The sequence below is a fragment of the Neorhizobium sp. BETTINA12A genome (assembly GCF_023006485.1).
GTDB lineage: Bacteria > Pseudomonadota > Alphaproteobacteria > Rhizobiales > Rhizobiaceae > Neorhizobium.
On record NZ_JALBGW010000007.1, the window covers coordinates 1 to 54,550 of the forward strand.

The window sequence follows — 54,550 nt, forward strand, 5'->3', positions numbered from 1 at the left end:
GTGGAGGCGGCGGCCCGAGCGGCCGAAGAAATGCGTCAGCGTCAGATCAGCCAGCCGCCGCAACTGATCGTGCCGCCGACCGACGACGCGATCCGTCAGAACTTCCCGAGCCTTCCGTCCGCGGGCACGCCCAACATACCGAGCCTGCCGGGGGTGCAGCGATAGCTGCCGCAACGCGGATCTAGGAGGACTTGAGCCAGGTGAGGACGTGGACGCGCAACGCCGAGGAGAGATTGCTGCCGGCACCCCTTTGATCGTCGATCTCGGCGATCAGGGTTGCCAGGCTGATATCGCGTTTTGTGGCGATCGCTTTCAGCTCGAGCCAGAATTCGTCTTCGAGCGAAAAACTGGTGCGATGACCGTGAAGGGTCGCGGAATGTTTGCGGATCACGAAACTCTCCGGACCTTCTGAACAAGCTCGCTTATTCAGACTGTGGTACTTCCGGCGTCAAGCCGATCGGCGCAAGCCTGGTTAGCGGATCATTAATATGCACCGGACGGAAACTCAGTCGTCCTTGCCGGGCTTTTCCAGGTGGCCCTGGTCGAGCCCCTTCTCCGCCTTGTCATTGCGTGCCTTGGTCAGGGACTTGTCGGCCTTGGTACGGCCGAAGGTGAGGCGGTTCTGTTCCGCCTCCTTTTCCTTTTCGCGCCGTTCCTTAGCTTTGCGGAACTGGCGAAGGTTGACGATTTCGGCGCTCATGGCTGATGCGCCTCCCGGCGCTTACTGCTTCTTGCGGAAGGAATCGAGCGAGATGACGGAGCCAGGCTTCTTCTCTTCGCCGGGCTTGGCTTCGGTATCGGTGGATTTGGAAACGGCTTCGACAGGGATGGCCGTGATTTCAGCGGTGGTGTTTTCATCCTCGTCGGCGAGCGGCACTTCGAACTCGAGTTCGAAATTCACAGACGGATCGTAGAAGCCGCGAATGGCATTGAAGGGAACGACCAGGCGTTCCGGCGTGTCGGAGAAGGAAAGGCCCACTTCGAACTGGGTTTCGGAGACCTTGAGATCCCAGAACTGGTGCTGGACGACGATGGTCATCTGTTCGGCATATTTCGCCTTGAGGTGCTGCGAGATGCGCACGCCCGGGGCGCCGGTCAGGAAGGTGATGAAGAAATGATGTTCGCCCGGCAGACGGCCGGTGGCCGCAACCTCGGTCAAAACCTTACGGATGACGCCGCGCAAAGCGTCCTGCGCCAGAATATCGTAACGGATGTGGTCCTGCCCCATACGGTCCTGTCTTTCCATTCTCTCGTCTTTTAGTCAGACGCGTTATGCCATGCCGGCCCGGTGCGGGGAAGCCCCGACGAGCATCCGAGTCAGTTCCATAGTATTCGACTGGGGAGCGAAGGTGAAGGCTTCTGTTGCCAGGTGCCTTCGGACCCCGCCTTAAAGTGCTACCTCTAAGGACTTAGTTCGGATTTCCCGCACCGCCATTAGGCAGCGAGAGCATAACCCTTAGCGTTGTTGTCGTTTGCAACTACACTTTTTGACCCGATAACGGTGGTATCATGCCGAGCAAAAGTTCGATCTTTAAGCCCTTGTCGATCCTATTTCGCCCCCATCAAAAGCCGGTCCTCATGGTTTCCCGATGTGACCGACCGGTTTTTGGTGGAGGCGCCGGGTACCGCCCCCGGGTCCAATAGGTTTATTACACCGACCGTTTATTGCCATAGCCGGACCGAAGTCCGGCAACCGTCATATAGGCGCTTCGCCCCTCGGTGAAAAGGGGTGGCCGGCGTGAAAGACCCCGATAATCCGATCGTCACGATGATTTTCGCACGGGCCCAGAGGAATTGACCTCTTCGCGGCGGTTTGCGGTCATGCAAGCAGAATTGAACCCCGCAATCGATCGCCACTGTGGCGCCGTGGTTTTCGGATGGCCTTCCGAAAGGTAAGGCCGCGCTGCCAGAAGGAAGCGCGGCCTTGGGGTCACTTTACCTGCGTGACCGTCAGCTTGCCGTTGACGCGTTCAGCGACGAACTGCACCTTGGCGCCTTCCTTCAGCTTGGTCAGCAACGCGTCGTCGCCGACCTGAAAGACCATGGTCATCGCGGGCATTCCGAGATCCTTCAGCTCCTCGTGGATGAGCGTGACCTTCTTGGCTCCGTTATCGAGCTTCTTGACGGTGCCCTTGGTGAACTCCTGAGCAAACGCCCCGGCGGCGGATGTGAGGGTGAGTGCTGCGACGACAGCAAATTTGAGAACGGTTTTCATAGGCTTTTGCTTCCTTCTTGCTTACTTGTCGGCGACCGTGACGTCGCCGTGCATTCCGGCGTCGTAGTGGCCGGGAACGAGGCAGGCGATCTTGAAGACGCCGTCGTTGGTGAACTTCCAGACGATATCGCCGGACTTGCCGGCCTTGAGGCGGATCGCGTTCGGATCGTCATGTTCCATGTCCGGGAACTTCTCCATGACCGCCTTGTGCTCCATCACCTTGGCTTCCTGGTCGAGGACGAATTCGTGATCGAGTTCGCCTTCGTTCTTGATGGTGAAGCGAACGGTCTGGCCTTTGCGGACCTTGAAGTCGTTCGGGGTGAAGATCATCTTGCCGTCGGGCGTCTCCTTCATGCTGATCCGGATCGTCTGGCTGACTTTCGACTTGTCTCCAGGTTCGCCGGCGGCGATCTCGCCGTGGCCGCCCGCATGACTGCCCGATGCGAGGACCGGGGTTGCGAGTGTGGCCAGGAGGAGGCCGAGGATTGCAGTTTTCATGGTCATGTCCTTTTGCTTGGGAGTGTTTGGATCAGCCGTGGCTCGAATGTTTCGAAGGCGGCTGCGTCTTTGCGTCTTTGGCCTTGGGCGCGTCGGGGAGGTTTCCCGTCCACTCCCAGGCCTGTGTGCCGGGCGGGTTTTCGTACCAACCCGGATCGGTGAAATCGCCCGCCGAGATGCCCTCGCGGACCTTCACCACCGAAAACATGCCGCCCATCTCGATGGGGCCGTGAGGTCCCCAGCCAGTCATCATGGGAACGGTGTTCTCCGGTATCTCCATCGACATTTCGCCCATATCCGCCATGCCGGCGGTGCCCATGGGGACGTATTCAGGACGGAACTGCCGGATTTTCTTTGCGACTTCCTTTTTGTCGACACCGATAAACGTCGGGATTTCGTGTCCCATCGCGTTCATCGTGTGGTGCGACTTGTGGCAATGGATCGCCCAGTCGCCGACATGTTTCGCATCGAACTCGTAGGCCCGCATGGCGCCCACCGGAATGTCGATGCTGACCTCCGGCCAGCGTGCCTCGGGTCGGACCCAGCCGCCGTCCGTGCACGTCACCTCGAAGTCGTAGCCGTGCATGTGGATCGGATGGTTGGTCATCGTCAGGTTGCCGACGCGGACGCGGACCTTGTCGTTCTTCGAGACCACCAGCGGATCGATGCCGGGGAAGATGCGGCTGTTCCAGGTCCAGAGATTAAAGTCGGTCATCTCCATGACGCGCGGCACATAGGTGCCGGGATCGATGTCGTAGGCGCTAAGCAGGAAGACGAAGTCGCGGTCCACCGGCATGAACTTCGGGTCCTTGGGATGAACGACGAAGAAGCCCATCATGCCCATCGCCATCTGGACCATCTCGTCCGAATGCGGGTGGTACATGAAGGTACCCGACTTCACGAGGTCGAACTCGTAGACGAAGGTCTTGCCGACGGGAATGTGGGGTTGCGAAAGACCGCCCACACCGTCCATCCCTGACGGGACGATCATACCGTGCCAGTGAACCGTCGTATGCTCCGGCAACTTGTTGGTGACGAAGATACGAACGCGATCGCCTTCGACGGCCTCGATCGTCGGTCCCGGCGACTGGCCGTTGTAGCCCCAGAGATAGGCCGTCATGCCTTCGGCCATCTCGCGTTCCACCGGCTCCGCGACGAGGTGAAACTCCTTGACGCCGTTGTTCATCCGGAAGGGCAGGGTCCATCCGTTCAGGGTCACGACCGGGTTATAATCCGGACCGACGGATGGCCGAACCGGTGGCTGGGTTGAGGCGGAATCCATGACCGCCGCCTCCGGCAGACCCATGTTCGAAGTCTGCCCCCAGGCCTGGGAGTGGACGAGTGCGGCACCGGCGGCACCTGCCCCGAGCAATTGTCTTCTACTGAACATTCTCGTTTCCTTTCTCAATGTCCGCCGCTTTTGGTCTCGTCAGCCGAAGCGACCCTGGTTTCCGCCGAGGCTGAACCGGTGCCGCCGCCATAGACGACGGGGGCAAGGCTTGCTTCGGCGAGCCAGAAGTCGCGCTTGGCGTTGACGGCGAGGATGGTGGAGTCGATCTTGTCGCGGCTGTCGGCGATCAGTTCGAAGGTGCTGGTGATCATGCCGTTGTAGGTGAGCATGGACTGCTGCTCGATTGCATTGCGCAACGGCAGGACGTTGTTTCGGTAGTGGCGTGCGATGTCGTAGTTCGACTTGTAGGCGAGGTAAGCGGAGCGGGCTTGCGAGCGGGCGTTGACCGCAAATTCCGCCAGCTGATTGGCCGCCCGCATGTAGGCGAGTTCGCCCTTTCGCAGACGAGCCTGGCCGGAATCGAAGATCGGGATCGTGAACTCCAGCGAGGCCGTCTTTCCGACATCCGAAAGGATCTTGCCCTCGTCGCGCTCGCGTTCCTTTTCGTAGGCGCCGACGAGTTCGATCTCGGTGACGAAGCGGGTGACGTCTTCGAGCTTGTAGGACTGAGCGGTCGCCTGAAGCTCCAGGCGGGCGACCTGCAGGTCCATGCGTTTGTGAATCGATTCAACCTCGATGTCGTCGCGTTTGAGCAATGTCTTCGGCAGCGTTGGAAGACGGTTGGGAATCTGGAAGTCGATGTCGGAGCCGGAGAGGCCCATCAGCCTGATCAGTTCTTCCTTGGCGAGCTTCGCTTCGAGCCTTGCCTTGGCGGTCTCTCCCGTCAACTCGGCGTAAAAGACGTGTTCCCGCGCTTGTTCCGCCTTCGGCATCGATCCGGCTTCGCCGATCTTCTTGGCAAGTTCGGACGCAGCGTCGGCGGCTGCCTTCGCCTGGTTGAGGTAGGCGACATTCTCCCATGCCGCCACGGCGTTGATCCAGGCGCGACGCGTTTCGGCAGCCAGAGAAATCGTGGCTATGGCTGCGTTGAGCTGGGCCTGGCGGAACCGTGTATCGGCCAGCTTGATGTTCTTGTCGTAGGTTGCCAGCGCCAGGATATTGGCTGCGACAGCCCCTTCAAGAACACGATATGCCTCAAGTCCGGGAGTGCCTATACCGGTCAGGCCGATGGAAAAGGTCGGCAAAACCGAAAGCTGCGTCTGCCATGCATCCGCAGCACTATCGCCCAAATCGGCGTAAGACGCCTGAAGGCCCTTGTTGTTCAGGAGAGCAACCTGGACGGCGGTCTCGACGTCGACGGTTTTCCTGGCCATCAGCGCCTTCACGCGGTCGCGGACTGTCGCAGCCTGCTGTCGGTTTTGCACCCAAACGGTCTGTTTGCCGGTTGCCTCGCTGCTTTTCGACGAGGCGTTCGTGAATCCGGCGTCTTTGGCCGAGTAGTCTGTCGTCACGCAACCAGCGGCGACGAGAGGAAGCACGACGGCGGACACGAGCTTGATGTGACGTGCGATCATCGCGCTCATCCTTTTTTCGGAGCCTGGGCGTCGTTGAGACCGCGCCAGGGCTTCGGATCGACGGGCATGCGATGGGTGTAGCCGCCGATGGGGCTTTGATAGCGGACCGGCCTGAGCGCGGACGGGTTGTCGGGGTGGTCTGTTGAAGCAACGACTTCAGGCAACGTGGATGCGCATCCGCTGGCAAACAGCGGCAAGGCAACCACCAGTAACAAACGTTTCATGGTGAAAATCCGAGAATAAGATCGCAATTGCGCCGATGCGCCGACTTGCGCACAAGCACAGCAAGACCCGCAGTGCGGGTGCTAGTTCTCAGATATTGGGTGGACGATGAAGGCTCGGCCTTTGACCGACGGTGTCCGTGTCGTCAATGAACTCGCGAATGGAAACCACGCGCGGATGGCTCAACGAGGAGCCGGAGCATGTGATGGCCGCAACGCCGCAATAATCCTTGCAGCAGGAGTTCTTGGACTTCTCCGGGCTGCCGTGATCTTGCTGGCCGCCGTGATGATCTGCATCCGCCATCGCAACAGCGTCGTCGTCATGGCGAGAGGAATGATCATCCTGAATCTGCGAGATTTGGGCGGAACTCTCAGGATGCATCGCGGCGTTGACAGCAGAAAAGCTGTACCCGGCCAGTGACGAGATCATCACCAGCCTGAATATCAGTGCCATCGCTTTAGATGTGATTCGATACATCCCACTCATGCCTATGAGGATTGCCAGTGCCTTCGAGCTTGTCAATCGACGCCTTTTTCAACCACTGTTTCATGTCGTTCGTGTGGCATTGCAACAACGCCACGAAGGCACGAAGGGCGACCCGCCGCATCTGAGTTCAGCGGGCACCAATTGCAGTGGCTTTAATTGGGCCGGTCCGAACCACCGTAGTAGTCGCCGCTGTTGGTTGTCTTCGGGCTCGTGTCCCAACCGCTACGAAGCGCCGGATTGTTGATCGATCCGGTATATCCGTAGCTGGCGTCCCGCGCTGCTGATGCTTCCAGCGGAGGGTTGCGGTCAGCCCCTTCGTAGTAATTACCTTCCTGGGCCAGGGCGGCGGCGCTCAGGAAAATTGCGGCCAAAAGCGTGGCAGCGGAAGCTGCTTTCATCATTGTGATATTCCTTCAGAATTGCCGATCACTGGAGTTAGCGACCATGGTCGACGAGTTGCCGATGTCTTGAATGTTGAGCCGGGAATGGCCGATCGACGGCAGTTGAAAACTCGTCTGCGCCGAATCGGACGGTGCCGAGGTCAGCGGTTGTCGCGGGATTTATGCAGCTCAGCACGCGGATTGGTTACGGAAACGGTCCCGAACCGCTTGTTGGTGCGCTCAACGATGCCATTGTCGAGGACCCGGAACGTGACGTTGCTATTTGACTTGGCAACAGCGGTTTCTCCGGGTTTGCCGTGGCCCTGAACAATAGCATCCACATGAGACGCTCCGGAGGCCAACGGGCCGTTTGCCAGAGCGGGGACTGCAACGGCTGCGAAAGCAACCGATAGGATTAGGAATTTGGAATTCATGATCTTTTCCTCGTTCGACTGCTTAGTGCAGCGTGAGGAAGCTACATCGCGGCTTTGTCGGCCGCCTTTCGCCAAGTTTACAAATTTGTAAGGTGGAACAGCTTGCCGCCGCGGCTATCACGGGTTAGGCGGGGCTGAGATCCTGCCGCAACAAAAACCTGAATTGTGCCGCTTGGAGCATCGCAGAGCGCCCGACCAAAATACCGCTCTACAAACCGGAAGCCCCATGAAAATCCTCCTCATAGAAGATGACGAGAAGACGGCCAGCTATATCCTCAAAGGTTTTACGTCGGCTGGACATGTCGTAGATTGGGTTGTCGATGGCAGGGATGGGTTGACGGCCGGACTTGACACTTCCTATGACGTGATGATCGTAGACCGGATGGTTCCAGCACTGGACGGACTGACGCTGGTAAAGAGCCTTCGTGCAGCCTCTGTCCGAACCCCGGTTCTTTTCCTCACGGCCATGAGCGGTGTCGATGACCGCGTCGAGGGTCTCGAAGCGGGGGGCGATGATTATCTCGTAAAACCTTTCGCCTTTTCGGAGCTGACGGCGAGGATCAACGCGTTGCTCAGACGTCCGCCAATGGCTGCGGAGAAGACGAAGTTGCGCGTAGGGGATCTTGAACTCGATCTGGTCAAGCGAACTGCCGAACGAGCGGGGGTGCTTCTTGAACTGCTGCCGAGAGAATTCACGCTGCTGGAGCTTCTGATGCGAAACGAGGGAAGGGTGCTCACCAAAACGATGCTTCTGGAGAGGATCTGGAACTTCAATTTCGATCCACAAAGCTCCGTGGTCGAAACCCATATCAGCCGGTTGCGGTCGAAGATCGATAAACCGTTCGATTTCCCGCTCCTGCACACCGTCCGCAACACCGGCTATAGCCTGCATGCGCGGCGGTAGCTTCTTCAAGAGCACGGCTGTCCGGCTTGCCTTCCTCTACATATCGCTGTTTGTCGTCTCCTACCTCGCAGCCAACGTCATCGCCTACCAGATGGTGCTGAACTTTCTCGACGACCGGCTCAACGCAAACGTTATGGAGCGATACAGGGAAATCGGTTCAGCCTACGAGGCTCGCGGTCTCCCGGGCGCAATCAGCATGATCAACAGCCATGGTCCAGCGATCCGAGGCGAAGAGACGATCTACACCCTCCGGAATTCATCCGGAGCGCTGATCGCTGGAAACGCTGAACTGAAAGGCGTTGCGAAAGGCTTCTCCACCCTGAGACCCAAAGATCAGCATCAAAGCGACGCCAACTACAAGCTGTTCCGGGGCCAGCTCGACGGGAACGACCTGACCGTTGGCATCAGCTACGGCGACACCGACGAATTGGCACGGATCGTGCTGTTCAGCTTCGGGTGGGCCACCGCAATCGTATTCGCAGTCGGGCTCGGCGGAGCCGTCGTGCTGAGATATCGCACCCGTCGGCGGATTTCCGAGCTGTCTCAAACCGCTCATGCCATCGGACGCGGCGAGCTTGCGAGGCGACTGCCGGTCTCTTCGAGGATGGACGAGATCGACATGTTATCGTCGGAGGTCAATGTTGCGTTGGAGCGTCTGGAGGCGAGCGTCGCCACCTTGCACCAGGTAACGACGGACGTTGCTCATGACCTGAAAACGCCCATCGGTCGCACGTTCCTGATCCTGGACGACGCTCTGCAAGCAGAAACGACGGAAGAGGCCAAAAACGCGATAGAGGCCGCTCTCGCTGAACTAACCGCGATAGCGAACACGTTCGACGCACTTTTGAGGATTGCTCAGATTGAGGCCCGCAACAGGACTGCCCATTTCAAGTCAATCGATCTCACGGCGCTGGTCCGCGACATCTACGACATTTACGACGTGATTGCGGCGGAGGCCGGCTACGAGCTTCGTATACAAGAGGCCGGAGAGGAATGTCAGGTTCGCGCCGATCCCGACCTGATAAGGCAAATGTTGGCCAATCTGCTCGCCAACGCACTCCGTCATACCCCGTCCGGCTCCACCATCACATTGGGCTTGACGCATCGTGGCGGCGCGATCTGCCTGAGCGTATCCGATGACGGCCCAGGCATTCCTGCGGAAGAGCGGGAGCGGGTATTCGATCGCTTCTATCGGCTGGAAAAAAGCAGAACTACTGTCGGATCAGGTCTTGGCCTCAGCCTCGTAAAAGCGATTGCAGAGCTTCATGGTGCGAAGGTCGAGTTGCTGGACAATGCGCCGGGATTGTCTGTGGTTATTCTGTTTCGCTGCCTCTGAAACTGCGGGGGCAGTGCTTCGCGTGCGATTTTCGGGCCGTCACCCTCGCACTCGTTCACGGTTGCACATCGATCACTAGCATCAAGCCGCCACCGCCATCGACCTCGACATTGTTGTTGGTCGTGTGGTGGGGGATATGGCAGTGGACGAGCCATTTGCCCGGCCGCCGGGCGGTCCATATGACGTCATACCGTTGTCCGGGAGCAACGTTGACGGTGTCAGCCAGATAACGAGCTGGCGGCGGTAGCGTCTCGCCGTCACGCGCAGCGACCTCGAACGGGCCTCCGTGAATGTGCATCGGATGGATGGCCGTCGTGTGGGAGCCGACGAAGCGCACCTTCAATTTCTGCCCGACCTTCATCTTGATCGTATCCGTCGCCGGATAGGATTTCCCGTTGATCGTGAAGAAGTTGGGCAGCGCACCTTCCATCGGCATGGCGGGATATGTGAGCCACTCCCGCTTTACCCATTCCTGAAGTTGCATCGTATATTCGAGATCGGCGGGAATTTCGTTGGCCGCATCCTTAGGATCGATGATCAGTGCCCCGTAAAGGCCAAGGGACTGCTGCCGATCCACATGGTCGTGCGTGTGGTAGAAATACGTGCCGGACTGCCCGACCGTGTACTCGTAGGTGAAGGTCTGCCCCGGCTCTATCGGCTTCTGGGTGATCTGGGCGGGCCCGTCCATCTCGTTTGGCAGGATCAGGCCATGCCAATGAACGGTGGTGCTTTCGGGCAGCCGGTTCGTGACGTTGATCCGGACCTTGTCGCCTTGCACGACCCGCAAGGTCGGCCCCGGAACCTGATTGTTGTAGGCATAGGCTTCCACCGTTTCGCCGGGTAGGATCGACCATCGGATCACCGAGGCAGTCAGGTCGAAGACCTTGACGTCACCATCCATGCGCGGCTGAAGAACTTCGCCGCCGGTCGCCGTCTCCCGCGCCTGAAAACTCATGAGACGCGGATCGACCGCCGCCATGTCGCGCATCGAGTCGCCGGGCGTATCGAACGCCATGATCATTCCGGGAGCCATGATCGCACCACCGACGTCGTGGGCGCTCAGATGCATGTTCACCCTGGTGAACGGATAGGCGAAGCCGGCGACCAGCATGATCGACGTGAAACTGGCCATCGCAGCGATCTGAACGCGGGTAGGGGCGAATGCGCGGTTTGCGTGATCTTGCCCCGACACGTGATGCTGATGACTGCCGGCTTGCTCTTGTCGGTTCTCGTCTCCGTAGGCATGTGCGCCCTCCTGTCGGTGCTGCCCATGCATGTCGCCGGCCATTTGGCCTCTCTCCGTCATCAGCCCGTGCTTCAGCCCCTTGGCGACCAGCCAGACATTGAACGGGTAGGCGATCGCAAAACCGACCCCGATGCCGAGGGCCATCACGCCCCAGAAGAGCATTTCTTCCGGCCACATGGCCCTCATGTCGCGGCCCATCATCAGGATCGCCATGACGGGAGCCATGCCGGCCATCATCGCATTCATGCTGATGAATTCCGGCATGAAGGAGTTTCGGACATTCTGCCAGTAAGTGCCGCCCATCATGTTCTTCATGAACAGAGCCTGGAAGATGAACAGGCCGAGCGTGAAACCGGCAATGTATTCGATGATGATGTCGATCCACATCGGCAGGCCGAGAAGTGCGGTGATCGCGGCGGCGATGATGATGCCCGTGGCGTCACCGGCAACGCAGTGGATCGTGGAGCCGATCCCCTGCTTCCACAGCGGCTTGATGAATTCCTCATGCGTTCCGGGCACAGGTTCCTTGTCCGCCAGGATGTAGAGGAGCAGGCCGATCGGCCCGAGGTAGAGCGTGACGAGGATGAAGCCCCATTTCATCACCGCCGGTTCGGGATTGTTCCTGAACTGGTCCCAGGCAACGTAGAGCGTGCTGATGCCGGCCAGGATGAACCAGACGAAGAGAAGGTAATCGATTGGCTGGATGAACATGGCTTCCTCCACATCGCGAAGTCACGAGATGGAGCGGACACTACAAGTTTCCAGCGTTGGAAGGTCAAACGCCGCCAGGCATGTTTCATGCGTTCTGCTTTTGCGTGATCGGCGTTGACGGGCTGGCGGTGCCATGCTTCATCATTGACCCGGACAGGTCGTTTTCGGCTGGCGATACCGGGCTCGCAAAAGGCAGGCGGACGATATCGACAGTCGCGACAGGGCCCGGATGGTATTTGAGGAGGCGCGGTCATGGGCAAACGGATCGTATTCACCGGCGGCAGCGGCAAGGCCGGGCGGCATGTCGTGCCGTATCTTCTCGGGCAAGGGCATGAGGTCTTCAACCTCGACCTGGTGCCGCTCGATTGCCCTGGCGTCAACACTCTCATTACCGATCTCAGGGACGGCGGCGAGACTTTCAATGCGCTCTCCATGCATTTCGGCTTCAAGGGGCTGGAAAGCGGCAAGGGGCCGGCGCCCGTCGATGCGGTGGTGCATTTCGCCGCCGTGCCGCGCATCCTGATGCGGCCCGACAACGCGACGTTTTCGGCCAACACGATCTCCACCTACAATGTCATCGAGGCGGCGATGAAGCTCGGCATCTCCAAGGTTATCATCGCGTCCAGCGAGACGACCTATGGCGTCTGCTTCGCCGAAGGCGACAAGGACTATCATTCGTTCCCGCTTACCGAGGATTACGATGTCGATCCGATGGATAGCTACGGTCTCTCCAAGGTCGTCAACGAGAAGACGGCGCGGGCCTTCGCCATGCGTTTCGGCGCAGACATCTATGCGTTGCGGATCGGCAACGTGATCTCGCCGGAGGACTACAGCCGCTTCCCCGCCTTCCTGGCGGACCCGCCGTCGCGCAAGCGCAATGCCTGGAGCTACATCGATGCCCGCGATCTCGGCCAGATCGTGCATCTGTGCGTCGAAAAGGACGGGCTGGGCTTCCAAGTCTTCAATGCGGTCAACGACACGATCACGGCGCTTGAGCCGACCGGACCCTTCCTGGAGCGTTGGGCGCCCGGAACGCCCATCACAGGCGAGATCGGTGAATTCGAGGCGCCGATCAGCAACCGCAAGATCCGGGAGGTGTTGGGTTTTGCCGAAAGCCACAACTGGCGGAAATACGTCTCCAATTGATTAGCGCCGCTAAAACGGGGGAAAGCCATCAAACGAGATTGGTCGGGCCCACCTGTGCTACTATATGATTCCATGACGATGGAATCGGCGGCCTGACCCCATGAAACAATATCTCGATCTTCTCCGGCATGTGATGGAAACCGGCACCGACCGGGGCGACCGGACCGGCAAGGGCACCCGCTCGGTGTTCGGCTACCAGATGCGCTTCGACCTCACGGAAGGTTTTCCGGTCCTCACGACCAAGAAGCTGCATCTAAGGTCGATCATCCACGAGCTCCTGTGGTTCCTGAAGGGCGACACCAATATCGCCTACCTGAAAGAGAACGGCGTTTCGATCTGGGATGAATGGGCCGACGAGAAGGGTGAGCTCGGGCCCGTCTACGGCTACCAGTGGCGCTCCTGGCCCGCCCCCGACGGCAGCCATGTCGACCAGATCTCGCAGCTGATCGAGGGCCTCAAGGTCAATCCGAATTCGCGCCGGCATATCGTATCGGCCTGGAACGTCGGCCAGCTCGACGACATGGCGCTACCGGCCTGCCACTGCCTGTTCCAGTTCTATGTCGCGGACGGCAAGCTCTCCTGCCAGCTCTACCAGCGTTCCGCCGACGTCTTCCTCGGCGTGCCGTTCAACATCGCGTCCTACGCCCTGCTGACGATGATGGTGGCGCAGGTCACCGGCCTGAAGCCCGGCGACTTCGTCCACACGCTCGGCGATACGCATATCTATTCGGATCATTTCGAGCAGGCGAAGCTGCAGCTGACCCGCACTCCGAAGGCGCTGCCGACGATGCGCATCAATCCCGCCGTGAAGGACATTTTCTCCTTCCGCTTCGAGGATTTTGCGCTCGAAGGGTATGAGGCCGATCCGCATATCAAGGCGGCGGTGGCGGTGTGATTTCGGCGGGCTTGTTTTCTCACAGACCAATTTTTTGATGTGGTTGTTTTAAACTTTTATCTGTGAAATTACCTTGCACGCGCTGTTTGGCAGCGGAGTCAGTACGAAGGTAGTAGCAGTGTCTAAAAAACCGAGAGCGAAGATGCCGTCAGCCGTAACGGTTGTGGCGAGGAGCTACCCGGACCGCATAATCGGTATCGAAAATAGGTTGCCTTGGCATTTAGGAACCGACCTAAAAAACTTTAAATCACTTACCCAAGGTCACGCGATTATTATGGGGCGGAAGACCTTTGAGTCTATTGGTAAGCCGCTTCCTCGACGGGTAAACATCGTCCTATCTCGCGAAGAGCTCGAAGATACCGAAAACGTAAAATGGGCTAGAAATCCAGAAACGGCGCTGCTGTTGGCTGATTTTTATTCCATTTGCATGGAAAAACCGCAGTTCTTTATTATTGGCGGTGAGAACGTTTATGGAATATTCAGTAAATATATCAACAAGATATTTCTTACGGATGTCAATACAGGCCCCATAAACGGCGACGCTAAATTTGATTACGATTTCGATCCAAAGGAATGGTATTTTAAGTACGAGCGTGAATTCCCAAGATCTGAGATAGACGATTTTTCGTTTCGGATATCGTATATGGTTCGGCGTAAGCCGGAGCATAGGCAGAGATTCATTACAGAATTCAAAGAGAGTAACCCTCTCTTCGAAACGAAATGGGATGAATTCGCAGAGGGCATGCCAGCTCGGGTTGAGCAGTCGCTCGAGGAGCAACAGCTTAATTTCATAGAAAATCTCTAGCGGCCTTATGGCAAGTTAGTCGTCCAGTTGCGACAAACTGAAACATTTCGTTACCGTTGAACGGGAAGTTATTGAACCTGCGTTGAAAGCGGGCCTCCCCATCCCTATAACGGGCAATAGCCAGATCGATGCCGCACGGCAGGGTCGCGGCTTGGGAGCGAATACGAACAAAGAGGTTTTGATGCCCTGGAGCAATCAGAATGGTGGCGGCGGTGGCCCTTGGGGCGGCGGTGGCGGTAATAATCAGGGCCCCTGGGGACAGGGACCGAACCGCCCGCGCGGCGGCGGGGGAAGCGGCGGGCCGCCGGACCTCGAAGATATCATAAGGCGCAGTCAGGACAGGCTGCGCGGCATGATGCCCGGCGGCTTCAACGGCGGCGCCTTCACGATCGTGATCATCGTCATTTTCGCCTTCCTCGCCTTTCAGTCCATCTACACCGTTCAGCCGGACGAGCGTGGCGTCGAACTGCGTTTCGGGCGGCCGAAGGATGAAATCTCCATGCCGGGCCTGCATTTCCATTTCTGGCCGCTCGAAACCGTCGAGATCGTCAAGGTCACCGAACAGCAGCAGAATATCGGCGCGACGCGGGGCTCCAGCTCCAATGCCGGCTGGATGCTGACCGGCGACCAGAACATCGTCAACGTGCAGTTCTCGGTCCTGTTCACCGTCACCGATCCGAAGGCCTATCTGTTCAACCTCGAAGGCCCGGCCGCGACGCTGCAGCAGGTTTCCGAAAGCGCCATGCGCGAAGTCGTCGGCCGTCGCCCGGCTCAGGACATCTTCCGCGACAACCGCGAAGGCATCTCGACCGAAGTGCGTAATATCATCCAGGGCACGATGGATACCTACGGCTCCGGCCTTTCCATCAATGCCGTGCCGATCGAGGATGCAGCTCCTCCGCGTGAAGTGGCCGACGCGTTCGAAGAAGTACAGCGCGCCGAACAGGACGAGGATCGTTTCGTCGAAGAAGCGAACCAGTATTCCAACCAGAAGCTCGGCCAGGCGCGCGGTCAGTCAGCCCAGGTCCGTGAAGAGGCATCCGCCTACAAGGACAAGGTCGTCAACGAAGCGCAGGGCGAAGCGCAGCGCTTCGTTTCGATCTACAACGAATATGCGAACGCGCCTGAAGTGACGCGCCGGCGGATCTTCCTCGAAACCATGGAAACGGTCCTGAAGAATTCCCGCAAGATCATTCTGGACAACAAGGACGGCGTGGTTCCCTATCTGCCGCTCAACGAGATGATCAAGCCGCAGACGACCCAGGGGGGCACACGATGAACTCCAATCGACTCCCCGCAATCCTGATCGGCCTCGCGGTTCTCCTCGTGCTGATCTATTCGTCGGTTTTCGTGGTCAACGAGCGCGAACAGGCAGTCGTCGTCCGCTTTGGTGAGATCCAGGACGTCAAGCGCGCGCCTGGCATCTATTTCAAGCTGCCATTCGCCTTCATGGATGCCGATCGTGTCCAGTATGTCGAGGACCGGGCTTTGCGCTTCGATCTCGACAATATCCGCGTACAGGTGCGCGGTGGCGCGTTTTATGAAGTCGACGCTTTCGTCGTCTATTCGATCGCCGATCCGCGCCTCTTCCGGGAAACGGTCTCGGGTGATCGCGATTCGGCCGAGTCGCGGCTTCGCACCCGCCTCGATGCAGCGTTGCGCCGTGTCTACGGTCTGCGCAATTTCGATGCGGCGCTCTCCAACGAACGCTCTTCGATGATGCAGGAGGTTCGCACCGACCTCACTGCTGCGGCGGAAACCCTTGGGCTTGCGATCCGCGACGTTCGTATCCGGCGCACCGACCTCACTCAGGAAGTCTCTCAGCAGACCTTCCAGCGCATGAAGGCCGAGCGTCTTGCCGAGGCCGAGCTGATCCGCGCCCGTGGTAACGAGCAGGGCCAGCGGCGTCGTGCCATCGCCGACCGTCAGGTCGTCGAACTGGTCTCCGAAGCGCAGCGGGATTCGGAAATCCTGCGCGGTCAGGGCGATGCCGAGCGCAACAAGATCTTCGGCGAGGCCTTCCAGCGCGATCCGGCCTTCTTCGAGTTCTACCGCACGATGCGCGCCTATGTGGCCGCACTTGCCGATAACGGCACGACGCTTGTGTTGTCGCCGGATTCGGAATTCTTCCGGTTCTTCAACTCGTCCGCAGGTCAGGCACTTGCACCGGTGCCGGCACCTGCGCGGCCGGCGCCGCCTGCTGCACCCGCAGCGCCGGCGAATTGATCCCATAGGACTGGGGCGGCGCAATGCCGCCCCTTTCATAACAGGACCATCCACAGGCGTGACGGGTAGAGGACACAATCCTCACGAAAAGGTAATTTCCACCGTCGTCATTCCGCCTTATGCTCTGCCGAAACTCCGCCCGATTCAAAGGTTCCTATAGCCTGCCCGGGTCGAGACCGCTCTTCCGGGGTGATGCGGACAATCCAACAGCGAGGACGCCAGATGGCCCATTCGGTTCGATCGACCTTCAAGCGCACCGTCACGCTTGCGGCAACTTTTGCCGTCCTGGCGGCACCCTTGCAGGCGATTGCCCAGACGCCGGTCCCTGCCGCTCCGGGGCAGAATGCAAATCCGCCGGCCGCCGGTTCTCCCGGCGTCATGCTGCCGGCCCCGCCGACACCGTCGCCGAGCATCAATCCGCCTCCGGCTCCAGCGCCGATGGCAGGCGGCGGCCCGGGTTCGATCGCTGATCTCGCCGAAGGTCTGCTCGATGCCGTCGTCAACATCTCGACATCGCAGAGCGTCAAGGACCAGGGGGCCGGCCCACAGCCACAGATCCAGGAGGGCTCGCCTTTCCAGGAGTTCTTCGAGGACTTCTTCGATGGCCAGGGCAAGCAGAACGGCAATCAGAAGGTTTCTTCCCTCGGCTCCGGCTTCGTGATCGACCCTTCCGGCTACGTGGTCACCAACAACCACGTCATCGAAGGTGCCGACGACATCGAGGTGATTTTTCCGAACGGCACGAAGCTCAAGGCCAGGCTGGTCGGCACCGACACCAAGACCGACCTTTCGGTGCTCAAGGTCGAGCCCAAGGCGCCGCTGAAGGCCGTGCGTTTCGGCGATTCCCGCCGCATGCGGATCGGCGACTGGGTGATGGCGATCGGCAACCCGTTCGGCCTCGGCGGGTCCGTGACACTGGGCATCATCTCGGCGCGTGGGCGCAACATCAATGCCGGCCCCTATGACAACTTTATCCAGACGGATGCGGCGATCAACAAGGGCAATTCCGGTGGCCCGCTGTTCAACATGCGCGGCGAGGTGATCGGTATCAACACGGCGATCATTTCACCCTCCGGCGGTTCGATCGGCATCGGTTTCGCCGTGCCGACGGAACTTGCCGAAAATGTCGTGCACCAGCTGACCGAATTCGGCGAGACGCGTCGCGGCTGGCTCGGCGTGCGCATCCAGCCGGTGACCGACGACGTTGCGGCAAGCCTTGGTCTCGACCGGGCACGTGGCGCGCTGGTGTCGGGCGTGGTCAGCGGCGGGCCGATCAAGAACGGCGAGATCAAGGCCGGCGACGTGATCCTGAGCTTCGACGGCCAGGCGGTCAACGAGATGCGCGACCTGCCGCGCATCGTAGCGGAAAGCCCGGTCAGCAAGGAAGTCGACGTGGTGATCCTGCGCGACGGCAAGCAGCAGACCGTCAAGGTGACGCTCGGGCGCCTCGAAGACAGTGCCGAGCCGCAGGAGGAAGACGATCAGCCGGCCCTGCCGGAAGGCCAGGGCCAGAACAAGGCGCCCAACAACAATGCGCCCGGCGACCAGAAGGGCGAGCTCAGCCGGGACCCTGCCGCAGCCTTCGGCATGACGCTCGCCGTGCTCGACGAGGACCGCCGCAAGAGCTTCAGCATTGTCGAAAGCGTCGAGGGCGTGGTGATCACGGCCGTCGCGCCGAACTCGCCCGCCGCCCAGAAGGGGCTGAAGGTCGGCGAGGTCGTGGTCGAGGTGGCGCAGGATTTTGTCGAAAGCCCGGCCGACGTCGTCAAGCGGATCGCCGTGCTGAAGTCCGAAGGCCGCCGCAACGCGCATGTGATGGTTTCGGATCCTTCCGGCAACCTGCGCTTCGTGGCGCTGCCGCTGGAGTAAACTCAAGAGCAGAGCGGTCAGCGGGTGCGTTCCGCAGCCGCCTTCTGCCGTTGCCATTCGTCGCGCGTGACCGCATAGACCACATGCGGTTTCAGATGCGGGTGCGTATCCGGCACCCGCGGATGGTCGAAATCCATGCCGGTGATGCGGTGCAGGCCGAGCCGTTTCATCACCGCGGTCGATCGCCTGTTTTCGCCGACTGCAAAGGAGACGACTGCGTCGAGATGCTTTTCCCCGAAAGCGAAGTCGAGCAGGGCGCGTGCTGCCTCCGTGGCATAACCGTTGCCCCAGAACCGGGTCGCCAGCCGCCAGCCGATCTCCACCGTTTCCAGCGGAAAGATATCCGGCATGTTGGCGAGGGACAGGCCGCAGAAACCCACGGGCTCCTGTGTTTCCTTCAGTTCCAGCGCGTAGAAACCGAGCCCCGTCTCGGTGATCGTGTCGTTGAGCCTGGCGAGAAACGCATCCGCCTCTTCATGGGTGCGGCGGAACGGAAAAAATTCCATCACCTTCGGATCGGAATTGATCTCTCGAAAGAGATCACGGTCGCTGTCGATCCAGCTCCTGAGGCGCAGGCGTTCGGTTTCGAGGATGATCATCGGATGATGCACGGTCAGCCTGCGCTATGACGCTCTCGAAGAGGATTTTGGCTTCTGGAAACTGATGCGAAGCTTTGTGCCCGTCGCATCGGCGAACCGTTGCAGGGTGCGGGTCGAGGGCATGGAACGACCACTCTCCAGCCGGGCGATGGCGGCCTGAGTCGTGCCCATGGCCTTGGCGACGTCTTCCTGCGTCATGGAGGCCTGGGCGCGTGCCTTTATCAAGGCCTCCGCGAGGGCAAACTCCTCTTCGAGCGCATCATAGGCTGCGACGAATTCGGGGTCCTTGAACCATTCCTTCGCTGCCTCGCTTACCAGAAGGCTCTTCTTGTTCATCTCACATCCTTTGCCCGTCTGAGCGCGATCTCAATTTCGCGTCTGGGCGTTTTCTGCGTCTTCTTCTGAAAGACATGCAAGACCACGATCCGATGACCTGAAGCCGTTACATAATAAGCTGCCCGGGCTATCCCGTCTCGGCCGCGCATCCGCATTTTCCAGATCGGCCCTTCAAGGTGCTTCACATAGGGCTCGTGCACCTTGGCGGGTCCTTCCAGCTCGATCAGCTTTACGATGCGGAGAAAACTGGCAACAATATCGGTAGGAAACGCCTCTAGCTCGATCCTGATGCGATCGTTCAGAAATTCCATTTTCTAACGCATTGAATATACCATTTTTGCAATGATTTTCAATGCGTATGATGCGATGCGAACTGCACTTCGTCAATCGCTTAGGTTGTGTTCAGGTGACGATAAAATCCGTCCTGCGATAACCCTGGATGTAGAGCAGGGCGGTTAAGTCGCCGTGGTCGATGCGCATCTTGGCCTGGGCGGCAACGGTGGGCTTGGCGTGCAGCGCGACGCCGGAACCGGCGATGTCGAGCATGCCGAGATCGTTGGCGCCGTCGCCGACGGCGATCGTGTCGTCCGGCAAAATCCCGAGTTTTTCGGTGATGGCGAGAAGCGCGTCGATCTTGGCCTGCTTGCCGAGGATGGGTTCGGCAACCTCACCGGTGAGAATGCCATCGTTTTCGAGGAGGATGTTGGCGCGGTTCTCGTCGAAGCCGAGGGTCGCGGCGATGCGGCTGGTAAAGACGGTAAAGCCGCCCGACACGAGGGCGGCGTAATTGCCTCTGGCCTTCATGGTGGCGATCAGTTCCGGCCCGCCAGATGTCAGCGTGATGCGCTTGGCGATGACGTCGTCGACGACGGTGATCGGCAGGCCCTTCAGAAGTGCGACACGTTCGCGAAGGGCGGGCTCGAAGGCGATCTCGCCGTTCATGGCACGCGTTGTGATCGTCGCGACCTTGTCCTTCAGCCCGACGACATCGGCAAGCTCGTCGATGCATTCCTGGCCGATCATGGTCGAATCCATGTCGGCGATCAGGAATTTCTTGCGACGCGTATCCGCAGCCTGGATAACGAGATCGATGGGTGCGCTGCCAATGAGAGCCCTCAGATCGGCCTCGGCTATCTGCGGGTCGGTTCCGTCGCGCAGCGCGATATCGCAGGCGATACCATCCGCCAGCCAGTAGAGGCCCGAGGCTTTCACTGCCTCCGCCGCTTGTTCTCCGAGCTTTTGCGTGAGAACTGGGTTTGACGGATGGGCAATGAGCGTGGCAACGAAAGCCATATGAGCGACCTTATCGACAATTTTGATGCGATCCTGATAACCGGGCCGACGGCCAGCGGCAAGTCGGCGCTTGCATTGCGCCTGGCGCGCGAGAAAAACGGTGTGGTGATCAATGCCGACAGCATGCAGGTCTACGACACGCTGCGGATCCTGACGGCGCGACCGGCGGAGGACGAGATGGAGGGCGTGCCGCACCTGCTCTACGGGCATGTGCCGGCGACGAGGGCTTATTCCACCGGCGAGTGGCTGCGGGACGTGACGGCGCTCCTGCCGGAATTGAAGCGCGACGGCCGGCTGCCGGTCTTCGTCGGCGGCACCGGGCTTTATTTCAAGGCGCTGACCGGCGGGCTGTCCGACATGCCGGAAATCTCGCAGGATATTCGCTGCGAGGTGCGCCTGCGCCTGAAGGAGGAAGGCCCCGAGGCGCTGCATGCGGAGCTTCTGGTGCGTGACCCGCCCTTAGCCGCGAGCCTGGAGGCCAGGGACGGGCAGCGGATCGTAAGGGCGTTGGAGGTTCTGGCCGAGACCGGTCGCTCCATCACCGAGTTTCAGGGCAGGCAGGGGCCGATGGTGATCGCCCCTTCGAGGGCGAAGAAGCTTGTCGTCCTGCCGGACAGGAAACTGCTGCACGAACGGATCAACCGCCGTTTCGAGACAATGCTGGAGACCGGGGCCGTGGATGAGGTGAGGGCGCTGCTGGCGCTCGGTCCCGCACCCGATCTGCCCGTCATGAAGGCGATCGGCGTTGCACAGATCGCCGAGATGCTGGAAGGCCGCATCAGCCGGGAAGAGGTTATCGAACGCAGCTCTGCACTGACCCGCCAATATGCCAAGCGGCAGATGACCTGGTTTCGCAACCAGATGGACGAAAGCTGGGAGCGATTGGCCTGAGACCGGCTCAGTCCTTGTCGTAAAGGCTGCTCAGCGGTTTCTTCAGCAGGCTTTCGCGCAGCGATCCTTCGCGCCGGAGCAGCGGGTTCGGGCGCGGCGCGCCTTCGGGTGCCAGCGGACGCTGGAATGTCGGAGGTGCGGGCTGGTAGGGCGGCTGCTCAGGCGGACGGTCGCGGCGCAGTTCTGCGAAACGGTCGGGTCGGGGCGCTAAGGGTTGTTCGGGTGCCGCCGCGCGCGGCAGCATTTCCGGCCGATAGGGTTCCAGCTGCGGGTTGGTCGCCATGGGCGGTGCGGGGTTGATCGTCACATGGCCGGTCGAGCGGATCTCCCGGTTCCAGCGATCGAGTTCGGCATCGCCTGCCGGCGGGAAATCGTCATCGGCGTCCTCCTCGGTATCGGAAGCGCCTTCCGGGAAGGGCGCCGTCGCCGTGGCGTAGCTTTGCTGGAAGGCGGAAATATCCGGGCCGCTGACGGCGCGCATGCGGGCGATCACGGTGCGCAGGTCGACCGTATCCGGCGTGTCCTCCGTACCCTTGTCGGCGACGCCATTGGCCTTGGGCAGGTATTTCTTTTCGACGCGGGAAAACCGCATGCGCATCGGCACGGAGATCGCCTCGCCGAAGGCGATCGCCTCGCCATTGCCGATCGACGACAGAAAACTGGTCGTCGAGATCGACGAATTCGGGATCGCCGATTTGATGATTTCCTGGTCGCGGTCGTTGGACAGTCGCATCGCGAATACGGTCGAGCACTGCGACAGGATCGTCTGGTCGAGTTCGCCGGGACGCTGGGTGATGACGCCGAGCGAGACGCCGTATTTGCGGCCTTCCTTGGCGATGCGCGAGATGGCCTGCCTTGTCGGGAAAAAACCCAGTTCACGGTCGGCCGGCACGTAACGGTGGGCTTCTTCGCAAACGACGAGCATGTGGATGGCGCCATTGCTCCAGAGCGCCAGTTCGAACGCCATGCGGCAGAGGACCGAGGCGATGGAATTGACGACTTCAGAGGGAATGCCGGCGAGCTGGAAGGTCGAGATCGGCCGGTCGTCGCCGGGAATGCGGAAGATATAGGCGATCGTCTCCATGATCGTGTCGTTGATCGTATTGTTGGAGAACATGAAGTGATAGCGCGGGTCGTTGATCGCCGACAGGATGCGCATCTTCAACGACCGCAGGAAGGGCTTTTCGCCGCGGCCTTCGAGGCGGCCGATCCGTTCGTCGATCAGGGCCAGCAGGTCCGCCATACGGTAGGGAACCGGCGTATCGGCAGTGACCGAGCTTTTTTCCGTCGAGCGACGCATCAGCGACGTCTCGTTGCCGCGGAAGGCGCGTTTCGCCTCGGGGATGAGGTCGCGCAGGATGTCCAGTTCTTCCGCCACGGCCGGACGACCGCGAAAAACCACTTCGGAAAACTCTTCGAGCCGCATCAGCCAGAAGGGCAGGTCGAGCGTTTCGGTATCGATGACGACCGCGTGATCCGGAAAGGCTGCGGCAAATTCGTTGTGCGGATCGAGAATGAGGACGCGCAGCTTCGGGTCGGTCTCGATCGCCTTGTGGAGGAGCAGAGAGACGGCGGTCGACTTGCCGACGCCGGTCGAGCCGACGATGGCGAAATGTTTCGACAGCATCGACGGGATATGGATCGTCGCGTCGATCGTGTCGTCCTGCGTCAGCTTGCCGACCACGCAGGTTTCATTCTTGCCGGTATCATAAATGCGGGAAAGGTCGGCGGCACGAATGCGGTGCGCGACCGCGCCGAGATAGGGATAACACGAGATGCCGCCGGTGAACTCGTCGCGACCATCAGGTCCCTTGCGCACCTCGCCGAGCAGCTCGGCCTCGATGTGGAAACTGGTGTTGCCGTTTTCGCTCCATTCCTTGCCGCCGGTCTGCATTGCATAGGCAAGTGCCACGACACGGTTTTCGCCGACACTGATGGAGATCAGCCGGCCGACGGACCACAGTTCGGTAAGATCGGTCTCGCCGTGTTCGGCAACGGCGGAAATGGTGGCGTGCGAGCCGGTGCAGGCGACGACGCGGCCAAGCATGCGGTTGCCGGGTCTCTGGATGTCGCGACGATCCTGCTCTCCTGCGGATGCGGAACGTTGCAGATCGTTGTTCAACAAACTCGGGCCCCTATTATTGGGGGTGGCGGATCAGCTCAGGGCTCGTCCGTCGGGTCGCTACCCTCCAAACAGGAGGAGTATATTGTGCCGGCCTTAACAACTCGTATAGGAAAGCGCGCGGCCGAATGCGTGGAAACGGAGCAGCAAAATCAAACTGATGACGATTTTTGGCGCATGCCCACGTTGACGAACGACATTTATCTGGCTAACACTTCGCGCCATGAAGATCTCGATCGCTCTTATTGTGGTGGGAACGCGCATGGGCAGGACGGTGTAACCGTCCGGCGACAGCCACCCATGCGCGGAAAGACAGGCTCCTCCAAGGGGCCTTTTTTTATGCCTTCAATCCGGCTCGGAGGAGCCGCCGGTAAAAAATCCAGCAGCGAATGGACCAAGACAATGACGGATACAAATAATCAGACGCCAGATAACCGGATGACTGGTGCGGAGATCGTCCTGAGGGCTCTGAAGGACAATGGCGTCGAACATATCTTCGGATATCCGGGCGGCGCCGTCCTGCCGATCTATGACGAGATCTTCCAGCAGGACGACATTCAGCACATTCTCGTTCGCCACGAGCAGGGCGCCGGCCATGCGGCCGAAGGTTATGCCCGCTCCACCGGCAAGGTCGGGGTCATGCTGGTGACGTCCGGTCCAGGCGCCACCAATGCAGTCACTCCGCTGCAGGATGCGCTGATGGATTCGGTTCCGCTGGTCTGCCTGTCGGGGCAGGTCCCGACGACGCTGATCGGCTCGGACGCCTTCCAGGAATGCGACACCGTCGGCATCACCCGGCCCTGCACCAAGCACAACTGGCTGGTCAAGGACGTCAACGACCTGGCCGGCATCATCCACGAGGCTTTCCGCATCGCCCAGACCGGGCGGCCGGGGCCGGTCGTCGTCGATATCCCGAAGGACGTCCAGTTTGCGACCGGCACCTATACGCCGAAGCCGGAGATCGCCCAGAACACCAGTTATCAACCGCGCACCCAGGGCGACATCAACGCCATCCAGGCGGCCATCGAGCTGATGGCCTCGGCACGCCGGCCGATCCTCTATACCGGCGGCGGCGTCGTCAATTCCGGCCCGGAAGCCTCGCGGCTGCTGCGCGAGCTGGTCGAGCTCAGCGATTTCCCGATCACTTCGACGCTGATGGGGCTCGGTACCTATCCGGCTTCCGGAAAGAACTGGCTCGGCATGCTCGGCATGCACGGCTCCTACGAGGCGAACATGGCGATGCATGACTGCGACGTCATGGTCTGCATCGGCGCCCGTTTCGACGACCGTATTACCGGCCGCCTCAACGCGTTCTCGCCGAATTCGCGCAAGGTCCATATCGATATCGATCCGTCCTCGATCAACAAGAACGTGCATGTTGACATTCCGATCCTCGGCGATGTCGGCAGTGTTCTCGCAGACATGATACGCCTGTGGCGCGCCCTGCCGAAGAAGCCGGCCAAGGGGCAGACCGAGGAATGGTGGAGCCAGATCGACCGCTGGCGGGCTCGCAAGAGTTTTTCCTACAAGCATTCCAACGATGTCATTATGCCGCAATATGCGCTGCAGCGCCTTTTCGAGGCGACCAGGGGGCATGACACCTACATCACCACGGAAGTTGGCCAGCACCAGATGTGGGCGGCACAGTTCCTCGAGTTCGAGGAGCCGAACCGCTGGATGACGTCGGGCGGCCTCGGCACCATGGGTTACGGCCTGCCGGCGGCGATCGGCGTTCAGGTGGCACATCCGGATGCCCTCGTCATCGACGTTGCCGGCGACGCGTCGATTCAGATGTGCATCCAGGAAATGTCCTGCGCCATCCAGCATAACCTGCCGGTCAAGATCTTTATTCTGAACAACCAGTACATGGGCATGGTCCGTCAGTGGCAGCAGCTGCTGCACGGTAACCGCTTGTCGAACTCCTATACGGAAGCGATGCCGGACTTCGTCAAGCTCGCGGAAGCCTATGGCGCCGTCGGCATCTACTGCGACGACCCGAGAGAGCTCGACGACAAGATCGAAGAGATGATCGCGGTCAAGAAGCCGGTGATCTTCGATTGCCGCGTCGCCAATCTCGCCAACTGCTTCCCGATGATCCCTTCGGGCAAGGCACATAACGAGATGCTGCTGCCGGACGAAGCCACCGACGAAGCGGTTGCCAATGCCATCGATGCCAAGGGTCGCCAGCTCGTCTGAGACGGGCGGCACATCCTTCAACAAATTTCTGAGGAAATGGACTTAAGATAATGAATGCGCATCAGCAACCGACCGGCTCCGCCTACTTCATCGCCCCCGAGACCGCGAAAGCCGAAAGCCACACGCTTTCGGTTCTCGTCGCCAACGAACCCGGTGTTCTCGCACGGGTAATCGGCCTGTTTTCCGGCCGCGGCTACAATATCGAGAGCCTGACGGTTTCGGAAACGGAACATGAAGCTCACCTATCCCGCATTACGATCGTCACGCGCGGCACCCCGACGGTGCTCGAACAGATCAAGGCGCAGCTCGAACGCATCGTGCCGGTGCACCGGGTCGTCGACCTGACGGTTCGCGCCTATGCGCTTGGCCAGGAACGGCCAATCGAGCGCGAGGTGGCGCTGGTCAAGGTTGTCGGCCAAGGTGACCACCGCGCCGAGACGCTGCGGCTCGCGGATGCCTTCCACGCCAAGGTCGTTGACGCAACGGTCGAGCATTTCATCCTAGAAATCACCGGCAAATCCTCGAAGATCGACCAGTTCGTGGCGATCATGAAGCCGCTTGGCCTGGTTGAAGTCTGCCGCACCGGGATCGCGGCGATGAACCGCGGTCCGCAGGGGATGTAACGGGTCGGGCGGAGAGCGATGTCTTGCGGGCGTTCGACATGCTGATGGCGAAACGTCGAACGCCCGATCTCCGCTAGATCATCGCCAATGGCGCCTTGCGCGACGGTGGCGGGAAGGTGGCGTCGAGGGTTGTCCAGTCCGCCTCGCTGAGATCCAGGTCGACCGCCTCGGCATTTTCCGCGACGCGGTCCGGATTGGCGGATTTCGGGATGGCGATGACGCCGTCGCGTTCCAAGAGGAAGGCGAGTGCCACCTGTGCCGGCGTCGCCTGATAGGCCTTGGCGATGCGGATCAGTTCGCCGCTTCTGGCAAGCCGGCCCTGTTCGATCGGCGAATAGGCCATGACCGGAATGCCGCGCTCCTGGCACCAGGGCAGAAGATCGTATTCGATGCCGCGGCGGGAGAGATTGTAGAGCACCTGGTTTGCGGCGCAGTTTCCGCCATCCGGCACCTCCATCAGCTCCTCCATGTCGTCGAGATCGAAATTGGAGACACCCCAGGCGCCGATCTTGCCGGCCCGGCGCAGTTCCTCGAAGCCGGCGACGGTTTCGGTCAGCGGATGTTCGCCGCGCCAATGCAGGAGAAAGAGGTCGAGCCGGTCGGTCTTCAGCCGGTCGAGGCTGCGTTCGCAGGCCGCGATGACACCCTTGCGGCTGGCGTTCCAGGGATAGACCTTGCTGACCAGAAACACCTGATCCCGCCGGCCGGCGATCGCCTGTGCCGTGATCTTCTCGGCACCGCCCTCGCCATACATTTCTGCCGTGTCGATCAGTGTCAGGCCGAGATCAAGGCCTCGCTTCAGGCTCTCGATTTCTACCTCGGCCTTACGGCCGTCCTCGCCCATCTGCCATGTGCCGAGGCCGAGCCCCGGGACCGAGATGCCGGAGGGCAGGATGACTGTCGGAATGTCGGACATGAAAGGCCTCGGTCAGTTGCTTCTGGAGATGGGTATCTTATCGAAATATGGCGTCGATTGAAGTTGCCAAGTTCCGCTTGAAGATCGCCGCCAACGATCCTATCACCGGAAGGCAGGCCGTCCGGGAAACGAGATGGTCGAGATAACCGGGGCGGATTGGCGTTAGGAGAAAATATGTCGCTGGAGACCTTTCTGGCCCTCGTCCTGTTCGCCTTCACCACCTCGATCACGCCGGGGCCGAACAACATGATGCTGTTCGCATCGGGCGTAAATTTCGGCTTTACGCGGACAATTCCCCATATGCTCGGCATCGGTACCGGTTTTCTGTCGCTGCTGATCGCGGTCGGCCTTGGCCTCGGGGCGCTGCTGCATTCGGTGCCAGTCGTTTATACGACCCTGAAATTCGCCGGCGGCGCCTATCTGCTCTGGGTCGCCTGGAAGATCGGCACGTCACGCAGCCTGTCGGATGGCAAGACGGGTGCCGCACCAATGACGTTTATTGGCGCGGCGGCCTTCCAGTGGGTCAATCCGAAGGCCTGGGTCATGGCGGTCACCGCCATGGCGACCTATACGAACCCGGACTATTACCTGCCGACCGTGATGCTCGTCGGGCTGGCGTTCGCCGCGGTCAACGTGCCGAGCGTTTCGACCTGGGCCGGCTTCGGTTCGGCGCTGCGCGAATGGCTGTCGGTGCCGGCGCGGCTGAAATGGTTCAACATCACCATGGCACTCTTGCTTGTCGCCAGTCTCTGGCCAATGCTGAAGTGAGGAGACAACCATGTCCGCAGATCATCACGACCACGATCACGACCACGACCATGGGCATGACCACCATCATGGGCACGACAACCGCTACAGCGACATGCAGGCGCGGGTGAAAGCACTGGAGACGGTGCTGACCGAAAAGGGGCTGATCGATCCGAAGGCGATCGATGTGATCGTCGATACCTATGAGACGAAGATCGGCCCGCGCAACGGCGCCAGGGTGGTCGCCAAGGCCTGGAGCGATCCGGATTTCGCCGAATGGCTGAGAACGGATGCGACCTCGGCAATCGCGAGCCTCGGTTACACCGGTCGGCAGGGCGAGCATATGCGGGCGGTGTTCAATACGCCGGAGACGCACAACCTCGTCGTCTGCACGCTCTGCTCCTGTTACCCGTGGGCGGTGCTGGGCCTACCGCCGGTCTGGTACAAGGCGCCGGCCTATCGCTCGCGGGCGGTCATCGATCCGCGCGGCGTGCTTGCGGAATTTGGGCTGACGCTGCCGGAGGACAAGAAGATCCGCGTCTGGGATTCCACGGCGGAACTGCGGTATCTGGTGATCCCCGAACGGCCGGAAGGCACGGAGGGTCTCGGCGAGGAGGCGCTTGCCGATCTCGTCAGCCGCGATGCGATGATCGGCACGGCGATTGCGGGGCCGCGGTCATGAACGGGCCACATGATCTCGGCGGGCAGATGGGTTTCGGGCCGGTGGCGCCGGAAAAGGACGAGCCGTATTTCCATGCCGAGTGGGAGAAGCGGGCGCTGGGGCTGACGCTGTCCGGTGGTGCTCTCGGCGGCTGGACCATCGACGAAAGCCGGCACGCGCGCGAAAAAATTCCGCCGGCGGAGTATCTGGGCGCGAGTTATTACGAGATCTGGATGCGGGCGCTGGAAGTGTTGCTCGAACGCCATGGGTTTGCGGGGCGAGCGGAAATCGATGCGGGTCGCAAGCAGGCAGAGCCGGCGACGCCGAAGCGTATCCTGACGGCGGATATGGTGGCGGGCGTGCTTGCCAAGGGCGGACCTTGCGACCGCCCGGTTGAGACGGAACCACAGTTCCAGCCGGGCGACCGGGTGCGGACCCGCAATTTCAATCCCGAGACACATACACGGCTGCCGCGTTATGCCCGCGCCAAGACCGGTGTCGTCGAGGCAGTCCAGGGCTCCTTTGTGTTTCCGGACGACAATGCGCATGGCAAGGGCGAGAACCCGCAATGGGTCTATACGGTCGTGTTCGACGGGCCAGAAATCTGGGGCGAGGGCGCCGACCCGACGCTGACGGTCTCGATCGATGCCTGGGAGAGCTATCTTGAGCGCGTGTGAAATCCGATCGGCGTTGGCGCAGTCGCCCGGATTGCCGAAGTCACCAGCGGGTGATCCGGTGTTTCCGGAGCCCTGGGCCGCGGAAGCTTTCGCGATGACGGTGCATCTGCACGAGCGCTGCCTATTCAGCTGGAGCGAATGGGCCGAAGCGCTTTCAGGCGAGGTCCACAAGCCCGGTCGGGCCGATGACGGCAGCGACTATTTCGACTGCTGGGTGGCGGCACTCTCCGGGCTGCTGGTCGGTAAGGGCGTCGCGGACAGCGAAACGATCCTCAGCCTGCAGCAGAGCTGGCAGCGGGCCGCCGAGGCGACGCCGCATGGCCGGCCGATCGAGCTTGCCAACGATCCGCTGCGCTGAAGATCAGCTCGGAAACTGGCGGTAACATTCCTCGGCGACCCGGCGCAGCATATCGCGGGAGATTTCGCCGGTGACGGCGTATCCGAGCTCGCCGTCGATCCAGTAGAAGGTCTCGACCGTGCTGGCGGAGGCGAAGCGAAAACTGGTGGAGCGGTTTTCCTTGTTGCGGCCGACGAGCACGGTCAGGCGCTGGCCCGTCTGGTCCTCGTACATGAACAGCGCGCCCGGCTTGCCGCCGACCGGCAGCAGGCGGCCGCCGACCAGCTTGAAGCCCATCGGTTGAAGGTTCGGAACTTTGAGATTGGCAATCGACAGCCGCTTGCCGAGCCAGTTCGCAAGATGCGTCTCCTCGTTGGCAAACACCTCCACCGGGTGGCGCACTTCGCTTGCATAAACGAGGAAGGCGTTGCGGGCCTCGCGGGGCAGGATTTCGGCCTCGGCAAGCTGGATATCCGGGCGTTCGAACAGAAGCGGGCCATAATGGCCGCCGAGCGCGCCGGCTGCGAAGATCAGAACTGCGGCGGCTGCCAGAGCCAAGCGGCGGGACGGCCAGATACCGGTGCGCGCCAGGCCACCGGTGAGAAGCTGGATATCGGTCGGTTTCGATCGTTCGTGACCGGCGAAGACGGCGCGCAATTCGTCGTTCTGCTCTTGCCAGTCTGCCACCATCTGCGCGGCGTCCGGGTTTTCGGCCAGAAAACTCTGCACGCGGGCACGGTTGGCCTCGTCGAGGAAGCCGTCGGCATAGGCGTGCAGTTCCGCTTCGGATACGGATCCGGATCCGGCTTCGGTCATCGTGGTCTCCGCAATGGTATGACGTTTTCCTCCCGCATTTTTTCCCGCAAAGCCTGGCGCGCCCGCGACAGACGCGACATGACGGTGCCGACCGGAATTTCGAGCATTTCGGCGACTTCCTGATAGGCATAACCTTCGACGACCACCAGCATCAGCACCGCGCGCGCATCCTTCGGCAGCGTCTCCAGTGCCTGGACGAGGCGGTTCTTTTCCAAGGGATCGTCGGCGCTCGTGCTCGCAGCCAAGCTCTCGGCCTCCTCGATGCCGACGGACGGACGCCGCGCGATCGACCGTCGCGCGTTGAGGTGAAGATTGGTCATGATCCTGTAGGTCCAGGATTTGAAATTCGCGCCGCGCCATTGGCCGCGGCTGACCAGCGCCTTCTCGACGCAATCCTGTAGCAGGTCCTCGCTCTCCGTGTCCGAGCGCGTCAGGCTGCGCGAATAGCGCCTGAGCGAGGGCAGGAGGGCTAGGATCTGCGTCTCGAAGGAAAGCGGCGCGGGAGCCTGTGCCTCACGCGCCGTTCCGGAAGTGGATTGATCAGGGCTTTGCGACATCCCAAACGCCGTTCACGCCGTCACCGGTGGTGTCGCCTTCCTTGGTGTCCTTGACCCAGTAATAAAGCGGCATACCGTCCTTCGCCCACTGCTTGGCCCCGTCCTTGCGGGTCACGATGGAGTATGCACCATCAGCCTTCGCATCGGAAGCGGCCATGACCGGCGGCCAGTTGGTGGCGCACTTGTCGTAGCAATTGGAGGTGCCGGGCTTGTCGTTCTTGAAGGTGTAGAGCGTCATGCCCTTTTCACCGGCAAGGACTTCGCCCTTGGTCGAGGTCTTGACGGTCTTGAACGGGCCGGCGGCAAAGGCCACCGAGGTCAGCGCTGCGAGCGCGAAAGGCACGAGAATGAAGGTCTTCATGGATCGTCTCCCTGGTTTTGAATGGCGGCCTCACATCGGCCACCGAAGTCAAGACACCGGCAGGGGCGGATTTATTCCGTCGAGGACCAAAGATTTTTTCGGAGATGATCGAACCGCTCATCCCGGCCTTTGATTCATCTTTCGTTCTTTTTCGGTTGCGCTTGGACGCAGAATCCTGCCAAGTCCCGCCATGCAATTTGCACCGCAACAGGACGAGGCCCTCAAGGCCGTTTCACAATGGCTGAAAGAGGGGCGCAGCCAGGTCTTTCGGCTGTTCGGTTATGCGGGCACCGGCAAGACCACGCTTGCCAAACATTTCGCCGAAAATGTCGATGGCGAGGTGCTGTTCGCAGCCTTCACCGGTAAGGCGGCGCAGGTTCTTCGTTCGCGCGGGGCGCGAAACGCGAAAACCATCCATTCGCTGATCTACCGGCCGCGCGGCGAGGAGGCGGTCGAGGACGATGCCGGCAAGACGTCGATCTCGCCGATGTTCTCGATCAACCGCCAGAGCCCGGTCGCCAAGGCCGCGCTGATCATCATCGATGAATGTTCGATGGTGGACGAGGCGCTCGGCAAGGACCTGATGAGTTTCGGGACGCCGATCCTGGTGCTCGGCGATCCCGGCCAGCTGCCGCCGGTTTCCGGCGGCGGGTTCTTCACCGAACAGGATCCGGACTATCTGCTGACGGATATCCACCGCCAGGCGCGCGACAACCCGATCATCAAGCTGGCGATGGACGTGCGCGAAGGCAAGGAGATCATGTATGGCGACTACGGTACCGCCAAGGTGATCTCCCGCAATGAGGTGACGCAGCCGCTGGTGATGGAGGCGGACCAGGTTCTGGTCGGCACCAACAAGACCCGCAAGCGCTACAATCAGCGGCTCCGGGAACTGAAAGGTTTTACGGCCGACTATCCGCAATCCGGCGACAAGCTGGTCTGCCTGCGCAACGACCCGGCCAAGGGCCTGCTCAACGGTTCGCTCTGGCAAGTGATGAGTTCGTCGCGCGAGACGGTGAAGCCCGGCATCAACCTGATGATCCGGCCGGAAGACGACGACATGGATCGCGGTGCGGCCAAGATCAAGCTTCTGAAACAGGCGTTCGAAGAGCAGGAAGGGGAAATCCCCTGGACGACCCGCAAGCGTTACGACGAGTTCGATTACGGTTATGCGCTAACCGTTCATAAGGCTCAGGGGTCGCAATGGAACAATGTCGTGCTGTTCGATGAAAGCTGGGCTTTCCGGGATAGCCGGGAGCGCTGGCTTTATACTGCGATCACCCGCGCAGCCGAGACGCTGACGATCGTCCGCTAAAGAAGCCGGTCAGTTCGGCACGAAACCGAGCAGCATCGCCTTGGCGACCGCCTGGAAGCGGTTGGTCGCCTGGAATTTCTGGATGATGTCATCCTCCATCCGGCGCAGTTCCTCGAATTCGAGGTTGAGCGCGCGGGCGAGCCGTGGTGCCGAATAACCCTCGGCCATCAGCCCCAAGCACCGTTTCTCGATGTCGCTCAGAACCAGGGACATCGGCTTGGGGCTGGCAAGCGCCTGCTCTTCTTCCTCGGCCACCAGCAGGTTTTCGATCTGCTGCATCTGCCGGCGGATATTGGAAATGTCGGAGGTGAGCTCCCGCTTGCGCCGGGCCAGCATGTTGTGGAACGTCTCGTTGGCTTCCGTCTCCGACGTTGCGCTGGCAAGCTCTTCCATCAGTTCCTGGATGACCGCCACAGGAATGCCGATTTCGCGGCAGGCATTGATGACCGCCATGCGATGGATCTGGACCCTGTCATAGACCCGCATGCTGCCGGAGCGGCGGGCGGTGATCAGGCCCTTTTCCTCATAGAAGTGAAGGGTGCGGTGGGTGACGCCGAAGAGATCCGCCATTTCGGCGATCGCCACGGGCTGGCTCGGCATTTCAAACGGAAGGGAGACCTGGGGAAGAGGAGGAAAATAATGGGCTGCTCGCGCCGGCGGCGCATTTTCGGTCATGGCCTGCATGGTATCGCTCCGCATCGAGTCCCCTTGCGCCTGAAGTCGGCGGTGTGGTCGAATATGCATCTAAAGGTTGCGACATTGCGTCGGACCTCTCGGATGGAACCTCGGTACTGAAAATGCGGACCCGATTGAAATGAGTGGCAGAATTCGCTGTTCAAACCGTATTCCGCCGCCTTTTGGCCTGCCCGGCGAACTCTGTTAGATATAGATTAGCTAAAACTTTAAGAAATGGTAGCCCCTGTTGCCTCGTGAATTCTCGTCCATCAAAACTCTTTATAAGTGCATTTTTCTAAACCCGGTGGCATTGCGAAGGCGCATGGCCTAAAAGCGGATCGACCTTTCAAAACCGGGTATTGCCATGCCGACCAAGCTTTCCGTGAACCTCAATGCCATCGCCATGCTGCGCAACCGCCGCGATCTTCCATGGCCAAGCGTCGAAGCGCTGGGGCGCATCGCGCTGCAGGCGGGTGCGGCCGGCCTGACGGTGCATCCGCGCCCCGACCAGCGCCATATCCGCTTCACCGACCTGCCGGTTCTTCGGGCGCTGATCGACGACGAGTTCCCGAATGCCGAGTTCAATATCGAAGGATATCCGAGCGAGGATTTCCTGGCGCTATGCGAGGCGACCCAGCCGGAGCAGGTAACCTTGGTGCCGGACGATCCGACCCAGGCGACCTCCGACCACGGATTCGATTTCCGTGCCACGAGCGAGATGCTGAAGCCGATCGTGGCGCGGCTCAAGAAGGGCGGCATGCGGGTGTCGCTGTTTGCCGATGGCGACGGCGACGTCGAGGCGATGAAGCTCGCCAGGGGGACGGGCACTGATCGTATCGAACTCTATACCGGGCCCTATGGCGGCTGTTTCGACAATCCGGAGCGCGGCGCCGAAATCCTTGAAAAACTCGGGCGGACGGCGGATGCGGCGCTTGCCGAAGGGCTCGGCGTCAATGGCGGTCACGACCTGACCGTCGCAAACCTGCCGGCATTGGTGAAGCGCATTCCGAAGATGGCGGAAGTCTCGATCGGTCACGGCCTGACGGCGGATGCGCTCGAATACGGCATGGCGGAAACCGTGCGCCGCTTCCGCCGCGCCTGCGGCCAGATTGTCTAATTCGACGACAGTTTTGCCTCGCAGAGCTCGAGCTCCCAGGTCTGGCCGTTGCATTCCGGTCCGAACAGGTTGTGCTTTTCCTCTGCGACGAGCTTGAAACCGGCCGTTTGATAGATGCGGATTGCCGCACTCAGGCAGTCATTGGTCCAGAGCGACAGCTTTTTGTAACCGGCGAGTGTCGAGAACTTGATGCATTGTTCGACGAGCGTCCGGCCGAGGCCAAGGCCGCGGGCGGCGGGATCAAGGTAGAGAAGGCGCAGCTTGGCTGTGTCGCCGCCGCCATCCGCCACGACCACCGAGCCGACACGTTTGCCGTCGCGTTCGGCGATCCAGCAGCGCTCCCGCTCGGGGTTGAAATTGGCGATGAACTTGCCGGCGACCTCGGCAACCAACCCCTCGAACTTGTCGTTCCAGCCGTATTCCCGCGCATAGGCGACCGCCTGGGCTTCGATCAGCCAACCCATGTCACCGACACGATGCGGACGGATGACGACCGGCGGTGTTGGCGCGGCCGACTGCGGGTCGAGAATATTGCGGATCACCTGCATCGAGCCGATCAGTCTTTCGTGGCCGAACGTGTCCACTTCCCTCAAATCCCTGGCGATCTGCTGGCGGGAACGTTCGCCGAGCGTCTCGTATTCGGCTTGTCCCTTGTCGGTGACAATGAGAATCTGGCTGCGCTTGTCGTCGGGATCCGGCTCGCTGTCGATGAAGCCGACCTCGCGGAATTTTTTGAGGAGGCGGCTGAGATAAGCGGGATCGAGGCCGAGATCGCGGTTGAGCTCGGTCGCCGAAACCCGTTTGCGGGCACCCATCTCATAGAGGATACGCGCTTCGGTCAGCGTGTAATCGGTGTCGAGATAGCCCTTGGCGAGAACGCCGAGCTTGTTGGTGTAGAAACGATTGAAGGCCCGAACGGCATCGAGAACGGCGGGATCGGTCATCGGCAGAGTCTCCTTTAGGGAGACTCTGTCATATATTTATTGGACTGAGTCAAATAAATTTACGCTGCAGCCTGTTTGACGGCCGGCTGGCCAAGCGCGAAATCGACGGCCGCCTTGGCATGGATGGTGGTGGAATCGATGCCGGGCAGGGGCAGGCCTGCCGGATCGAGCAGGAGGCAGATTTCCGTGCAGCCGAGAATGATGCTGTCGGCGCCTTCAGCCTTCGCCTTTTCGATCATGGCGATGGCCCGGGTGCGGGAGGTATCGAGAACCGCGCCGGCGCAGAGTTCGTTGAAGATGATGTTATGGATGTCGGTGCGATCGTCCGCATCCGGCACCATGACATCGACGCCGAGCCCCTTCATGTGATCGGTATAGAAGCCGTGCTCCATCGTGTAGCGGGTCGCAAGCAGGAGCGGGCGGCTCAGACCTTTGGATGTCAGCGTCTTGGCGGTCTCGTCGATGATGTGGATAAGCGGTATGTCGATCGCGGCCTGTACCTGCGGGGCGACGAGATGCATGGTGTTGGTGCAGATCAGCACGCATTCCGCGCCGGCCGCCTTCAGCCTGCGCGCGCTGCCCGCAAGATGCTCGGCCGCCAGATCCCAGCGGCCGGCCTTCTGCATATCGACGATTTCGGCAAAGTTGACGGAATGGAGCAGGAGATCGGCCGACGCAAAACCACCGAGGCGGTCGCGCACCATCTCGTTGATCAGCCGATAATACACCGCGGTGCTTTCGAAACTCATCCCGCCAATCAAGCCGATCTTGCGCATTTTTTCTCCAAACGAGATGGAATTTGGTAACTCCATCTCATTATCGCGAAATTCGGAGAGCCGCAATCCGGCGAGATGCTAAGCGGCGAGGGCGGCCTTCTGGGTCTCGAAATAGGCGGCGAGCGTCTGCGGCTTCTGACCGGTCAGCGTCTCATAATCGCTGGTCACCTGTTCGAAATTGCCGGCGCGGATATTGGCATCCGCCGAGACCAGCATAGTTGCGACGAAGGCGGGCAGGCCGGCGCCGGCAAGGCCCTGGGTCAGCTGCTCGTCGGTGACATCAACGACCTCAAGCGGCTTGCCGGTGGCAGTTGACGCGCGGGCGGCGATTTCGTTGGCCGTCAGGGATTCCGAACCGGTGAGGGTGAGGGTGTGGCTGCCGGCCCGCGGATTAGCAAGGGCACCGGCTGCGGCACGGGCGCAGTCGTCGCGGCTGATCGTGGTGATCTTGCCCGCACCCACGGACGTGTACCATTTGCCGACCTGAAGATTGTGCGGCATGCTCATCAGATAATTGTCGTGGTACCAGGAATTGCGCAGGATCGTGTAGGCGACGCCGCTCGCCTTGATGGCCTCTTCCGTGCCGAGATGATCCGGTGCGAAGGTGACCAGCGACTTGTCCGGGTTGGGCATGGACGTATAGACGATGTGCTTCACGCCGGCCTTCTTGGCGGCGGAAACGGCGTTCCTGTGCTGCGTGATGCGCTTGCCGGGCGTTGCCAGTTCGTCGGTGGAAATGATCAGCACGCGGTCGACACCGGTGAATGCCTTCACGAGCCCGGCTTCGTCGTCGAAATCGGCTGCGCGGGTTTCCAGGCCGCTGGCGGCAAGGTCGGCGAGCTTGTTCGGATCACGGCTGGCAGCGACGATGTCGGCGGCAGCGACCTTAGATGTCTCCAGCAGGTGACGCAGCACTGCGCGGCCCAGATGGCCGGCGGCGCCGGTGACGAGAAGTTTGGTCATGCGGTTTCTTTCCTGGCGATGGCCGGCCTGTCGGCGCGGCGATTATTGTTGGTCTCAAAAAGAGACTAGCGCTAGAATAGGAATTGACTTCGATCTGTAAAGGAGGCAGTTTCCAGGGAGATCGTTACTTCAAGGGAACCACCTCCATGGCCCTCAATGCAAGCCGTAAGCCGATGCTGGATGGCAAGGAATGCGATACGTCCGGATGGAACATGGATAATTGTCCGGTCCGGGACGTTATCGACCGGATTGCCGGCAAATGGTCGACGCTGCTTCTCGGGGCCTTGGCGCGCCAGCCCTATCGCTTCGGCGAGCTTCGCCGGCTGGTGCCGGATATTTCCCAGCGGATGCTGACCCAGACGCTGCGTGACCTGCAGCGCGACGGTTATATCGAACGCGAAGTGTTTCCGACCAAACCACCGAGCGTCGAATACCGGATGACTGATCTCGGACGCTCGCTCTTCGAGCCGCTTTCCAAGGTGCTGCAATGGGCGGAAGCCAATCATCCGTCGGTGAAAGCCGCGCGGGTGAAATACGACGAGAGCGAACTCGCCTGATCGAGCCCGCTATGGATCAAGGCTTGTCAGGCATATTGATCGCTGGAAGCTCGCATGTCGGCAAAACGACGCTGGCAAAACGTCTGGCCGAGACGCTCAACTTGAACATGGTATCGACCGATAGTCTCGGGCGGCATCCAGGGCGGCCGTGGCCGAGCGTCCGTCCACCTGTGGCCGAGTATTATAGGCGCCTTTCGCCGAAGACGATCTACTGGTTCCTGAGGGTGCATCACGAAAACATGTGGCCCGGCCTGAAGCGAATGATCGACGGCGAGATAGAAGCTCGAAAACCATTTGTGCTGGAAGGATCGGCACTGCGGCCTGAATTCATCGCGCCGCTCGTTTCGGAGACGCTTGTCGGGATATGTCTCCATGCCGATACAGATTTCCTGCGGGAGAGAATGCGAGCCGAGGCGGGATATCTGCAGGCCGGGGGGGACGATCGAGCTATGTTCGACGCGTTTATTGAGCGTTCCGTTCACGACAATGCGGAAATGCACAAAGCGGCTCGGGAAAACGGGCTGAGGATCGTTGATGCGGCCGATCCGCATGCCGTGGATAATCTTTTCGACGAGCTAGTGCGGCACGGGCCGTCTTTGAGTTCGGCCGGAGGTTAGGCTTTGCGACCGGTACATCATCGGCTGGCAGAGCGGCCCGGAAGCCGCCCTGTTGTTTGTTGACGCGTTTTCGATCAGGCCGCCAGCGAGGCGATGTCGATGACGAAGCGGTAGCGCACGTCGCTCTTGATGACGCGCTCGTAGGCTTCGTTGATATCCTGGATGTTGATCTTCTCGATCTCGGACGTGATGCCGTGCTCGCCGCAGAAATCCAGCATTTCCTGGGTTTCCTTGATCGAGCCGATCATCGAGCCAGAGAGGCTCTTGCGGCCGCCGATAACCGAGAAGGCATGGACCGGAACCGCATGTTCCGGGACGCCGACCAGCACCATGGAGCCGTCGAACTTCAGGAGGCCGAGATAGGCGTTCCAGTCGATCGTCGTGCCGACCGTGCAGATGATCAGGTCGAATGTGCCGGCAAGCTTGGTGAATGTCTCGGCATCGCTGGTGGCGTAATAGTCCTTGGCGCCGAGCCTCAGGCCGTCTTCCTTTTTCGACAGCGTCTGGCTGAGCACGGTGATATCGGCGCCCATGGCCGCACCGAGCTTGACGCCCATGTGGCCGAGGCCGCCCATGCCGACGATCGCGACCTTCATACCGGGACCGGCCTTCCAGTGGCGCAGCGGCGAGTAGAGCGTGATACCGGCGCAAAGCAGCGGGGCGCCGGCGTCGAGCGGAATATTGTCCGGGAAGGAGAGGACGTAACCTTCCTTGACGACAATCTGGTCCGAATAACCGCCATAGGTCGGCGTCGTGCCATCGGCCTCGACGTCGTTATAGGTCTGGGTGAGGCCCGGCAGGAAATGTTCGTAGTCGAGGTCGCGGGTAGCGCAGCCGATGCAGGAATTCACGAAGCAGCCGACACCGACACGGTCGCCGACCTTGAACTTGGTGACCGTGGAGCCGACGGCCGAAACGACGCCGGCCACTTCATGGCCCGGCACCATCGGAAAGCGGGAGTTGCCCCATTCGTTGCGGGCCTGGTGGATGTCCGAATGGCAGACGCCGCAATACTGCACCGAGATGACGACGTCATCGTCATTGGGTTCGCGGCGCTCGAAGGTGAAGGGCGTCAGTGGTTTCGACGCGTCGGTAGCGGCATAGCCTTTTGCAATAGCCATGGGAGCTCCATTCATCTGTTGGTTGGGAGGGAATTGGACGCGCGGACTATGCCTCCGGACCTCGCAACGGCGTTAGAGCGATCCTGCGAGCTTTTTGCACGATCCTGCAAAAGTGATTGCCCGCCTGTTGGTTTCATCGGCAAGTCGGCATAGGAAAAGCGCTCATCTGCTCATCCCGGAGGCTCCATGACACTGCCCTTCAATCCCTATCACGAGGCGGCCTCGATTGCCGCGCGGCACGTTCAGAAGGATGGGGAAGTGTTCACGGCCGTTGGAAATCTGATGCTCAGCCGGCGGACGGTCCCAACCGCACCGCTCTATATGGATTACCGGCCCTGCATCGGTTTGGTCCTGCAAGGCACCAAGAGCGTCAAGCTGGGGGACGAGATGATTGCCTACGGCGTCGGCGATTATCTTCTCACCTCGATCGAATTGCCGGTGACCTCGCGCGTCACGGTCGCAAGCCCGGAGGTGCCGCACTTATGTTTCGCGCTTGCCATCGATACGGACCGCCTGTCCGCGCTGCTGGAGCGGGTAGACGTTCCCCGGCTTGGTTCCGACACCGATGCCATGCGCGGCATCGTCTCCAATGTCGCGCCACCGGAACTTCTCGATGCCGCGACAAGGCTGCTTCGGCTCCTCGATCGGCCCGCGGATATTCCCGCCATGGCGCCGCTGATCGAGCAGGAAATTCTCTATCGTGTCCTCTCCGGGCCGGATGGCCCACGGCTCATTCATATCGCGACCGCCGAAAGCCGCAGCAACCGGATCGCCCGCGCCGTCGCCTGGCTGCGCGCCAATTTCCACCGGCCGCTGCGGATCGAGGACCTGGCGGACCATGTGGGCATGAGTCCATCTTCGCTGCACCACCATTTCAAGTCGGTGACCGCGATGACGCCGGTGCAGTTCCAGAAGAAGCTGCGCCTGCATGAGGCGCGGCGGCTGATGCTGCTGGAAGGGCTGGATGTTGGCAGCGCCGGCCACCGGGTCGGCTACCAGAGCCCGTCGCAGTTCAGCCGCGAATACAGCCGGCTCTACGGTGTGTCACCGCTGCGTGACGTGGGTGCTATCCTGGCTGCCGCGGAATAGCGAGGCTTAAACCCTCGTGGATCAGCCGGGAAACCTCAGCGCCTTGTCGTTGCGGCAGCTCGAAGAACGGACTTGACGGCTGCGGCGGATGCTTTATACGAGCAGAACCGTACCGTACGGTACGCAAAAGGATTTGAGAACGTGAGAGCCGACGCCACCGACATGCCCGAATTTTCGCCGCGCCAGAACGCCGTTCTGGAACAGGCGCTTCGGCTGCTCGTGGAAGGCGGCGAGAAGGCGCTGACGACCTCCGGTCTTGCCCGCGCCGCCAATTGCTCCAAGGAAAGCCTCTACAAGTGGTTTGGCGATCGCGAAGGCCTGCTGGCGGCGATGATCGCCCATCAGGCGAGCAAGGTGCGCACCTTTGAGCGTTCCGGCGAGCGGCTGACCGCTGATCTCCTGCGCGACCACCTCGAACTTTTTGCCCGCGATCTGCTGGAGGTTCTGGCCGGCGACGTTTCGCTGGCGCTGAACCGGCTGGCGATCGGCCAGGCGACCCGGGAAGGATCGAAGCTCGGCAAGCTTCTGCTCGAACACGGCCGCCGGCAGATTGATCGCCGTGCCATGGCGCTGATCGACCAGGGAAAGAGGGCAGGGCTGCTGCGCTTCGACAATGCGGACGCCGCCTATCACACGCTTTACGGCCTGATCGTTTCCGACCTGCATGTGCGCATGCTGCTCGGCGAACCCGGCCTCAAGGACAATGCGCGCCAGGCAGAGAGGGCGGTCGCTTCGTTCCTCACGCTGCACGGCACGCAGAAACAATCGGCAGACGTGCTCGGCGTCTCCGCTGGACGATAACAATCATCAACAGACCTCACGCATAGGGAAGGAAAAAACGATGCGCGTTTATTATGATCGGGATGCCGATATCAACCTCATCAAGTCCAAGAACGTTGCCATCATCGGCTACGGTAGCCAGGGTCGCGCACACGCGCTGAACCTCAAGGACTCGGGCGCCAAGAACGTCGTGATCGCGCTCAAGGCCGGTTCCGGGACCATCAAGAAGGCCGAAGCCGACGGCTTCAAGGTGATGACCGTTGCCGAGGCCGCCAAGTGGGCCGACCTGATGATGATGGCGACCCCGGACGAACTCCAGGCCGACATCTACAAGGCCGAAATTGCCGGCAACATCCGCGACGGCGCGGCAATCGCCTTCGCACACGGCCTCAACATCCATTTCGGCCTCATCGAGCCGAAGACCTCGGTCGACGTCGTCATGATCGCGCCGAAGGGCCCGGGCCACACGGTTCGCGGCGAATACCAGAAGGGCGGCGGCGTTCCCTGCCTCGTTGCCGTTCACCAGAACGCTTCCGGCAACGCGCTTGAACTCGCTCTCTCCTACGCCTGCGGCGTCGGCGGCGGTCGTTCGGGCATCATCGAAACCAACTTCCGCGAAGAATGCGAAACCGATCTCTTCGGCGAACAGGTCGTTCTCTGCGGCGGTCTCGTCGAACTCATCCGTGCCGGTTTCGAAACCCTGACCGAAGCTGGCTACGCGCCGGAAATGGCTTATTTCGAATGCCTGCACGAAGTGAAGCTGATCGTCGACCTGATCTATGAAGGCGGCATCGCCAACATGAACTACTCGATCTCCAACACGGCCGAGTGGGGCGAATACGTCACCGGCCCGCGCATCATCACCGAAGAAACCAAGGCCGAGATGAAGCGGGTCCTGAAGGACATTCAGACCGGCAAGTTCACTTCGGACTGGATGCAGGAATACCGTGCGGGCGGCTCGCGCTTCAAGGGCATCCGCCGCATGAACGACAGCCACCAGATCGAGGAAGTCGGCGCCAAGCTGCGCGGCATGATGCCCTGGATCGGCAAGAACAAGCTGGTCGACAAGAGCGTCAACTAAGCCTTTCAAATTCGGGGGTGGGGCTAACGCTCCGCCCCCGATTTCTGAACATAGGTGACATGCGGCAGATGTTCGAAATGCCGGTCGCAGGTCAGAAGGTCTGAATCGCTAAGACGGGCGGTCGCATAAATGATCGCATCGGCTGTCGAAAGCTTGAATTCGGCTGACAACCTTGCAGCTTCCTTGGCTACATTCGTATCCAAGACGAAGACTTGCCCGAACGTCGTATAGGCCAGGAAACCTTGGGCCTCGCTCGTGTTGCGCTCTCGCTCCAGCCATTTGAAAACCTCTAACTGAACGATTGTCGGCACTATACACTCGGAAATCTGAGGAATCTGGGCATTCATGTGAACGCCGGTAGCGGTCTTGGAAAGCCACTCGATCCATGCTGAACTGTCGATGACGCGAGCCATCAGTATCGATCGTTCCTGTCGCGGTAATTCGAGGTGTCGGCACCTTTGGCCATGCCGTAAAGTTCCTCGCGGGTCGGCACCGGCACGAGAATGACCCCTTTGCCTTGCGGGATGAAGGCAAATTGCTGCCCAGCTTGCCAATTATGCTTTTCGCGGATTTCCTTGGGTATGGAAATCTGGAATTTCGAGGATAAGGTTGCCGTCGCCATGATCTTACCTCCAGCACATCGATCGCTCATTGGTAAGATAGGTCGGTTCGTGGTAAAGCACAATGGTCCAAAAAAAATCGCAGCAACGGCGATAGGTCAGTCTTGCTGACCTATCGGTCTTTGTGTAAAGATTGGGCATAGAAAATTGAAATAAGAGGAAACATCCCGTGCTTGATTGGGAACAAATCTTTGCGACGCGCTCCAGCCGCATGCGCGCCTCTGAAATCCGCGAGCTGCTGAAGCTGCTCGACCAGCCCGATATCATCTCTTTCGCAGGCGGCATTCCGGATCCGGCGCTGTTTCCGGACGTGGCCTTCAAGGAAGCCTATGCGGACATTTTTTCGAGTGCGCAGGTCGGGTCGGCGCTGCAGTACTCGGTCAGCGAAGGCTATAAGCCGTTGCGCGAATGGATCGCCCGCGACGTCGCCAAGATCGGTATCGACTGCACGCCCGACAACGTGTTCATCACGTCGGGATCGCAGCAGGCGCTCGATTATCTCGGCAAGCTGTTCCTGTCGCCGAACGACACGGCCCTCGTGACCTGGCCGACTTATCTCGGCGCACTTTCGGCCTTCAATGCCTATGAGCCGAATTACGACCAGCTCTCGCTGAACGGCAACCGCACGCCGGAAGCCTATCGCGACACCGCGGCCAAGACCGGCGGCGCCGTCAAGTTCGCCTATCTGTCTGCCGATTTTTCCAATCCGACCGGCGAGACGATCGACCTGGCGGCCCGCGAAAAGCTGCTGGCGCTTGCCGACGAACTCGATATCGCAATCCTCGAGGACGCCGCCTACCAGCACCTGCGCTATGACGGCGAGGCCATTCCGCCGATCATGGCGCTCGACATTGCCCGCCGGGGCGGCATCGAAAACACCCGCACCATCTACAGCGGCAGCTTTTCGAAGACGCTGGCGCCGGGCCTGCGCGTCGGTTTCGTCGTCGCGGCGATGCCGGTCATCCGCAAGCTGGTGCTGATGAAGCAGGCGGCCGACCTGCATTCCTCGACGATCAACCAGATCGCCATCGAGCACGTCGCCTCGCGTGGTTTCGACGCCCAGGTCGCCAAGATCAGGGCCGTCTACAGCAAGCGCCGCGATGCCATGCTGGCGGCACTCGACAAATACATGCCGAAGACCGCCACCTGGACGCGCCCGGAAGGCGGTATGTTCGTGTGGGTGACCTTGCCGGAAGGCATGGACGGTGCGGAGCTGCTGGCGAAATCGATCGCCACGGAAAAAGTCGCCTTCGTTCCGGGCAAGGCGTTCTACGCGGACGGCAGCAATGCCAATACGCTGCGCATGAGTTTCTCCTGCGCCGACGAGGCGATGATCGACGAGGGTATCAAGCGGCTCGGCCGCCTGGTCTCCAACGCAATCCGGACGGCCGCCTGAGCCTAGGAAACATTTGGGTATGAAAAAGCCTGCCGCGGATAAACGGCAGGCTTTTTTGTTGGTCGACCTTCTTCGACTGTCCTGTTAGTCGGCGGCGAGGACGATGAGCATGTCGCTGTCCGCATAGGAGGTCATTTCGGCGCGGGGCGGATTGACGACCACGCCGCCGAGATTCCTGACATCGGCGGCGCCCGGCCGCTGGCGGCGGTGGCCGATGGCGATTTCGCCGCGGCGAAGGGCTGCCAGCGCTACAGTGAAGAAGTTTACGGGCTTCGAAATATCGACATAATCACTCATCGGCCGCATGTAGATCTCGGAGCCGGCCTCATCCAGAAGCTCTTCGAAGATCGCCGCCATCGATTCGTTTTCGGAGGCTTGAGCGAGCATCAGGCTGACCAGCTTATTGCTGACGACGAAATCCTCGGCGCGGGTCACTTCCGCAAGCTCGCGGTTGCGAACGTCGATCATCTCGCTGACGACGCTGACATGCTTGCCGGCCGTCTCGCCGATCTTGCGGAGCTGCAAAAGAGTGATCAGCGTGCGCGTATCGGCCGATTGCGCCATCATGCTGTCGCTGTAGCCGAGAACAAGGACGTGGTCGTAGGAGGGGATGTCGAGCGCGTCGAGCGCCGGGCGGCTGCTGGTGTCGATCACCCGGTGATCGACGGCAAGCACGGACCTGTCGAGGTTCAGTGAGGCGACTTCCCCTTCGAATTCCGGCGTGTCGGCGGCGATCGTCAGCCGCGAGCCGGGCGCCACATAGCGGGCAAGTTCGGTCGCGATGATCGGGCCGCGGCGATTCCAGCCGAGGATCAGCGTGCGCTCCGCGGTCTTGGCTCGCTTGACGATCGCCTTGATGGCATTCTTGTCGATGCCCATGTCGCCGGACCAGGTTTTGATCGAGTCGTCATCTTCGGCGATGATGACCGCGCGATCACCGGCGGCGATCACCTGGTTGGGATTGGGGTTGAGATGAATGGCGCCGTCCTTGTCGCAGAGACCGATCAGGGTGCTCTTGTCGTAGGCCAGCACGGCATTGCCGAAGGATTTTCCGACGAGGTCGGGCTGTTCGAGCGTGTAGATCTCGCAGCCGTCGAAATCGAGCAGTTCGGAATAGACGGCGCTCAAGCCCGCCTGGCGGCTGGTATGGACGACGATGCGGGCGATCAGGTCGTCGGCGAGCACCAGCTGCATTTCGCTACCGCCGACGATCCTTGCGACTTCGGCGTTGTCGGCGTCGCGGATTTCGGCGGCAATCATGTATTTTTCTGTCCGCCGGTTGGGATCGTTCACCAGCGCAAGCACCGTCTTGATCACCTGCGGGTCCGCGTCCTCACCTTCCGGTGACAGCACGATGATCGATCGCGAGGTTTGCGGATTGACGATGCCGAGATCGTAGAGGTCGGTCGGGTCGCCGCTGCGGCAGATGATCTTGGTGTTCTTGCGATCGACGACTTTGGTGGCGATCTCGTCTTCCATCTCCACCTTGTCCTTGTTCGCCATGATGACGATGCGAGGGTTGCGGCGGCTCTGGTTGGCGATGACGAGTTCCGAGATGACGTCGAAGATCGAGGGCGACCAGTTAAGGATGATCGTATGCTCGGTTTCGAGCACCCGCGAACGGCCCTTGCGCAGGTCGTCGAGCTTGTCTTCCAAGCCTGATGAGATGACGCCGATGAGTGCCGAGAAGACGAAGATGCCGGCGATCGTGACCAGCAGCATGATGATGCGGAAGCTCCAACCCTGGTCGGCGCCCATGGTGCCGGCATCGAAGGTGCGCATCAGCGATTCCCACGTGCCTTCGACGAAGCCCAGCGGCTCGGCACCTTCCGGCGCAATGCCGGTTACGGCGAGAATAGCGCCGGCGATCATGATCACCACCAGCGATATCAGCGCCAGCCAGCCGATCAGCGCGATCGCGCCGCCCGCCATGCTCTTGTCGAACCCATAGCGCAGCTGCGCGCCCCAGTTTGCCCGGCTTTTCATCTTGCGTCCCCGAAATATACCCTGGTGGACGAGATGGCAGGATTAGGTTGCGAAACAATTGAAGGCCCGCGTTTTGCGCCGTCGTTGTGCGGGAATGATCTGAGCACAGTAAATTTAGTCTTCGAATCTTGTAAGCCGCTGGTAAAACACGCCCTAAGGCGATGTCGCTCCACAGCCTGTCACATGGCTGTCAAGCAGGAATGCTTATCGTCCGCAGCTTATGTTCGAACAGGGACGCTCCGATGAAGAACCTTCTTTCCGCTTTCACCGCCCTCGTGGCTTTTGGCATGATTGCCGGCGCCGCCGAGGCCGCCGATCTCGTGCTTTATACCAGCCAGCCGAATGAGGACGCGCAGGCGACCGTTGATGGTTTCAAGGCTGCCAATCCGGGCCTCGACGTACAGTGGGTGCGCGACGGGACGCCGCAGATCATGGCCAAGCTCAATGCCGAGATCCAGGCCGGCAATCCGGCAGCCGACGTTCTCCTGATCGCCGACACGGTGACGCTCGAGCGGATGAAGCAGGCCGGCCAGCTGGTGGCCTACAAGTCGCCGGAAGCCGCCAATTACGACAAGGCGCTTTATGACGCCGACGGCTTCTACTATTCGACCAAGCTGATCACCACCGGCATCATCTACAATACCCAGGCCGCGATGAAGCCGGCCAGCTGGGCGGACCTTGCCAAGCCGGAGGCCAAGGGCCTCGTGACGATGCCGAGCCCGCTCGCTTCGGGTGCAGCCCTCATCCACGCACAGACGCTCGCCGGCGTATCCGGCCTCGGCTGGGATTATTACAAGAACCTCAAGGCAAACGGCGCGATTGCCGCGGGCGGCAACGGTGCGATCCTGAAATCCGTCGCTTCGGGCGAGAAGGCCTATGGCTTCGTGGTCGATTACCTACCGATCCGCGAAAAGGCGAAGGGCGCTCCCGTCGAGTTCGTGTTCCCGAAGGAAGGCGTATCTGCGGTGACCGAGCCGGCCGCGATCCTGGCCTCCACCAAGCATGCTGACAATGCCAAGAAGTTCATCGACTACGTGCTTTCCCAGAAGGGCCAGGAGGGCTTCCTGAAGCTCGGCTACATTCCGGCACGCAACGGCATGGCCGTGCCGCCCGGTTTCCCGGCTCGCGATACGATCAAGCTTCTGCCGATCAATGCCCCCGATGCGCTCAAGAACTCCGAGAAGGACGTCAAGGCCTTCGCGGATATTTTCGGCATCAAAGGCTGATATAAGCGCCTTATGAGACAATCTCGAAATCGGGGAAACGGCCAGCCACGCTGGCTGTTTCCCTTTGTCATAACCGTGATCTTCTGCCTGAGCGTGCTGCCGCTCGGCCGGCTTGCCGCAACCGGTATCATGTCAGCCTTCCACGGCGGGGCGAGCGAGTTGCTGTCCGATCCGGGCCTGTGGCGGTCGGTCTACGATACGTTGTCGACCTCCTTCTTCGGCATGATCGCGGCCGTGGTCCTGGGCGGCGGTTTCGCGCTGCTGCTGACGCTATTCGACATCCGCGGCAAGGCTCTTCTCGGTTTCCTGTTCATGCTGCCGACGATGATCCCGCCGCAGGTGACGGCGCTATCCTGGATCGGCATGACGGGTCCTTCGAGTGCGCTCCTGAAGGCGCTAGGGCTAGCGCCGCCGCTCGGCTCACCGCAGCCGCTCTATTCGGTGGGCGGCATCGCGCTGCTCTACGGCGTACAGAATGCGGCACTGGTCTACCTGTCGCTGCGGGCCGGGCTTCTGGCGTTGCCGCGCGACGGTGTAGAGGCGGCAAGGCTTTCCGGCGCGTCGTCCTGGCAGGTCCTGAAGGACGTCATCCTGCCGCTGTCTCTGCCCGGTTTTGCGGCGGGGGCGGCGATCGCTTTCGTATCCTGCGTCGGCAATTTCGGGATTCCGGCGATCCTCGGCATTCCTGCCGGGATCTACACGTTGCCGACCCTGATCTATTCAAAATTTGCCGCTTTCGGTCCTCGCACGTTCGCGGATATCTCCGTCCTGTCCGCCTTGATCGCCATACTGTCGGTCGTCGGGCTGATGGTCGAGGCACGGGTGCTGCGCGGCCGCGACTATCGCGTCATCGGCCTGTCGGGACAGGTCGCGGTGTTCCGGCTTGGCGCCTGGCGATGGCTTGCCGAACTGCTGCTCTGGCTGACGATCTTCCTGATCCTCTTCATGCCGCTCATTGCCCTCGTCGCAAGTTCGCTGGCGCCTGCCTATGGCGTGCCGCTCAGCACGGCGACCGCGACTACGAAAGCCTATGAGGAAATCCTCTTCCGCCAGGCGGCGACGCGCATCGCGTTCACCAATTCCCTCTCGCTGTCGCTTGCCACCGCCTTCGGTCTCCTGGTGGTGACGGTGCTGACCGGCTATTTTCTGGTGCGCAGCAAGAGCCGCTTCGTGGGCGTCATCTCGGCGCTGGCGGAAATTCCCTATGCGCTGCCGGGCATCGTGCTGGCAGTCGCCTTCATCCTGCTGTTCGCCGCGCCCATTCCGGTGATCGGCATCTCCATCTACGGGACGATCTGGATCATCCTGATCGCCTATTTCTCCAGCTTCTTCGCCGTCAGCCTGAAACCGGTGGTCAGCGCGTTCCGCCAGCTCGATCCCTCCCTTGAAGAGGCCGCGCGGCTTTCCGGCGCAGGTTTTGCCCGCCGTCTCGCCGATATTCTCGTGCCCCTGGTGGCACCGGCCGCGGGCGCCTCGGTGATCCTCGTCTTCCTGATCGCCTGCAACGAACTGACCGTCTCGGCGCTGCTCTGGTCGGCGGGCACCCAGACGCTCGGCGTGCTGATCTACAATCTCGATGACAGCGGCAGTTTCAACATCGCCGCCGCACTTTCCGTCCTCGTCGTCGTCATGGTGATCGCGATGATGATCGTGCTGGAACTGATGGCGAAACGTCTGCCAAAAGGTGTGGTCCCGTGGCGAAGCTGATCCTTAACCGCCTCTCGAAAACATTCGATCTGGGCGGCCGGGCGGCCGTCAACGACGTATCGCTGACGGTGCGGGAAGGGGGCTTCCTGGCGCTGCTGGGGCCTTCCGGCTGCGGTAAGACGACGGTGCTCCGGATGATCGCCGGCTTTGAACAGCCGAGCGACGGCTCGATCCTGCTCGGCGAGCGGGTGTTGGCGGACGCGAGCGAGATGGTGCCGCCAGAACATCGCAACATGGCGATGGTCTTCCAGTCCTATGCGCTCTGGCCGCATATGAGCGTCGCGGAGAATGTCGGTTATCCGCTCAAGGTTCGTGGCATTTCGGGCGAGAAGCGCGACCGCAAGGTGAGGGAGGCGCTTGCCGCCGTCCACCTCGAAACCTATGCCGACCGGCGCCCCGCCGATCTTTCCGGCGGACAGCGGCAGCGCGTGGCGCTTGCCCGCTGCCTCGTCACCGAACCGGATGTCGTGCTGCTCGACGAGCCGCTTGCCAATCTCGACCGGCACCTGCGCCAGGAAATGGAAGAGACGTTTCGCGAGTTTCATGCCCGGTCGGGCGCAACGATGATCTATGTCACCCATGACCAGGCGGAAGCGATGGCGCTGGCGACCGACGTCGCGGTAATGTCCGAGGGCCGGCTGCTGCAGGTGGCGACGCCGGAGGAGATCTATGCGCGGCCGGAGGGCCGGCTGGTCGGCGGTCTCGTGGGGCAGGGGTCGATCCTGTCGCTGCCGTCACCTGCCGGTGACAGGCGGCTTCTCGAATGGCCGGCCATGCAGGACATTCTGGCGGATCGCACGGAACGGACTTGCGCCGACATTCTCGTGCGCCCGCAGGATGTCGAGATCGCCGCCGGGGGTGCCGCGGTGACGGTGCTGTCGGTTCTGTTCGAAGGCGAGCGTTATGCCTTGCGCCTTGCCTTGCCGGATGGGCAGACACTGCGCGCCTTCAGCCGCCATCCGGTAAAGTCCGGGGACAGGCTCGCCGTCGTCATCCGCTCGGCCTGGCGTCTTTAAACCGCCGGCCTTATCGGGCTCCGGAACATTGCCACCGGATGACCCTGCAGCCGCGGCTGTTCTGGCGGCAGGAGCCGATCGCCTGGTTTTCGGCCTCCCTGCGGTTGTAACCCCAGCCCGAGCCCCAGCCGTCAGGACCCTTGGCGACGGCGCCGCAAGCCTGATCGAACCAGATTGCGATCCGGCAGTCGCTGGCGTCGCAATTGGACTGTGCGGTCCGTTCGGCGCTTCGGCGGGTTGCATGATCGTAGGACCAGCCGAGCGCACCCGTGCGCGGCGAATAGGCGATGGCGCCAAATCCGTCCGCCATCGACTGGCCGGCACCGGCGAACAGAGCACAGAAGGACAGAGATGCCAGAATTATGCGTTTCATGTACAAGAACCCCCGACGGCAGATCGTACCCCGATCACAATAGTGCCGCTGGCCTGAAGGTCGCATCGGTACCGAATTTCTGCAACCGACTTTGTGGGTTGCCGATAATGACGACTTAAATTTCTCGATTCATTCGTTTTTATTACGAGCACCGGCGGTTAAGGTGAAGGCTGCAGCAGGATGGATTCGATGTCTCTACGTCTCGGCACCTTCAACATTGAAAACCTGATGACGCGTTTCGATTTTTCCGGCTGGCGCAACCAGCTTCGGCAGGACCGGGTGCTGCGGCTCTACGATGTGCAGGACAAGGCGGTCTACCAGCAGCTCGAACAGGCCCGCATGATCGCCGAGACTGACGACACCCGGCAGCTTTCAGCGCTGGCGATCGCCGACGCGGATGCCGACATCCTCTGCCTTCAGGAGGTCGACAGCATGCCGGCCCTGCAGGCCTTCGAATATGGCTATCTCTACCGCATGGTCGGCAACGGCTATCGCCAGAAGTATCTGGTCGAAGGCAATGATACGCGCGGCATCGATGTGGCCGTATTGATGCGTGAGGAAACCCGCAGCGGCGAAAAGATCGAGGTGCAGGACGTGCGCAGTCACGCGATGCTGACCTATCAGGATCTCGGCCTCTTCAACGACGAACTGGCGCTCAGCAACCAGGCGCATGACAAGATCTTCAAGCGCGACTGCCTGGAACTGGAGCTGACGATCGGGGGCAAGCCTTTCTCGCTGTTCGTCGTGCATTTCAAATCCATGGGGAATGCCCGCGACGGCCAGGACGGCCGCACGGGCACGATGGCGATCCGCATTGCGGAGGCAAAAGCGGTGAGCCAGATCGTCGAACGTCGTTTCGGCAAGGGGCGAACGGCGGACAATACCTTCGCCATCTGCGGCGACATGAACGATTATCAGGAAAAGGTGCAGGTGATCGGCACCCGCCGCGAAGGCTACCGATTCGAGCCTCGGCGCGAAGAAGTGAGTGCGCTCAACGTCTTTACCGACGACGGTTTCGTTGTGAACCCCGTCAGTCGCCGCGATGTGATGGATCGCTGGACGCTGTATCATGCACGCGGTCCGGAGGAGCAGCATCTCTGTCAGCTCGATTATATCTGGCTGTCGCCGGCGCTCGCCGAGTACAACGCCGATAGCGTGCCGGAGATCATCCGCGGTGGCCAACCTTATCGCACCGTCTTTCCGCCGGGACAGGAGGTCGAGCGGTTTCCGCGCATCGGCTGGGATCGGCCGAAGGCATCGGACCATTGCCCCGTCGTGATGTCTCTGGAGCTTCGATGACCATCCAGACGATCAGCGGCTGGCCGCCTGAAAATACCGTCTTCGAGGTCGAGGCTTTCGATCTTTCGGTCCTGCCCGGAGCACATCCGATCTATCTCGCGCACCGGGACGATATCGAGGAGAACTGGGCGCGGGAATCAGCGGCCAATCCGCATCTCTTCAACGGCCAGATAGTGCTGCAGAACAGGCTTTCGTTCCGGGACGGCGTGATCATCGGCGAGGCGCATGTCATCCCCTATTCGACACTCTTGTGGTGGCGGAAACAGCCCGATCCGGCCGGCGCTTTTCACCTCTTTGGCTTCGCCGTGCCCGTCTCGTCCGATGGGGCAATCATCGCCGTCCGGATGAGCGAAAGGACCGCCAATCCGGGTCAGGTCTATTGCGCTGCCGGTTCGCTCGATCTTCTGGACATCGTCGACGGAAAGCTCGATCTCGAGGCCAATATGTACCGTGAAGTTCGGGAAGAAACCGGCCTCGATCTCGCCGAGGCGAAGGCGGATCGGCAGATTTTCGCCAGCTACAGCGTGCACCGGGTCGTCGGTTTCCGCTTCTATCGCTTCGATCTTACGGCGCAGGAGATGCTGGCACGCATCGCCGAACATATGTTGCATGACGAGGAAAAGGAGATTGCCGGCGCGATGGCGATCCGCTCGGCCGATCGCGGCGCGCATCCCTACAGCCCGTTGATGTTCCCGATTCTCGACCTGTTTTTCGGCCGTTCGATGCGCTGAACAGGGGTTGCTTTGAGCCGACCGGTCGGGCAGTTTGGCGCCATCGAAACACGAGGAGGTGTGGTTGGCCCGTCGCTACAGCATCTATGATGTCTTCACCGATAGACGACTTGCCGGCAATCCGCTGGCGGTGATCGTCGATGGAGACGACCTTGCCGACGAGACAATGCAGGCGATCGCCAGGGAGATGAACCTCTCCGAGACGGTGTTCGTTCAGTCTTCCGCGAATGCCGCTTATGCAGCCCGTCTGCGCATCTTCACGCCGGGCCGCGAACTGCCTTTCGCTGGGCATCCGACCGTCGGAACGGCGGTGGCGCTCGCCGAACTCAATCACGGGTCTGGTGGGCAGCTCGACATGGACCTTGTCTGCGTGCTGGAGGAAAATGTCGGCCCGGTGCGCTGTGCCGTGCGGTTTCGTGCCGGCGAGGCAGGGTTTGCCGAATTCGACCTGCCGCGAAAGCCGGTGCGGATCGAGCTGCCGCTCGACCGGCAGGGGCTCGCCGATGCGCTCAGCGTCAAATCGACGGATATCGGTTTCGAGAACCATGTCGCCTCCATCTGGAGCGCCGGCGTGCCCTTCCTGATGATTCCGCTGCACAATCTGGCGACGGTGCAGAACCTCGAATTCGACACGGCATTGTGGGAAAAGTCAGCGCCGTTCGTCGAGGGCGCGCTTGCATCGGCATATGTCTATTGCCGCAGCGGCGTGAACCATCAGGCAAAGTTCCATGCCCGGATGTTCTCGCCCGACATGGGGATTTCCGAGGATCCAGCCACGGGTGCCGCGGTCGCTGCACTCTCGGGCGCAATCCGGCATTTCGATGCGCTGCCGGACGGCCATCACCCGGTGCTGGTGGAGCAGGGGGTGGAGATGGGGCGTCCGTCCCTGATCCATCTGCATATCGACGTGAAGGAGGGGGAGATCGCCAGGGCCCGCATCGGCGGCCAGGCGATCAAGGTCGCGGAAGGCACGCTCTATCTTTGAATTTCGCCGCTTGTCGATGATTGCGATATTGTGACGCATTAAGACTTTGAAACTTTTCGTTTTTGCGTCGCTTATCCAGCTGCGGAGAGGTTTCCGTCAGGCGCAAAATCCGACCTCATGGATTTTTTGCCCGGTCGGGCGAATAATTTTCACCGAGCCGCTGGACAAGCCGAACGATCCCCTTTATACGCCCTCACACCGCTGGCGAGCACGCCTCGCACAGATGGTTCTTGGGTGATTAGCTCAGTTGGTAGAGCAGCTGACTCTTAATCAGCGGGTCGTAGGTTCGAGCCCTACATCACCCACCACTTTTTCAACGATATCAATTCGTTGTGCGTCAACATTAAAGATCACATTTAAGTCTAAGGATGACGCTGCGATCACAGAGGCTCCTCTGAAAGATCACATGCAGAAGCGTCTACACGCGCAGATTTGGCCTCCCGAATTTCTATGGATATCACCTTTGAGACACCCCATCGGTGAAGCTAATGGTCTTCGGCGCAAAGCCGAGAGCGGCTGACGACCTTGGCGACGTTGGCGAGAAATGCTCGCAGTAGGCGACATCGTCAGCGGCTGGAGAACAGTGATCGAAGTTTCCCAGGGAAGTTGGTGCCTTGTCGCCGGGAGGCTCCAGCGGCAAGGGTTTGGATCCAACGGTCATCTACGGCAACGTGTATCGACTGCAAACCGCCGGCAGTGCGATTCCTGGGTCTGGAGCAACCCCCCGGCGGGATCGTCCTACGAATATACGGTCGTAGTGCCGTCGATGTACCCCATTTCAACGAACCTGGATTTAATGACGTCGG

Annotated in this window: 60 protein-coding genes, 1 tRNA gene and 1 other RNA gene (1 of these 62 cut by a window edge); 30 read left to right on the top strand and 32 right to left on the bottom strand. The window is 60.8% G+C overall.

Going from position 1 to position 54,550, the window contains the following annotated elements; genetic code table 11:
* Positions 1-181: 181 nt before the first annotated feature.
* From MOV61_RS03525 to MOV61_RS03580, 12 genes are all read right to left on the bottom strand, one after another.
* On the bottom strand, positions 182-391 hold the full coding sequence (locus MOV61_RS03525) for a ribbon-helix-helix domain-containing protein (protein WP_038543466.1): 210 nt from the start codon (positions 389-391) through the stop codon (positions 182-184).
* A gap of 114 nt (positions 392-505) precedes the next feature.
* Positions 506-700, bottom strand: coding sequence for a DUF4169 family protein (locus tag MOV61_RS03530; protein WP_247034175.1), 195 nt, complete (start codon positions 698-700; stop codon positions 506-508).
* Between the two features lie 21 nt (positions 701-721).
* Positions 722-1,228, bottom strand: a complete 507-nt coding sequence (locus tag MOV61_RS03535; protein WP_038543462.1) for an SspB family protein — start codon at positions 1,226-1,228, stop codon at positions 722-724.
* Between the two features lie 120 nt (positions 1,229-1,348).
* Positions 1,349-1,730: a transfer-messenger RNA gene (gene ssrA, locus MOV61_RS03540) on the bottom strand.
* Positions 1,731-1,930: 200 nt separating this feature from the next.
* Complete coding sequence (locus MOV61_RS03545) at positions 1,931-2,215, bottom strand: copper-binding protein (protein WP_247135581.1); 285 nt, start codon at positions 2,213-2,215, stop codon at positions 1,931-1,933.
* Between the two features lie 21 nt (positions 2,216-2,236).
* Entirely contained in the window at positions 2,237-2,713 is a 477-nt protein-coding gene (locus MOV61_RS03550) for a plastocyanin/azurin family copper-binding protein (RefSeq protein WP_038549284.1), read from the bottom strand.
* Between the two features lie 31 nt (positions 2,714-2,744).
* Entirely contained in the window at positions 2,745-4,103 is a 1,359-nt protein-coding gene (locus tag MOV61_RS03555; RefSeq protein WP_247135582.1) for a multicopper oxidase family protein, read from the bottom strand.
* Positions 4,104-4,117: 14 nt separating this feature from the next.
* Positions 4,118-5,578, bottom strand: a complete 1,461-nt coding sequence (locus MOV61_RS03560; RefSeq protein WP_247135583.1) for a TolC family protein — start codon at positions 5,576-5,578, stop codon at positions 4,118-4,120.
* A gap of 5 nt (positions 5,579-5,583) precedes the next feature.
* The gene (locus tag MOV61_RS03565) at positions 5,584-5,802 is read right to left on the bottom strand and encodes a hypothetical protein (protein WP_247135584.1); all 219 of its coding nucleotides are present in this window, start codon (positions 5,800-5,802) and stop codon (positions 5,584-5,586) included.
* Positions 5,803-5,890: 88 nt separating this feature from the next.
* A complete protein-coding gene (locus MOV61_RS03570) occupies positions 5,891-6,277 on the bottom strand; it encodes a hypothetical protein (protein ID WP_247034169.1) in 387 nt (128 codons plus the stop codon).
* A gap of 161 nt (positions 6,278-6,438) precedes the next feature.
* Complete coding sequence (locus tag MOV61_RS03575; RefSeq protein WP_247135585.1) at positions 6,439-6,687, bottom strand: hypothetical protein; 249 nt, start codon at positions 6,685-6,687, stop codon at positions 6,439-6,441.
* A gap of 140 nt (positions 6,688-6,827) precedes the next feature.
* Positions 6,828-7,100, bottom strand: coding sequence for a hypothetical protein (locus tag MOV61_RS03580; RefSeq protein WP_247135586.1), 273 nt, complete (start codon positions 7,098-7,100; stop codon positions 6,828-6,830).
* Positions 7,101-7,326: 226 nt separating this feature from the next.
* Between MOV61_RS03580 and MOV61_RS03585 the strand changes: the two genes are divergently transcribed.
* A complete protein-coding gene (locus MOV61_RS03585) occupies positions 7,327-8,004 on the top strand; it encodes a response regulator transcription factor (protein ID WP_038543453.1) in 678 nt (225 codons plus the stop codon).
* Positions 7,991-9,340, top strand: coding sequence for an ATP-binding protein (locus MOV61_RS03590; protein WP_247135587.1), 1,350 nt, complete (start codon positions 7,991-7,993; stop codon positions 9,338-9,340). The genes MOV61_RS03585 and MOV61_RS03590 overlap by 14 nt, the downstream gene beginning before the upstream one ends.
* Before the next feature lie 55 nt (positions 9,341-9,395).
* Here the strand turns inward: MOV61_RS03590 and MOV61_RS03595 are convergent, their stop codons facing one another.
* Entirely contained in the window at positions 9,396-11,297 is a 1,902-nt protein-coding gene (locus tag MOV61_RS03595) for a DUF4396 domain-containing protein (protein ID WP_247135588.1), read from the bottom strand.
* 252 nt (positions 11,298-11,549) lie between these two features.
* On the opposite strand from MOV61_RS03595, the gene MOV61_RS03600 reads away from it, so the two are divergent.
* The 6 genes from MOV61_RS03600 (at position 11,550) to MOV61_RS03625 (ending at position 18,238) form a co-directional block, all read left to right on the top strand.
* Complete coding sequence (locus MOV61_RS03600; RefSeq protein ID WP_247135589.1) at positions 11,550-12,443, top strand: NAD(P)-dependent oxidoreductase; 894 nt, start codon at positions 11,550-11,552, stop codon at positions 12,441-12,443.
* Positions 12,444-12,543: 100 nt separating this feature from the next.
* Positions 12,544-13,338, top strand: coding sequence for a thymidylate synthase (locus MOV61_RS03605; RefSeq protein ID WP_247135590.1), 795 nt, complete (start codon positions 12,544-12,546; stop codon positions 13,336-13,338).
* A 73-nt stretch (positions 13,339-13,411) separates the two neighbouring features.
* Positions 13,412-14,143 carry a dihydrofolate reductase gene (locus tag MOV61_RS03610; protein ID WP_309493667.1) on the top strand — a complete coding sequence of 244 codons (732 nt, stop codon included), beginning with the start codon at positions 13,412-13,414 and terminating at the stop codon, positions 14,141-14,143.
* Positions 14,144-14,324: 181 nt separating this feature from the next.
* Positions 14,325-15,422, top strand: coding sequence for an FtsH protease activity modulator HflK (hflK, locus tag MOV61_RS03615; protein WP_038543442.1), 1,098 nt, complete (start codon positions 14,325-14,327; stop codon positions 15,420-15,422).
* Positions 15,419-16,369 carry a protease modulator HflC gene (hflC, locus tag MOV61_RS03620; RefSeq protein ID WP_038543440.1) on the top strand — a complete coding sequence of 317 codons (951 nt, stop codon included), beginning with the start codon at positions 15,419-15,421 and terminating at the stop codon, positions 16,367-16,369. The genes hflK and hflC overlap by 4 nt, the downstream gene beginning before the upstream one ends.
* A gap of 222 nt (positions 16,370-16,591) precedes the next feature.
* Positions 16,592-18,238, top strand: a complete 1,647-nt coding sequence (locus MOV61_RS03625; RefSeq protein WP_038543438.1) for a Do family serine endopeptidase — start codon at positions 16,592-16,594, stop codon at positions 18,236-18,238.
* A 17-nt stretch (positions 18,239-18,255) separates the two neighbouring features.
* Here the strand turns inward: MOV61_RS03625 and MOV61_RS03630 are convergent, their stop codons facing one another.
* From MOV61_RS03630 to serB, 4 genes are all read right to left on the bottom strand, one after another.
* On the bottom strand, positions 18,256-18,837 hold the full coding sequence (locus tag MOV61_RS03630; protein ID WP_247135591.1) for a GNAT family N-acetyltransferase: 582 nt from the start codon (positions 18,835-18,837) through the stop codon (positions 18,256-18,258).
* Between the two features lie 24 nt (positions 18,838-18,861).
* Positions 18,862-19,173: a helix-turn-helix domain-containing protein gene (locus MOV61_RS03635; RefSeq protein ID WP_105415726.1), complete on the bottom strand. Its 312-nt coding sequence runs from the start codon at positions 19,171-19,173 to the stop codon at positions 18,862-18,864.
* Complete coding sequence (locus MOV61_RS03640; RefSeq protein WP_247135592.1) at positions 19,170-19,484, bottom strand: type II toxin-antitoxin system RelE/ParE family toxin; 315 nt, start codon at positions 19,482-19,484, stop codon at positions 19,170-19,172. Before MOV61_RS03640 ends, MOV61_RS03635 begins: the two co-directional genes overlap by 4 nt.
* A gap of 91 nt (positions 19,485-19,575) precedes the next feature.
* The gene (serB, locus tag MOV61_RS03645; protein WP_247135593.1) at positions 19,576-20,466 is read right to left on the bottom strand and encodes a phosphoserine phosphatase SerB; all 891 of its coding nucleotides are present in this window, start codon (positions 20,464-20,466) and stop codon (positions 19,576-19,578) included.
* On the opposite strand from serB, the gene miaA reads away from it, so the two are divergent.
* Positions 20,467-21,357 carry a tRNA (adenosine(37)-N6)-dimethylallyltransferase MiaA gene (gene miaA, locus MOV61_RS03650; RefSeq protein ID WP_247135594.1) on the top strand — a complete coding sequence of 297 codons (891 nt, stop codon included), beginning with the start codon at positions 20,467-20,469 and terminating at the stop codon, positions 21,355-21,357. It abuts the gene before it with no gap.
* Between the two features lie 7 nt (positions 21,358-21,364).
* Here the strand turns inward: miaA and MOV61_RS03655 are convergent, their stop codons facing one another.
* Positions 21,365-23,482 (bottom strand): ATP-binding protein, encoded by a 2,118-nt coding sequence (locus MOV61_RS03655; protein ID WP_247135595.1) that lies wholly within the window; start codon positions 23,480-23,482, stop codon positions 21,365-21,367.
* A 399-nt stretch (positions 23,483-23,881) separates the two neighbouring features.
* On the opposite strand from MOV61_RS03655, the gene MOV61_RS03660 reads away from it, so the two are divergent.
* Positions 23,882-25,675, top strand: coding sequence for an acetolactate synthase 3 large subunit (locus MOV61_RS03660; RefSeq protein ID WP_247135596.1), 1,794 nt, complete (start codon positions 23,882-23,884; stop codon positions 25,673-25,675).
* Positions 25,676-25,725: 50 nt separating this feature from the next.
* Positions 25,726-26,298: an acetolactate synthase small subunit gene (gene ilvN / locus MOV61_RS03665; protein ID WP_038543428.1), complete on the top strand. Its 573-nt coding sequence runs from the start codon at positions 25,726-25,728 to the stop codon at positions 26,296-26,298.
* Between the two features lie 73 nt (positions 26,299-26,371).
* On the opposite strand, the gene MOV61_RS03670 is transcribed toward ilvN, so the two are convergent.
* Positions 26,372-27,214, bottom strand: coding sequence for an aldo/keto reductase (locus tag MOV61_RS03670; protein ID WP_247135597.1), 843 nt, complete (start codon positions 27,212-27,214; stop codon positions 26,372-26,374).
* A gap of 174 nt (positions 27,215-27,388) precedes the next feature.
* Here MOV61_RS03670 and MOV61_RS03675 point away from each other — a divergent pair, with 174 nt between their 5' ends.
* From MOV61_RS03675 to MOV61_RS03690, 4 genes are read left to right on the top strand one after another with little or no spacing between them, the layout of a single operon-like run.
* Entirely contained in the window at positions 27,389-27,982 is a 594-nt protein-coding gene (locus MOV61_RS03675) for a LysE family translocator (RefSeq protein WP_247135598.1), read from the top strand.
* Between the two features lie 10 nt (positions 27,983-27,992).
* Positions 27,993-28,643 carry a nitrile hydratase subunit alpha gene (gene nthA, locus MOV61_RS03680; RefSeq protein ID WP_038543421.1) on the top strand — a complete coding sequence of 217 codons (651 nt, stop codon included), beginning with the start codon at positions 27,993-27,995 and terminating at the stop codon, positions 28,641-28,643.
* Positions 28,640-29,299: a nitrile hydratase subunit beta gene (gene nthB, locus MOV61_RS03685; protein ID WP_038543419.1), complete on the top strand. Its 660-nt coding sequence runs from the start codon at positions 28,640-28,642 to the stop codon at positions 29,297-29,299. The genes nthA and nthB overlap by 4 nt, the downstream gene beginning before the upstream one ends.
* The gene (locus MOV61_RS03690) at positions 29,286-29,657 is read left to right on the top strand and encodes a nitrile hydratase accessory protein (RefSeq protein WP_038543417.1); all 372 of its coding nucleotides are present in this window, start codon (positions 29,286-29,288) and stop codon (positions 29,655-29,657) included. Before nthB ends, MOV61_RS03690 begins: the two co-directional genes overlap by 14 nt.
* 3 nt (positions 29,658-29,660) lie before the next feature.
* Here MOV61_RS03690 and MOV61_RS03695 read toward each other — a convergent pair whose 3' ends face one another.
* Genes MOV61_RS03695 through MOV61_RS03705 form a run of 3 tightly spaced genes read right to left on the bottom strand, consistent with a single transcriptional unit; the run spans position 29,661 to position 31,370 of the window.
* Positions 29,661-30,452, bottom strand: coding sequence for an anti-sigma factor (locus MOV61_RS03695; protein ID WP_038543414.1), 792 nt, complete (start codon positions 30,450-30,452; stop codon positions 29,661-29,663).
* Positions 30,449-31,009: an RNA polymerase sigma factor gene (locus MOV61_RS03700; protein WP_247135599.1), complete on the bottom strand. Its 561-nt coding sequence runs from the start codon at positions 31,007-31,009 to the stop codon at positions 30,449-30,451. Before MOV61_RS03700 ends, MOV61_RS03695 begins: the two co-directional genes overlap by 4 nt.
* Complete coding sequence (locus tag MOV61_RS03705; protein WP_038587428.1) at positions 30,993-31,370, bottom strand: lipoprotein; 378 nt, start codon at positions 31,368-31,370, stop codon at positions 30,993-30,995. The genes MOV61_RS03700 and MOV61_RS03705 overlap by 17 nt, the downstream gene beginning before the upstream one ends.
* Positions 31,371-31,560: 190 nt before the next feature.
* Between MOV61_RS03705 and MOV61_RS03710 the strand changes: the two genes are divergently transcribed.
* Positions 31,561-32,685, top strand: coding sequence for an ATP-dependent RecD-like DNA helicase (locus MOV61_RS03710; protein ID WP_038543408.1), 1,125 nt, complete (start codon positions 31,561-31,563; stop codon positions 32,683-32,685).
* A 9-nt stretch (positions 32,686-32,694) separates the two neighbouring features.
* Here MOV61_RS03710 and MOV61_RS03715 read toward each other — a convergent pair whose 3' ends face one another.
* Entirely contained in the window at positions 32,695-33,384 is a 690-nt protein-coding gene (locus tag MOV61_RS03715) for a MerR family transcriptional regulator (protein WP_247135600.1), read from the bottom strand.
* Positions 33,385-33,724: 340 nt separating this feature from the next.
* On the opposite strand from MOV61_RS03715, the gene MOV61_RS03720 reads away from it, so the two are divergent.
* The gene (locus tag MOV61_RS03720) at positions 33,725-34,477 is read left to right on the top strand and encodes a pyridoxine 5'-phosphate synthase (RefSeq protein ID WP_247135601.1); all 753 of its coding nucleotides are present in this window, start codon (positions 33,725-33,727) and stop codon (positions 34,475-34,477) included.
* On the opposite strand, the gene MOV61_RS03725 is transcribed toward MOV61_RS03720, so the two are convergent.
* The 3 genes from MOV61_RS03725 to MOV61_RS03735 form a co-directional block, all read right to left on the bottom strand.
* Complete coding sequence (locus tag MOV61_RS03725; RefSeq protein ID WP_247135602.1) at positions 34,474-35,421, bottom strand: helix-turn-helix domain-containing GNAT family N-acetyltransferase; 948 nt, start codon at positions 35,419-35,421, stop codon at positions 34,474-34,476. The genes MOV61_RS03720 and MOV61_RS03725 overlap by 4 nt on opposite strands.
* Positions 35,422-35,480: 59 nt before the next feature.
* A complete protein-coding gene (locus MOV61_RS03730) occupies positions 35,481-36,197 on the bottom strand; it encodes an aspartate/glutamate racemase family protein (RefSeq protein ID WP_247135603.1) in 717 nt (238 codons plus the stop codon).
* Between the two features lie 78 nt (positions 36,198-36,275).
* Positions 36,276-37,160 (bottom strand): SDR family oxidoreductase, encoded by an 885-nt coding sequence (locus MOV61_RS03735; protein ID WP_247135604.1) that lies wholly within the window; start codon positions 37,158-37,160, stop codon positions 36,276-36,278.
* A 173-nt stretch (positions 37,161-37,333) separates the two neighbouring features.
* Between MOV61_RS03735 and MOV61_RS03740 the strand changes: the two genes are divergently transcribed.
* Positions 37,334-37,717: a winged helix-turn-helix transcriptional regulator gene (locus MOV61_RS03740; protein ID WP_405029331.1), complete on the top strand. Its 384-nt coding sequence runs from the start codon at positions 37,334-37,336 to the stop codon at positions 37,715-37,717.
* 11 nt (positions 37,718-37,728) lie between these two features.
* The gene (locus MOV61_RS03745; RefSeq protein WP_247135605.1) at positions 37,729-38,334 is read left to right on the top strand and encodes a hypothetical protein; all 606 of its coding nucleotides are present in this window, start codon (positions 37,729-37,731) and stop codon (positions 38,332-38,334) included.
* Positions 38,335-38,408: 74 nt separating this feature from the next.
* On the opposite strand, the gene MOV61_RS03750 is transcribed toward MOV61_RS03745, so the two are convergent.
* A complete protein-coding gene (locus MOV61_RS03750) occupies positions 38,409-39,455 on the bottom strand; it encodes an NAD(P)-dependent alcohol dehydrogenase (RefSeq protein ID WP_247135606.1) in 1,047 nt (348 codons plus the stop codon).
* 186 nt (positions 39,456-39,641) lie between these two features.
* On the opposite strand from MOV61_RS03750, the gene MOV61_RS03755 reads away from it, so the two are divergent.
* The 3 genes from MOV61_RS03755 (at position 39,642) to ilvC (ending at position 42,405) form a co-directional block, all read left to right on the top strand.
* Entirely contained in the window at positions 39,642-40,544 is a 903-nt protein-coding gene (locus tag MOV61_RS03755; protein ID WP_247135607.1) for an AraC family transcriptional regulator, read from the top strand.
* 162 nt (positions 40,545-40,706) lie between these two features.
* Entirely contained in the window at positions 40,707-41,345 is a 639-nt protein-coding gene (locus tag MOV61_RS03760; protein WP_038543383.1) for a TetR/AcrR family transcriptional regulator, read from the top strand.
* Positions 41,346-41,385: 40 nt separating this feature from the next.
* Positions 41,386-42,405, top strand: a complete 1,020-nt coding sequence (gene ilvC / locus MOV61_RS03765) for a ketol-acid reductoisomerase (RefSeq protein WP_037082110.1) — start codon at positions 41,386-41,388, stop codon at positions 42,403-42,405.
* A gap of 23 nt (positions 42,406-42,428) precedes the next feature.
* Here ilvC and MOV61_RS03770 read toward each other — a convergent pair whose 3' ends face one another.
* Both MOV61_RS03770 and MOV61_RS03775 read right to left on the bottom strand, forming a co-directional pair.
* The gene (locus MOV61_RS03770) at positions 42,429-42,818 is read right to left on the bottom strand and encodes a type II toxin-antitoxin system VapC family toxin (protein WP_247135608.1); all 390 of its coding nucleotides are present in this window, start codon (positions 42,816-42,818) and stop codon (positions 42,429-42,431) included.
* Positions 42,818-43,027, bottom strand: coding sequence for an AbrB/MazE/SpoVT family DNA-binding domain-containing protein (locus tag MOV61_RS03775; RefSeq protein ID WP_046640381.1), 210 nt, complete (start codon positions 43,025-43,027; stop codon positions 42,818-42,820). Before MOV61_RS03775 ends, MOV61_RS03770 begins: the two co-directional genes overlap by 1 nt.
* Before the next feature lie 167 nt (positions 43,028-43,194).
* Between MOV61_RS03775 and MOV61_RS03780 the strand changes: the two genes are divergently transcribed.
* Positions 43,195-44,421 carry a PLP-dependent aminotransferase family protein gene (locus MOV61_RS03780; protein ID WP_247135609.1) on the top strand — a complete coding sequence of 409 codons (1,227 nt, stop codon included), beginning with the start codon at positions 43,195-43,197 and terminating at the stop codon, positions 44,419-44,421.
* Positions 44,422-44,505: 84 nt separating this feature from the next.
* Here MOV61_RS03780 and MOV61_RS03785 read toward each other — a convergent pair whose 3' ends face one another.
* Positions 44,506-46,407, bottom strand: a complete 1,902-nt coding sequence (locus MOV61_RS03785) for a CASTOR/POLLUX-related putative ion channel (RefSeq protein WP_247135610.1) — start codon at positions 46,405-46,407, stop codon at positions 44,506-44,508.
* Between the two features lie 242 nt (positions 46,408-46,649).
* On the opposite strand from MOV61_RS03785, the gene MOV61_RS03790 reads away from it, so the two are divergent.
* The 3 genes from MOV61_RS03790 to MOV61_RS03800 are packed head-to-tail and all read left to right on the top strand — an operon-like array spanning position 46,650 to position 50,356.
* Positions 46,650-47,633, top strand: a complete 984-nt coding sequence (locus MOV61_RS03790) for an ABC transporter substrate-binding protein (protein WP_247135611.1) — start codon at positions 46,650-46,652, stop codon at positions 47,631-47,633.
* Between the two features lie 12 nt (positions 47,634-47,645).
* Positions 47,646-49,340 carry an iron ABC transporter permease gene (locus MOV61_RS03795; protein WP_247135612.1) on the top strand — a complete coding sequence of 565 codons (1,695 nt, stop codon included), beginning with the start codon at positions 47,646-47,648 and terminating at the stop codon, positions 49,338-49,340.
* Entirely contained in the window at positions 49,328-50,356 is a 1,029-nt protein-coding gene (locus tag MOV61_RS03800; protein WP_247135613.1) for an ABC transporter ATP-binding protein, read from the top strand. The genes MOV61_RS03795 and MOV61_RS03800 overlap by 13 nt, the downstream gene beginning before the upstream one ends.
* A 10-nt stretch (positions 50,357-50,366) precedes the next feature.
* Here MOV61_RS03800 and MOV61_RS03805 read toward each other — a convergent pair whose 3' ends face one another.
* Positions 50,367-50,729 (bottom strand): DUF4189 domain-containing protein, encoded by a 363-nt coding sequence (locus MOV61_RS03805; RefSeq protein ID WP_038543367.1) that lies wholly within the window; start codon positions 50,727-50,729, stop codon positions 50,367-50,369.
* 189 nt (positions 50,730-50,918) lie between these two features.
* Between MOV61_RS03805 and MOV61_RS03810 the strand changes: the two genes are divergently transcribed.
* The 4 genes from MOV61_RS03810 (at position 50,919) to MOV61_RS03825 (ending at position 54,052) form a co-directional block, all read left to right on the top strand.
* Positions 50,919-52,028: an endonuclease/exonuclease/phosphatase family protein gene (locus MOV61_RS03810; protein WP_247135614.1), complete on the top strand. Its 1,110-nt coding sequence runs from the start codon at positions 50,919-50,921 to the stop codon at positions 52,026-52,028.
* Positions 52,025-52,759 (top strand): NUDIX hydrolase, encoded by a 735-nt coding sequence (locus tag MOV61_RS03815; protein WP_247135615.1) that lies wholly within the window; start codon positions 52,025-52,027, stop codon positions 52,757-52,759. Before MOV61_RS03810 ends, MOV61_RS03815 begins: the two co-directional genes overlap by 4 nt.
* A 64-nt stretch (positions 52,760-52,823) precedes the next feature.
* Entirely contained in the window at positions 52,824-53,744 is a 921-nt protein-coding gene (locus MOV61_RS03820; RefSeq protein ID WP_247135616.1) for a PhzF family phenazine biosynthesis protein, read from the top strand.
* Between the two features lie 232 nt (positions 53,745-53,976).
* Positions 53,977-54,052, top strand: a tRNA-Lys gene (locus MOV61_RS03825).
* A 430-nt stretch (positions 54,053-54,482) separates the two neighbouring features.
* Here the strand turns inward: MOV61_RS03825 and MOV61_RS03830 are convergent.
* Positions 54,483-54,550, bottom strand: the 3' portion of a protein-coding gene (locus MOV61_RS03830) for a hypothetical protein (RefSeq protein ID WP_247135617.1). The gene runs 511 nt beyond the window's last position; the window shows 68 of its 579 coding nt (coding positions 512-579); its start codon lies beyond the right edge, outside the window; the stop codon is at positions 54,483-54,485.

Bases quoted from the DNA above. Each gene is read 5' to 3' on its own strand.
- MOV61_RS03605 (WP_247135590.1), top strand. From the start codon at position 12,544: ATGAAACAATATCTCGATCTTCTCCGGCATGTGATGGAAACCGGCACC.
- MOV61_RS03720 (WP_247135601.1), top strand. From the start codon at position 33,725: ATGCCGACCAAGCTTTCCGTGAACCTCAATGCCATCGCCATGCTGCGC.
- MOV61_RS03545 (WP_247135581.1), bottom strand. From the start codon at position 2,215: ATGAAAACCGTTCTCAAATTTGCTGTCGTCGCAGCACTCACCCTCACA.
- MOV61_RS03805 (WP_038543367.1), bottom strand. From the start codon at position 50,729: ATGAAACGCATAATTCTGGCATCTCTGTCCTTCTGTGCTCTGTTCGCC.
- MOV61_RS03715 (WP_247135600.1), bottom strand. From the start codon at position 33,384: ATGCGGAGCGATACCATGCAGGCCATGACCGAAAATGCGCCGCCGGCG.
- MOV61_RS03705 (WP_038587428.1), bottom strand. From the start codon at position 31,370: ATGAAGACCTTCATTCTCGTGCCTTTCGCGCTCGCAGCGCTGACCTCG.
- MOV61_RS03785 (WP_247135610.1), bottom strand. From the start codon at position 46,407: ATGAAAAGCCGGGCAAACTGGGGCGCGCAGCTGCGCTATGGGTTCGAC.
- MOV61_RS03535 (WP_038543462.1), bottom strand. From the start codon at position 1,228: ATGGGGCAGGACCACATCCGTTACGATATTCTGGCGCAGGACGCTTTG.
- MOV61_RS03580 (WP_247135586.1), bottom strand. From the start codon at position 7,100: ATGAATTCCAAATTCCTAATCCTATCGGTTGCTTTCGCAGCCGTTGCA.
- MOV61_RS03575 (WP_247135585.1), bottom strand. From the start codon at position 6,687: ATGATGAAAGCAGCTTCCGCTGCCACGCTTTTGGCCGCAATTTTCCTG.
- MOV61_RS03730 (WP_247135603.1), bottom strand. From the start codon at position 36,197: ATGCGCAAGATCGGCTTGATTGGCGGGATGAGTTTCGAAAGCACCGCG.
- MOV61_RS03740 (WP_405029331.1), top strand. From the start codon at position 37,334: ATGCTGGATGGCAAGGAATGCGATACGTCCGGATGGAACATGGATAAT.
- MOV61_RS03630 (WP_247135591.1), bottom strand. From the start codon at position 18,837: ATGATCATCCTCGAAACCGAACGCCTGCGCCTCAGGAGCTGGATCGAC.
- miaA (WP_247135594.1), top strand. From the start codon at position 20,467: ATGAGCGACCTTATCGACAATTTTGATGCGATCCTGATAACCGGGCCG.
- MOV61_RS03815 (WP_247135615.1), top strand. From the start codon at position 52,025: ATGACCATCCAGACGATCAGCGGCTGGCCGCCTGAAAATACCGTCTTC.
- MOV61_RS03790 (WP_247135611.1), top strand. From the start codon at position 46,650: ATGAAGAACCTTCTTTCCGCTTTCACCGCCCTCGTGGCTTTTGGCATG.
- MOV61_RS03660 (WP_247135596.1), top strand. From the start codon at position 23,882: ATGACGGATACAAATAATCAGACGCCAGATAACCGGATGACTGGTGCG.
- ilvN (WP_038543428.1), top strand. From the start codon at position 25,726: ATGAATGCGCATCAGCAACCGACCGGCTCCGCCTACTTCATCGCCCCC.
- MOV61_RS03560 (WP_247135583.1), bottom strand. From the start codon at position 5,578: ATGATCGCACGTCACATCAAGCTCGTGTCCGCCGTCGTGCTTCCTCTC.
- nthA (WP_038543421.1), top strand. From the start codon at position 27,993: ATGTCCGCAGATCATCACGACCACGATCACGACCACGACCATGGGCAT.
- MOV61_RS03635 (WP_105415726.1), bottom strand. From the start codon at position 19,173: ATGAACAAGAAGAGCCTTCTGGTAAGCGAGGCAGCGAAGGAATGGTTC.
- serB (WP_247135593.1), bottom strand. From the start codon at position 20,466: ATGGCTTTCGTTGCCACGCTCATTGCCCATCCGTCAAACCCAGTTCTC.
- MOV61_RS03710 (WP_038543408.1), top strand. From the start codon at position 31,561: ATGCAATTTGCACCGCAACAGGACGAGGCCCTCAAGGCCGTTTCACAA.
- MOV61_RS03745 (WP_247135605.1), top strand. From the start codon at position 37,729: ATGGATCAAGGCTTGTCAGGCATATTGATCGCTGGAAGCTCGCATGTC.
- MOV61_RS03695 (WP_038543414.1), bottom strand. From the start codon at position 30,452: ATGACCGAAGCCGGATCCGGATCCGTATCCGAAGCGGAACTGCACGCC.
- MOV61_RS03600 (WP_247135589.1), top strand. From the start codon at position 11,550: ATGGGCAAACGGATCGTATTCACCGGCGGCAGCGGCAAGGCCGGGCGG.
- MOV61_RS03770 (WP_247135608.1), bottom strand. From the start codon at position 42,818: ATGGCTCGCGTCATCGACAGTTCAGCATGGATCGAGTGGCTTTCCAAG.
- MOV61_RS03755 (WP_247135607.1), top strand. From the start codon at position 39,642: ATGACACTGCCCTTCAATCCCTATCACGAGGCGGCCTCGATTGCCGCG.
- nthB (WP_038543419.1), top strand. From the start codon at position 28,640: ATGAACGGGCCACATGATCTCGGCGGGCAGATGGGTTTCGGGCCGGTG.
- MOV61_RS03725 (WP_247135602.1), bottom strand. From the start codon at position 35,421: ATGACCGATCCCGCCGTTCTCGATGCCGTTCGGGCCTTCAATCGTTTC.
- MOV61_RS03595 (WP_247135588.1), bottom strand. From the start codon at position 11,297: ATGTTCATCCAGCCAATCGATTACCTTCTCTTCGTCTGGTTCATCCTG.
- hflK (WP_038543442.1), top strand. From the start codon at position 14,325: ATGCCCTGGAGCAATCAGAATGGTGGCGGCGGTGGCCCTTGGGGCGGC.
- MOV61_RS03625 (WP_038543438.1), top strand. From the start codon at position 16,592: ATGGCCCATTCGGTTCGATCGACCTTCAAGCGCACCGTCACGCTTGCG.
- MOV61_RS03700 (WP_247135599.1), bottom strand. From the start codon at position 31,009: ATGTCGCAAAGCCCTGATCAATCCACTTCCGGAACGGCGCGTGAGGCA.
- ilvC (WP_037082110.1), top strand. From the start codon at position 41,386: ATGCGCGTTTATTATGATCGGGATGCCGATATCAACCTCATCAAGTCC.
- MOV61_RS03670 (WP_247135597.1), bottom strand. From the start codon at position 27,214: ATGTCCGACATTCCGACAGTCATCCTGCCCTCCGGCATCTCGGTCCCG.
- MOV61_RS03675 (WP_247135598.1), top strand. From the start codon at position 27,389: ATGTCGCTGGAGACCTTTCTGGCCCTCGTCCTGTTCGCCTTCACCACC.
- MOV61_RS03640 (WP_247135592.1), bottom strand. From the start codon at position 19,484: ATGGAATTTCTGAACGATCGCATCAGGATCGAGCTAGAGGCGTTTCCT.
- MOV61_RS03590 (WP_247135587.1), top strand. From the start codon at position 7,991: ATGCGCGGCGGTAGCTTCTTCAAGAGCACGGCTGTCCGGCTTGCCTTC.
- MOV61_RS03795 (WP_247135612.1), top strand. From the start codon at position 47,646: ATGAGACAATCTCGAAATCGGGGAAACGGCCAGCCACGCTGGCTGTTT.
- MOV61_RS03735 (WP_247135604.1), bottom strand. From the start codon at position 37,160: ATGACCAAACTTCTCGTCACCGGCGCCGCCGGCCATCTGGGCCGCGCA.
- MOV61_RS03565 (WP_247135584.1), bottom strand. From the start codon at position 5,802: ATGAAACGTTTGTTACTGGTGGTTGCCTTGCCGCTGTTTGCCAGCGGA.
- MOV61_RS03570 (WP_247034169.1), bottom strand. From the start codon at position 6,277: ATGTATCGAATCACATCTAAAGCGATGGCACTGATATTCAGGCTGGTG.
- hflC (WP_038543440.1), top strand. From the start codon at position 15,419: ATGAACTCCAATCGACTCCCCGCAATCCTGATCGGCCTCGCGGTTCTC.
- MOV61_RS03550 (WP_038549284.1), bottom strand. From the start codon at position 2,713: ATGAAAACTGCAATCCTCGGCCTCCTCCTGGCCACACTCGCAACCCCG.
- MOV61_RS03585 (WP_038543453.1), top strand. From the start codon at position 7,327: ATGAAAATCCTCCTCATAGAAGATGACGAGAAGACGGCCAGCTATATC.
- MOV61_RS03810 (WP_247135614.1), top strand. From the start codon at position 50,919: ATGTCTCTACGTCTCGGCACCTTCAACATTGAAAACCTGATGACGCGT.
- MOV61_RS03530 (WP_247034175.1), bottom strand. From the start codon at position 700: ATGAGCGCCGAAATCGTCAACCTTCGCCAGTTCCGCAAAGCTAAGGAA.
- MOV61_RS03555 (WP_247135582.1), bottom strand. From the start codon at position 4,103: ATGTTCAGTAGAAGACAATTGCTCGGGGCAGGTGCCGCCGGTGCCGCA.
- MOV61_RS03750 (WP_247135606.1), bottom strand. From the start codon at position 39,455: ATGGCTATTGCAAAAGGCTATGCCGCTACCGACGCGTCGAAACCACTG.
- MOV61_RS03760 (WP_038543383.1), top strand. From the start codon at position 40,707: ATGCCCGAATTTTCGCCGCGCCAGAACGCCGTTCTGGAACAGGCGCTT.
- MOV61_RS03775 (WP_046640381.1), bottom strand. From the start codon at position 43,027: ATGGCGACGGCAACCTTATCCTCGAAATTCCAGATTTCCATACCCAAG.